General features: G+C 64.6%; 53 protein-coding genes (1 of these 53 cut by a window edge). 39 read left to right on the top strand and 14 right to left on the bottom strand.

Going from position 1 to position 55,421, the window contains the following annotated elements; genetic code table 11:
* Positions 1–896, bottom strand: the 5' portion of a protein-coding gene (recA, locus tag TSA1_RS12505) for a recombinase RecA (RefSeq protein WP_100176636.1). It extends 193 nt beyond the left edge of the window; the window shows 896 of its 1,089 coding nt (coding positions 1–896); its start codon is at positions 894–896; its stop codon lies off the left edge, out of view.
* Positions 897–1,167: 271 nt separating this feature from the next.
* On the opposite strand from recA, the gene TSA1_RS12500 reads away from it, so the two are divergent.
* The 3 genes from TSA1_RS12500 to TSA1_RS12485 all read left to right on the top strand — a co-directional run bounded on the left by TSA1_RS12500 (position 1,168) and on the right by TSA1_RS12485 (position 2,955).
* On the top strand, positions 1,168–1,368 hold the full coding sequence (locus TSA1_RS12500; protein WP_100176635.1) for a hypothetical protein: 201 nt from the start codon (positions 1,168–1,170) through the stop codon (positions 1,366–1,368).
* 155 nt (positions 1,369–1,523) lie between these two features.
* On the top strand, positions 1,524–1,691 hold the full coding sequence (locus TSA1_RS39640) for a hypothetical protein (RefSeq protein WP_100176634.1): 168 nt from the start codon (positions 1,524–1,526) through the stop codon (positions 1,689–1,691).
* Positions 1,692–1,869: 178 nt separating this feature from the next.
* Positions 1,870–2,955 carry an IS5 family transposase gene (locus tag TSA1_RS12485; RefSeq protein WP_100174552.1) on the top strand — a complete coding sequence of 362 codons (1,086 nt, stop codon included), beginning with the start codon at positions 1,870–1,872 and terminating at the stop codon, positions 2,953–2,955.
* 221 nt (positions 2,956–3,176) lie between these two features.
* Here TSA1_RS12485 and frc read toward each other — a convergent pair whose 3' ends face one another.
* The 3 genes from frc to TSA1_RS12470 all read right to left on the bottom strand — a co-directional run bounded on the left by frc (position 3,177) and on the right by TSA1_RS12470 (position 7,005).
* A complete protein-coding gene (gene frc, locus TSA1_RS12480; protein ID WP_100176633.1) occupies positions 3,177–4,454 on the bottom strand; it encodes a formyl-CoA transferase in 1,278 nt (425 codons plus the stop codon).
* A 64-nt stretch (positions 4,455–4,518) separates the two neighbouring features.
* Entirely contained in the window at positions 4,519–6,252 is a 1,734-nt protein-coding gene (gene oxc / locus TSA1_RS12475; RefSeq protein WP_100176632.1) for an oxalyl-CoA decarboxylase, read from the bottom strand.
* A gap of 60 nt (positions 6,253–6,312) precedes the next feature.
* Positions 6,313–7,005 carry a GntR family transcriptional regulator gene (locus TSA1_RS12470; protein ID WP_174719300.1) on the bottom strand — a complete coding sequence of 231 codons (693 nt, stop codon included), beginning with the start codon at positions 7,003–7,005 and terminating at the stop codon, positions 6,313–6,315.
* 350 nt (positions 7,006–7,355) lie between these two features.
* On the opposite strand from TSA1_RS12470, the gene TSA1_RS12465 reads away from it, so the two are divergent.
* From TSA1_RS12465 to TSA1_RS12415, 11 genes are all read left to right on the top strand, one after another.
* On the top strand, positions 7,356–9,485 hold the full coding sequence (locus tag TSA1_RS12465; RefSeq protein WP_100176630.1) for an acetate--CoA ligase family protein: 2,130 nt from the start codon (positions 7,356–7,358) through the stop codon (positions 9,483–9,485).
* A gap of 143 nt (positions 9,486–9,628) precedes the next feature.
* The gene (locus TSA1_RS12460) at positions 9,629–10,471 is read left to right on the top strand and encodes an IclR family transcriptional regulator (RefSeq protein ID WP_174719299.1); all 843 of its coding nucleotides are present in this window, start codon (positions 9,629–9,631) and stop codon (positions 10,469–10,471) included.
* Positions 10,472–10,575: 104 nt separating this feature from the next.
* Positions 10,576–11,544: a Bug family tripartite tricarboxylate transporter substrate binding protein gene (locus TSA1_RS12455; protein WP_100176628.1), complete on the top strand. Its 969-nt coding sequence runs from the start codon at positions 10,576–10,578 to the stop codon at positions 11,542–11,544.
* Positions 11,541–12,026: a tripartite tricarboxylate transporter TctB family protein gene (locus TSA1_RS12450; RefSeq protein WP_100176627.1), complete on the top strand. Its 486-nt coding sequence runs from the start codon at positions 11,541–11,543 to the stop codon at positions 12,024–12,026. The genes TSA1_RS12455 and TSA1_RS12450 overlap by 4 nt, the downstream gene beginning before the upstream one ends.
* A complete protein-coding gene (locus TSA1_RS12445) occupies positions 12,026–13,525 on the top strand; it encodes a tripartite tricarboxylate transporter permease (RefSeq protein WP_100176626.1) in 1,500 nt (499 codons plus the stop codon). The genes TSA1_RS12450 and TSA1_RS12445 overlap by 1 nt, the downstream gene beginning before the upstream one ends.
* A gap of 55 nt (positions 13,526–13,580) precedes the next feature.
* Positions 13,581–14,381, top strand: coding sequence for an NYN domain-containing protein (locus TSA1_RS12440; RefSeq protein WP_100176625.1), 801 nt, complete (start codon positions 13,581–13,583; stop codon positions 14,379–14,381).
* A gap of 85 nt (positions 14,382–14,466) precedes the next feature.
* Complete coding sequence (locus TSA1_RS12435; RefSeq protein ID WP_100176624.1) at positions 14,467–16,269, top strand: adenine deaminase C-terminal domain-containing protein; 1,803 nt, start codon at positions 14,467–14,469, stop codon at positions 16,267–16,269.
* A gap of 153 nt (positions 16,270–16,422) precedes the next feature.
* A complete protein-coding gene (gene gcl, locus TSA1_RS12430) occupies positions 16,423–18,213 on the top strand; it encodes a glyoxylate carboligase (protein ID WP_100176623.1) in 1,791 nt (596 codons plus the stop codon).
* 13 nt (positions 18,214–18,226) lie between these two features.
* Positions 18,227–19,012, top strand: a complete 786-nt coding sequence (gene hyi / locus TSA1_RS12425; protein ID WP_100176622.1) for a hydroxypyruvate isomerase — start codon at positions 18,227–18,229, stop codon at positions 19,010–19,012.
* 98 nt (positions 19,013–19,110) lie between these two features.
* On the top strand, positions 19,111–19,998 hold the full coding sequence (locus tag TSA1_RS12420) for a 2-hydroxy-3-oxopropionate reductase (protein ID WP_100176621.1): 888 nt from the start codon (positions 19,111–19,113) through the stop codon (positions 19,996–19,998).
* 112 nt (positions 19,999–20,110) lie between these two features.
* Positions 20,111–20,494, top strand: a complete 384-nt coding sequence (locus TSA1_RS12415; RefSeq protein WP_100176620.1) for a DUF1236 domain-containing protein — start codon at positions 20,111–20,113, stop codon at positions 20,492–20,494.
* 44 nt (positions 20,495–20,538) lie between these two features.
* Here TSA1_RS12415 and TSA1_RS12410 read toward each other — a convergent pair whose 3' ends face one another.
* The 3 genes from TSA1_RS12410 to TSA1_RS12400 all read right to left on the bottom strand — a co-directional run bounded on the left by TSA1_RS12410 (position 20,539) and on the right by TSA1_RS12400 (position 22,165).
* Positions 20,539–20,916: a VanZ family protein gene (locus TSA1_RS12410; protein ID WP_100176619.1), complete on the bottom strand. Its 378-nt coding sequence runs from the start codon at positions 20,914–20,916 to the stop codon at positions 20,539–20,541.
* Positions 20,917–20,993: 77 nt separating this feature from the next.
* Positions 20,994–21,590: a thiamine pyrophosphate-dependent enzyme gene (locus TSA1_RS12405; RefSeq protein ID WP_174718873.1), complete on the bottom strand. Its 597-nt coding sequence runs from the start codon at positions 21,588–21,590 to the stop codon at positions 20,994–20,996.
* Between the two features lie 8 nt (positions 21,591–21,598).
* Positions 21,599–22,165: a thiamine pyrophosphate-binding protein gene (locus TSA1_RS12400; RefSeq protein WP_100176617.1), complete on the bottom strand. Its 567-nt coding sequence runs from the start codon at positions 22,163–22,165 to the stop codon at positions 21,599–21,601.
* A gap of 239 nt (positions 22,166–22,404) precedes the next feature.
* On the opposite strand from TSA1_RS12400, the gene TSA1_RS12395 reads away from it, so the two are divergent.
* The 3 genes from TSA1_RS12395 (at position 22,405) to TSA1_RS39635 (ending at position 24,349) form a co-directional block, all read left to right on the top strand.
* A complete protein-coding gene (locus tag TSA1_RS12395; protein ID WP_100176616.1) occupies positions 22,405–23,454 on the top strand; it encodes a hydroxyacid dehydrogenase in 1,050 nt (349 codons plus the stop codon).
* A gap of 114 nt (positions 23,455–23,568) precedes the next feature.
* Complete coding sequence (locus tag TSA1_RS12390; protein WP_100176615.1) at positions 23,569–24,018, top strand: flagellar basal body rod protein FlgC; 450 nt, start codon at positions 23,569–23,571, stop codon at positions 24,016–24,018.
* Between the two features lie 118 nt (positions 24,019–24,136).
* Positions 24,137–24,349: a hypothetical protein gene (locus TSA1_RS39635; RefSeq protein ID WP_174718872.1), complete on the top strand. Its 213-nt coding sequence runs from the start codon at positions 24,137–24,139 to the stop codon at positions 24,347–24,349.
* Between the two features lie 3 nt (positions 24,350–24,352).
* Here the strand turns inward: TSA1_RS39635 and TSA1_RS12380 are convergent, their stop codons facing one another.
* From TSA1_RS12380 to TSA1_RS12370, 3 genes are all read right to left on the bottom strand, one after another.
* Positions 24,353–24,928: a GNAT family N-acetyltransferase gene (locus tag TSA1_RS12380; protein ID WP_174718871.1), complete on the bottom strand. Its 576-nt coding sequence runs from the start codon at positions 24,926–24,928 to the stop codon at positions 24,353–24,355.
* A 6-nt stretch (positions 24,929–24,934) separates the two neighbouring features.
* On the bottom strand, positions 24,935–27,292 hold the full coding sequence (locus tag TSA1_RS12375) for an Orn/Lys/Arg family decarboxylase (RefSeq protein WP_100176613.1): 2,358 nt from the start codon (positions 27,290–27,292) through the stop codon (positions 24,935–24,937).
* An 81-nt stretch (positions 27,293–27,373) separates the two neighbouring features.
* The gene (locus TSA1_RS12370) at positions 27,374–27,853 is read right to left on the bottom strand and encodes an Lrp/AsnC family transcriptional regulator (protein ID WP_174718870.1); all 480 of its coding nucleotides are present in this window, start codon (positions 27,851–27,853) and stop codon (positions 27,374–27,376) included.
* Positions 27,854–27,996: 143 nt separating this feature from the next.
* Here TSA1_RS12370 and ald point away from each other — a divergent pair, with 143 nt between their 5' ends.
* On the top strand, positions 27,997–29,112 hold the full coding sequence (gene ald, locus TSA1_RS12365) for an alanine dehydrogenase (protein ID WP_100181091.1): 1,116 nt from the start codon (positions 27,997–27,999) through the stop codon (positions 29,110–29,112).
* Positions 29,113–29,165: 53 nt separating this feature from the next.
* Here the strand turns inward: ald and TSA1_RS12360 are convergent, their stop codons facing one another.
* The 3 genes from TSA1_RS12360 to TSA1_RS12350 are packed head-to-tail and all read right to left on the bottom strand — an operon-like array spanning position 29,166 to position 33,204.
* Positions 29,166–31,076 (bottom strand): flavin-containing monooxygenase, encoded by a 1,911-nt coding sequence (locus TSA1_RS12360; RefSeq protein WP_100176611.1) that lies wholly within the window; start codon positions 31,074–31,076, stop codon positions 29,166–29,168.
* A complete protein-coding gene (locus TSA1_RS12355; protein ID WP_100176610.1) occupies positions 31,073–31,714 on the bottom strand; it encodes a TetR/AcrR family transcriptional regulator in 642 nt (213 codons plus the stop codon). The genes TSA1_RS12360 and TSA1_RS12355 overlap by 4 nt, the downstream gene beginning before the upstream one ends.
* Positions 31,711–33,204 carry an AMP-binding protein gene (locus TSA1_RS12350; RefSeq protein WP_100176609.1) on the bottom strand — a complete coding sequence of 498 codons (1,494 nt, stop codon included), beginning with the start codon at positions 33,202–33,204 and terminating at the stop codon, positions 31,711–31,713. The genes TSA1_RS12355 and TSA1_RS12350 overlap by 4 nt, the downstream gene beginning before the upstream one ends.
* Before the next feature lie 172 nt (positions 33,205–33,376).
* Here TSA1_RS12350 and TSA1_RS12345 point away from each other — a divergent pair, with 172 nt between their 5' ends.
* From TSA1_RS12345 to TSA1_RS12315, 7 genes are all read left to right on the top strand, one after another.
* On the top strand, positions 33,377–34,636 hold the full coding sequence (locus TSA1_RS12345) for an ABC transporter substrate-binding protein (RefSeq protein ID WP_100176608.1): 1,260 nt from the start codon (positions 33,377–33,379) through the stop codon (positions 34,634–34,636).
* Positions 34,637–34,726: 90 nt separating this feature from the next.
* A complete protein-coding gene (locus TSA1_RS12340; RefSeq protein WP_100176607.1) occupies positions 34,727–35,629 on the top strand; it encodes a branched-chain amino acid ABC transporter permease in 903 nt (300 codons plus the stop codon).
* Complete coding sequence (locus TSA1_RS12335; protein ID WP_100176606.1) at positions 35,626–36,645, top strand: branched-chain amino acid ABC transporter permease; 1,020 nt, start codon at positions 35,626–35,628, stop codon at positions 36,643–36,645. The genes TSA1_RS12340 and TSA1_RS12335 overlap by 4 nt, the downstream gene beginning before the upstream one ends.
* 2 nt (positions 36,646–36,647) lie before the next feature.
* Positions 36,648–37,403 carry an ABC transporter ATP-binding protein gene (locus TSA1_RS12330; RefSeq protein ID WP_100176605.1) on the top strand — a complete coding sequence of 252 codons (756 nt, stop codon included), beginning with the start codon at positions 36,648–36,650 and terminating at the stop codon, positions 37,401–37,403.
* Positions 37,400–38,113 (top strand): ABC transporter ATP-binding protein, encoded by a 714-nt coding sequence (locus tag TSA1_RS12325; RefSeq protein WP_100176604.1) that lies wholly within the window; start codon positions 37,400–37,402, stop codon positions 38,111–38,113. The genes TSA1_RS12330 and TSA1_RS12325 overlap by 4 nt, the downstream gene beginning before the upstream one ends.
* Positions 38,114–38,278: 165 nt before the next feature.
* Complete coding sequence (locus TSA1_RS12320; protein ID WP_100176603.1) at positions 38,279–38,497, top strand: hypothetical protein; 219 nt, start codon at positions 38,279–38,281, stop codon at positions 38,495–38,497.
* Positions 38,498–38,609: 112 nt separating this feature from the next.
* The gene (locus TSA1_RS12315; RefSeq protein WP_100176602.1) at positions 38,610–39,668 is read left to right on the top strand and encodes a YeiH family protein; all 1,059 of its coding nucleotides are present in this window, start codon (positions 38,610–38,612) and stop codon (positions 39,666–39,668) included.
* Positions 39,669–40,002: 334 nt separating this feature from the next.
* Here TSA1_RS12315 and TSA1_RS12310 read toward each other — a convergent pair whose 3' ends face one another.
* On the bottom strand, positions 40,003–41,085 hold the full coding sequence (locus tag TSA1_RS12310; protein ID WP_100174551.1) for an IS630 family transposase: 1,083 nt from the start codon (positions 41,083–41,085) through the stop codon (positions 40,003–40,005).
* Between the two features lie 457 nt (positions 41,086–41,542).
* On the opposite strand from TSA1_RS12310, the gene TSA1_RS12300 reads away from it, so the two are divergent.
* The 14 genes from TSA1_RS12300 to TSA1_RS12235 are packed head-to-tail and all read left to right on the top strand — an operon-like array spanning position 41,543 to position 55,054.
* Positions 41,543–41,989, top strand: coding sequence for a thioredoxin domain-containing protein (locus tag TSA1_RS12300; protein ID WP_100176601.1), 447 nt, complete (start codon positions 41,543–41,545; stop codon positions 41,987–41,989).
* Complete coding sequence (locus tag TSA1_RS12295) at positions 41,986–42,849, top strand: hydrogenase expression/formation protein (protein WP_100176600.1); 864 nt, start codon at positions 41,986–41,988, stop codon at positions 42,847–42,849. Before TSA1_RS12300 ends, TSA1_RS12295 begins: the two co-directional genes overlap by 4 nt.
* On the top strand, positions 42,846–43,055 hold the full coding sequence (locus tag TSA1_RS12290; protein ID WP_100176599.1) for a rubredoxin: 210 nt from the start codon (positions 42,846–42,848) through the stop codon (positions 43,053–43,055). Before TSA1_RS12295 ends, TSA1_RS12290 begins: the two co-directional genes overlap by 4 nt.
* On the top strand, positions 43,052–43,561 hold the full coding sequence (gene hybE, locus TSA1_RS12285; protein WP_100176598.1) for a [NiFe]-hydrogenase assembly chaperone HybE: 510 nt from the start codon (positions 43,052–43,054) through the stop codon (positions 43,559–43,561). Before TSA1_RS12290 ends, hybE begins: the two co-directional genes overlap by 4 nt.
* Positions 43,558–44,649, top strand: a complete 1,092-nt coding sequence (locus tag TSA1_RS12280) for a nickel-dependent hydrogenase large subunit (protein WP_100176597.1) — start codon at positions 43,558–43,560, stop codon at positions 44,647–44,649. The genes hybE and TSA1_RS12280 overlap by 4 nt, the downstream gene beginning before the upstream one ends.
* The gene (gene hypA / locus TSA1_RS12275) at positions 44,642–44,983 is read left to right on the top strand and encodes a hydrogenase maturation nickel metallochaperone HypA (RefSeq protein WP_100176596.1); all 342 of its coding nucleotides are present in this window, start codon (positions 44,642–44,644) and stop codon (positions 44,981–44,983) included. Before TSA1_RS12280 ends, hypA begins: the two co-directional genes overlap by 8 nt.
* On the top strand, positions 44,983–45,879 hold the full coding sequence (gene hypB / locus TSA1_RS12270) for a hydrogenase nickel incorporation protein HypB (protein ID WP_100176595.1): 897 nt from the start codon (positions 44,983–44,985) through the stop codon (positions 45,877–45,879). Before hypA ends, hypB begins: the two co-directional genes overlap by 1 nt.
* A 2-nt stretch (positions 45,880–45,881) precedes the next feature.
* Positions 45,882–48,137, top strand: coding sequence for a carbamoyltransferase HypF (gene hypF / locus TSA1_RS12265; protein WP_174718869.1), 2,256 nt, complete (start codon positions 45,882–45,884; stop codon positions 48,135–48,137).
* Complete coding sequence (locus tag TSA1_RS12260; protein ID WP_100176593.1) at positions 48,137–48,373, top strand: HypC/HybG/HupF family hydrogenase formation chaperone; 237 nt, start codon at positions 48,137–48,139, stop codon at positions 48,371–48,373. The genes hypF and TSA1_RS12260 overlap by 1 nt, the downstream gene beginning before the upstream one ends.
* Entirely contained in the window at positions 48,370–49,512 is a 1,143-nt protein-coding gene (gene hypD, locus TSA1_RS12255) for a hydrogenase formation protein HypD (RefSeq protein ID WP_100176592.1), read from the top strand. The genes TSA1_RS12260 and hypD overlap by 4 nt, the downstream gene beginning before the upstream one ends.
* Positions 49,509–50,549: a hydrogenase expression/formation protein HypE gene (gene hypE / locus TSA1_RS12250; protein WP_100176591.1), complete on the top strand. Its 1,041-nt coding sequence runs from the start codon at positions 49,509–49,511 to the stop codon at positions 50,547–50,549. Before hypD ends, hypE begins: the two co-directional genes overlap by 4 nt.
* Before the next feature lie 8 nt (positions 50,550–50,557).
* On the top strand, positions 50,558–52,258 hold the full coding sequence (locus TSA1_RS12245) for a hydrogenase maturation protein (protein ID WP_100176590.1): 1,701 nt from the start codon (positions 50,558–50,560) through the stop codon (positions 52,256–52,258).
* On the top strand, positions 52,255–53,712 hold the full coding sequence (locus TSA1_RS12240; protein WP_100176589.1) for a sigma-54-dependent transcriptional regulator: 1,458 nt from the start codon (positions 52,255–52,257) through the stop codon (positions 53,710–53,712). The genes TSA1_RS12245 and TSA1_RS12240 overlap by 4 nt, the downstream gene beginning before the upstream one ends.
* Entirely contained in the window at positions 53,687–55,054 is a 1,368-nt protein-coding gene (locus tag TSA1_RS12235) for a PAS domain-containing sensor histidine kinase (protein ID WP_100176588.1), read from the top strand. The genes TSA1_RS12240 and TSA1_RS12235 overlap by 26 nt, the downstream gene beginning before the upstream one ends.
* Positions 55,055–55,421 lie beyond the last annotated feature (367 nt).

Genomic DNA, 55,421 nt, shown 5'->3' with positions numbered 1-55,421 from the left:
CCGGATTTCTCGACGATGCCGGCCTTGACGCCGAGGTCGAGGATCTCGCCCATCTTGGAAACGCCCTCGCCGTACATGATGTCGAACTCGACCTGCTTGAAGGGCGGCGCCAGCTTGTTCTTCACCACCTTGACACGGGTGGTGTTGCCGACCACTTCGTCGCGCTCCTTGATCGCGCCGATGCGGCGGATGTCGAGGCGGACGGAAGCGTAGAACTTCAAGGCGTTGCCGCCGGTGGTGGTCTCGGGCGAGCCGTACATCACACCGATCTTCATGCGGATCTGGTTGATGAAGATCACCATGGTGTTGGACTTGTTGATGGAGGCCGTCAGCTTGCGCAGCGCCTGGCTCATCAGACGGGCCTGCAGACCCGGTAGCGCATCGCCCATCTCGCCTTCGAGCTCGGCCTTCGGCACCAGGGCGGCAACCGAATCGATCACCAGCACGTCCACCGCACCCGAGCGCACCAGCGTGTCGCAGATCTCCAGCGCCTGCTCGCCGGTGTCCGGCTGCGAGATCAGGAGCTCGTCGATGTTGACGCCGAGCTTGCGGGCATAGACCGGATCGAGTGCGTGCTCGGCGTCGATGAAGGCGCAGATGCCGCCCTTCTTCTGCGCTTCCGCCACCGTATGCAGCGCCAGCGTGGTCTTGCCCGAGGATTCCGGCCCGTAGATCTCGACGATGCGCCCCTTGGGCAGGCCGCCGATGCCGAGCGCGATATCCAGCCCGAGCGAGCCCGACGACACCGCCTCGATGTCCATGGACCGGTCGTTCTTGCCAAGCTTCATCACCGAGCCCTTGCCGAACTGACGCTCGATCTGGGAGAGCGCGGCGGCCAGAGCTTTACTCTTGTCCATGGAGGATCCTTCGACGATACGCAGGGCAGTTGCGGACATTGGGTCGTGCTCCTTATGGCGAGGATTCGCGTGAGGGACAAACGGTTGCGAGGCAGCTCGGCGATAAAAGCAATGTACCCCATTTGTTCCTGGTTCGCAATATGTTCTTTTCGGATTTGGGCCCCCGCCGTCCCGCCCTGTGCGCACAATTGGACAGACGCAGCTCTCTCGCTGCGCCCTAATGCGCCATCACCGCACAGGCCGTGGCTGCTATCGGTGACCAGAACGCCGATTGCGCTCCGGCCCTTCCTCGCACGGACAGGAGCGTGCCATGTTCAAGCGGCGACGGTTCAAGCAACAACTGACCCTTCAAGACCGGCTCTCCGCATGGGTGAAGCAGGTCAAGGAGGACGCCGACCGGCTGCCTCCCGGTCCTGAAAGGGACGCACTCCTCAAGAAGGCGCGCCAGGCCGAGATGGCAAACCATCTGCACGAATGGGTCAAATCCCCAGGGCTGCAACCGCCGAAATAGCCGCGCAGGCGCGGGCGCCCTCCCCAGCCGAAGCCGATGCGCATCGACGACGCATGTCCGGTCGCCGCCATAAATCCGCAATCCTGCGGCACCGAACCTTTTCGCGGTCTTAGGCCTTCTCCAGGGATGAGACCGCAACTCCGGGGACGGCAGTCATGACGGACAACGAGTATCGCGAAACGACCAGGCGCAAACCTCTGCGGGAGGCGGCGCATGAAGAGATGATCAAGTTCGAGCACAGGGAAAACGAGTTCCGCAGGAAGGATCGCCTGGAGCGCGCCAGCGAGCTCCATCTTCCCCTCAACGAAATCAAGGTTCACTAGAGCATTTTCGGTTCTGATTGAATCAGAACCGAAGCTCTAGATTCTTGTTTTGACGCGTTTTCTTCACGCGAACCGGTGTCCACTTCGCTCGAAAACGCTCTAGCAGTCTGCTGAAAAACTATCGTTTTTGTCGGAGTTTCGTGATTCACTGATTTGCATTGGATCTCGGAGGCTGGGGATGCGTGGCAAGTTCGAGGATCAGGGTGGACTGTTCTCGTATGTTTTGCCTGAGGCGCTGGTTCCGAAGGACCACCCGTTGCGCAAGATACGAGATCTTGTACGTGCCGTTCTGAGCGATCTGAACCGGACATTGAGCGGGCTGTATTCGAAGGAAGGTCGTCCTTCGATCCCGCCCGAGCAGTTGTTGAGTGCTCTGCTGCTGCAGGCCTTTTATGGCATCCGCTCGGAACGACAGCTGATGGAACAGCTGGACTATAATTTGCTGTATCGTTGGTTCGTGGGGCTTTCGCCGGATGATCCGGTCTGGGACCCGACAACGTTTACGAAGAACCGTGCCCGGTTGGAGAACGGCGAGGTGTTCGCCAAGTTCATGGCGAAGCTTCTGAACCATCCGGATGTGAAGCCCCTGTTGTCGAGCGAGCACTTCTCGGTGGATGGCACGCTGATCGAGGCCTGGGCTTCACAGAAGAGCTTTCGCCCCAAGGACGGCAGCGGCGACGATGATGACGGCGCCAACTTCCATGGCCAGAAGCGCAAGAACGACACCCATGCGAGCACCAGCGACCCTGACAGCCGGCTCTATCGCAAGGCGGCCGGGCGAGAGGCCAGGCTTTGCTATATGGGCCACGCCACCATGGAGAACCGGCACGGGCTGGCGGTAGCCGGCAAGGTCACGCATGCCAATGGTACCGCCGAACGCCGGGCTTCAGAGGCGATGCTGAAGGCGAGACGCAAAGCCGCAGGCCGCCGCATCACCGCCGGTGAGGACAAGGCGTACGATACGGCCGAGCATGTCGACAATCTTCGTGCCATCGGCGTGACGCCGCATGTGACCCAGAACCAGGCCGTCACCAAAACCGGCAAGACCCGCAACAGCGCCATCGACGAGCGCACAACGCGGCACCCGGGCTACAGCATGTCCCAGTCACGGCGGGCGATGGTCGAGTGCATCTTCGGATGGGGCAAGCAGCATGGCACCATGCGCAAGACCAAACATCGGGGCATCGCTCGCGTCGCCGCCGACTTCCTGCTCAATCTGATTGCCTACAACCTCGTCCGGATACCCAAGCTCGTCGCAGGTTGAGGTCGCCGATCGGAGAGGCAATCGCCGCTCCGACATCAAACTTCCGACCAAGGTCCAACCCAAACGCCAATCAGCAACGAATTTGCCGGTTTTTCAGCAGACTGCTAAAGTGCACGGGGTGTTTTCCCAGCTTTCGCTCGGCCCACGCGACGGTACGCCAGCGCAAGCAAAGAGGGCCGCCCTTTCGGACGGCCCTCTCGTTCCAGTCAATGCGAGCCCGCTTACTCCGCGGCCTGCTTCTGCGGCGGGTCGAGCGCGCCGGACTTGTGGATGTCGGCGACCTGGTGATCGCTGAAGCCGAGCACCGTGCGCAGGATCTCGTCGGTGTGCTCGCCGAGCAGCGGGGAGCGCTGCACATCGCTCGGGCTATCCGACAGCTTGATCGGGTTGCCGACCGAGAGGTACTTGCCGCGGGTGGGATGGTCGACCTCGACCACGGTGCCGGTCGCGCGCAGCGACTGGTCTTCGGCGAGCTCCTTCATCGACAGGATCGGGCCGCAGGGGATGTCGTCCTTGTTGAGGATCTCCATCGCCTCGAACTTGGTCTTGGTCATCGTCCACTGCTCGATGCGGGAAAAGATCTCGTTGAGGCGCGGCAGGCGGGCTGCCGGCTTGGCGTAGTTCGGATCGGTCTTCCAGGTGGGCTCGCCGATCACGTCGCAGATCTTCTCCCAGACCGGGGCCTGGGTGATGAAGTAGATGTAGGCGTTGGGGTCCGTCTCCCAGCCCTTGCACTTCAGGATGCGGCCGGGCTGGCCGCCGCCGGAATCGTTGCCGGCGCGCGGCACGGCATCGCCGAACGGAATGCCTTCGCCGAACTGGCTGTATTCCTTGAGCGGGCCGTGGGCGAGGCGCTGCTGGTCGCGCAGCTTGACGCGGGACAGGTTGAGCACGCCGTCCTGCATCGCAGCCGTGACGCGCTGGCCCTTGCCCGAATGCGTGCGCTGATAGAGCGCGGTGACGATGCCGAGCGCCAGATGCAGGCCGGTGCCGGAATCGCCGATTTGCGCACCGGTGACGAGCGGCAGGCCGTCGCGGAAGCCGGTGGTGGAGGCGGCGCCGCCGGTGCACTGGGCGACGTTCTCATAGACCTTGCAGTCTTCGTAGGGGCCGGGGCCAAAGCCCTTGATCGAGGCGACGATCATCTTCGGGTTGATCTGCTGGATCTTCTCCCAGGGGAAGCCCATGCGGTCGAGCACGCCGGGGCCGAAATTCTCCACCAGCACGTCGCACTTCTTGATCAGCTCGGTGAGGACTTCCTTGCCCTTGGGATTCTTGGTGTCGAGCGTGATCGAGCGCTTGTTGTGGTTGAGCATGGTGAAATACAGGCTGTCCACGTTCGGGATGTCCTGCAGCTGGCCGCGGGTGATGTCACCCACGCCCGGGCGTTCCACCTTGATCACGTCGGCGCCGAACCATGCCAGCAGCTGCGTGCAGGTCGGGCCTGACTGAACGTGGGTGAAGTCGAGAATGCGAACGCCCTCGAGCGCTTTGGTCATTGTGTTGCTCCGTACTCTGTCTGCCCCTGCGAACCACAGGGATTAAAGGGTTGAAGGGGTGGACTTACTTCTTCTTCTGCAGAACGCTCTGCGGATTGAGGTTGCCGATGCGGCCGCTCTCCGAGCCCGCGGCCGGATCGATCACCGCGTTGATGAGCGTCGGCTTGCCGGACGTCATGGCTTCGTTGACGGCGCGCTTGAGCTCGTCGGGCGAGGTGGCATTCACGCCGACGCCGCCGAAGGCTTCCATCATCTTGTCGTAGCGCGCGCCCTTGACGAACACGGTCGTCGCCGGATCGGAGTTCGCGCCGTTGACGTCGGTGCCGCGATAGATGCCGTCATTGTTGAAGATGACGACGCAGATCGGAAGGTTGTAGCGGCAGATGGTCTCGACCTCCATGCCGGAGAAGCCGAACGCCGAGTCGCCTTCCACCGCGAGCACGGGGTGGCCGGTCTCGAGCGCGGCCGCAATCGCCTGGCCCATGCCGATGCCCATGACGCCCCAGGTGCCGACGTCCAGACGCTTGCGCGGGCGGTACATGTCGATGACGCCGCGGGCGAGGTCGAGCGTGTTGGCGCCTTCGTTGACGAGGATCGCCTCCGGGTGCTCCTTGATGACGTTCTTCAAGACGCCGAGCGCGCCGTGATAGTCCATCGGCGATTTGTTGTTCATGAGCTTCGGCGCCATCTTGGCGACGTTCTCTTCGCGCTTGGACGAGATCGCCTTGGTCCATTCGGCGGGCGGGGCGGTCCAGCCTGCACCCATCGCCTGGTTGAAGGCGGAGACGACCGAGCCGATGTCGCCGACGACGGGCGCGACGATCTCGACGTTGGAATCCATCTCGCGCGGCTCGATGTCGACCTGGATGAACTTCTTGGGCGCTTCGCCCCAGCTCTTGCCCTTGCCGTGCGAGAGCAGCCAGTTCAGCCGCGCGCCGATCAGCAGCACGACGTCGGACTCTTTCAGCACCGTCGAGCGGGCCGCGCCAGCGCACTGCGGATGGGTGTCGGGGAGGAGGCCCTTGGCCATGCTCATCGGCAGGAACGGCACGCCGCTCTTCTCGACGAAGCTCTTGATCTCCTCGTCGGCCTGCGCGTAGGCTGCGCCCTTGCCCAGAATGATGAGCGGACGCTTTGCCGCCTTGAGCACGTCAAGCGCGCGCTTGACCGAAGCGGGTGAGGGGATCTGCGCAGGCGCGGCGTCGATCACCTTGACCAGCGATTTCTGGCCGGCCTCGGCGTTCATCACCTGGCCGAACAGCTTTGCCGGCAGATCGAGATAGACGCCGCCCGGACGGCCCGAGACCGCGGCGCGGATGGCGCGCGCGAAGCCGATGCCGATGTCCTGGGCGTGCAGCACGCGATAGGCCGCCTTGCACAGCGGCTTGGCGATGGCGAGCTGGTCCATCTCCTCATAGTCGCCCTGCTGCAGGTCGACGATCTCGCGCTCGGAGGAGCCGGAGACCAGGATCATCGGATAGCAGTTGGTGGTGGCGTGCGCGAGCGCGGTGAGACCGTTGAGGAAGCCGGGCGCGGATACCGTGAGGCAGACGCCGGGCTTCTTGGTGAGATAGCCGGCGATGCCTGCGGCGTAACCGGCGTTCTGCTCGTGGCGGAAGGAGATCACGCGAATGCCGGCGGCCTGCGCCATGCGGCCCAAATCCGTGATCGGGATGCCCGGCACATTATAGATGGTGTTGATGCCGTTCAGCTTGAGCGCGTCGATGACGAGATGGAAGCCATCCGTCAGCTCCTGCTCGGTGCCCGGTGCCTCGGACTTGGTCGCGGTGTTCAGCATGGGCCTTGTCTCCCTGGTCTCAATACTGGGGCGAGTTTTTCGCCCTTCTGGTGAACGTTGCTAGAAGAGTTCCTGGCCGTGCGCTTCGACGTAAGCGGCAAGGCCGAGGGTGTGGTCGCGGGCGCGCTTCTCGGCGAGCTCGGTGTCGCGCGCCTCCAGCGCCTCGATCATGGCAAGATGCTCGGGCAGCGAGGTCGCGGTGCGGTCCTTGCGTCCGATCGTCAGCTGGCGGTAGCCGCGCACGTGCAGCAGGAGGTCGTTGGTGAGATCGACCAGCACGGGGGATTCCGACAGCGAGATCAGCGCCTGATGGAAGGCGATGTTGGCCTTGGAATATTCCTCGACATGATCCTCGGGCAGGCGGTCCTTGCCGAAATCCTTGAAGAAGTCGCGCAGCGCCGTGATGTCCTTCTTCCGCGCGGTGGTGGTGATGAGGCGCGCAGCCATGCTCTCCAGCGCCGCCCAGGCGCGGATCATATCGACGATCTCGCTCTTGGTCCGACGCACAACCATGATGCCGCGGCGCGGCACCGTCTTCACGAAGCCGTCCTGTTCCAGCATCGCGATGGCTTCGCGGATCGGGGTGCGGCTGACGCCCAGGCGTTCGGACAATGCGCGCTCGTCGAGCATCACCGGCTCGGGCGTCGAGTAGATGTCCATCTTGAGGATGGCTTCCTTCAAGGCGTCATACGCCTTGTTCTTGAAGCTGCTCTCCGGGGCAATGCGAACGATTGCGATGTCTGCCTCGGCCATGTGCGGCAACGCCTTGGTTGGTTTCCGTAGTGACACGACGAATCTCCTCCAGTGGGAGTCGTCTTTTACAGGAATATTAACGGGAAAGTTTTTGGCATACCACATGCCAGAATGTCAAGGCGGCTATTTTTTGCGGCGTTCCAAGCAACGCAGCAGCTTGACAAGTTGGCTTCTGGCATACCAAATGCCATCGCCAGCCATTTTTGATCCAAGGCGGCGGAGTAGTCTCAGGTTTTATGCCGCTCCGACCCGCGACATGGAACAGAGCGCGGCGAATGGCAAGCATCACGGGCAGCCGCAACCACGCGCGCGCTCTGCAAAGAACGAACTGAGGTCAAGGGAGAAGCCACATGTCCAATTCCAAAGATGCCGTCCGCAAGGTGCTTGACCAGGTCAAGGCGGACAACCGCACCAGCCTGACGGCCCCGGAAGGCAAGCTGGTCTGCGACGCCTACGGCATTCCGGTGCCGAAGGAAGGCGTGGCCAAGTCGGCCGGCGAGGCCGGCAAGATGGCCTCCGCGATGGGCTTCCCGGTCGTGATGAAGATCGTCTCGCCGGATATCCTCCACAAGACCGAAGCCGGCGGCGTCATCGTCGGCCTCAAGAATGCTGAAGACGCCGAGAAGGCCTACGAGACCATTCTGTCCAACGCCAAGAAGTACAAGGCCGACGCCAAGATCGAGGGCGTCCAGGTGCAGCAGATGCTGGCCGGCGGCACCGAGGTGATCGTCGGCTCGATTACCGACGGCTCGTTCGGCAAGCTGGTCGCCTTCGGCCTCGGCGGCGTGCTGGTCGAAGTGCTCAAGGACATCACCTTCCGCCTCGCGCCCGCGACCAAGGAAGACGCGCTCTCGATGCTCGACGGCATCCAGGCACATGAGATCCTGAAAGGCGTTCGCGGCGGCGAGGCGGTGAACCGCACGGCGCTCGCCGACGTCATCGTCAAGGTATCGCAGCTCGTCACCGATTTCCCTGAGATCGTCGAGCTCGACCTCAATCCGGTGTTTGCGACGGCGAAGGGCGCGACCGCCGCCGACGTGCGCATCGTCGTCGACTTCGCCTATGTGCCGAAGCCGAAGCCGCGTCCGACCGAGGAGATCGTCGCGGCGATGAGCCGTATCATGCAGCCGAAGGCGGTCGCCGTGGTCGGCGCTTCCGCCGAGGACGGCAAGATCGGCAACTCCGTGATGAAGAACCTCATCAACGGCGGCTACAAGGGCGACATTTATCCGATCCATCCCAAGGCCGCCGAGATCCTCGGCTACAAGGCCTACAAGAGCGTCAAGGACGTGCCTGGTGTGATCGACACCGCCGTGTTCGCGATCCCCGCCAAGTTCGTGGCGGCGGCGCTGACCGAATGCGGCGAGAAGAAGATCCCGGGGGCGGTGCTGATCCCGTCGGGCTTTGCGGAGGCCGGTGCGCCGGAGCTTCAGGCCGAGATCGTCGAGGTCGGCAAGAAGTACGACATCCGCCTGATGGGGCCGAACATCTACGGCTTCTATTATACGCCCGCCAATCTCTGCGCGACCTTCTGCACGGCCTACGACGTCAAGGGCCACGCGGCGCTGTCGTCGCAGTCGGGCGGCATCGGCATGGCCATCATCGGCTTCTCGCGCTCGGCCAAGATGGGCGTGTCCGCCATCGTCGGCCTCGGCAACAAGTCGGATATCGACGAGGACGATCTGCTCGCCTTCTTCGAGCAGGACCCGAACACGAACCTGATCGCGCAGCACTGCGAAGATCTCAAGGACGGCCGCGCCTTCGCGGAAGCCGCCAAGCGCGTCTCCAAGAAGAAGCCGGTCGTCGTGCTCAAGGCCGGCCGCACCTCGGCCGGCGCCAAGGCGGCGTCCTCGCACACCGGCGCGCTCGCCGGTAACGACAAGATCTACGAGGACGTGCTGGCGCAGTCGGGCGTGATCCGCGCCCGCAGCCTGCGGCAGCTGCTCGAATTCGCCCGTGGCGTGCCGGTGCTGCCGACGCCGAAGGGGGAGAACGTACTGATCATCACCGGTGCCGGCGGCTCGGGCGTGCTGCTGTCGGATAGCTGCGTCGACAACGGCCTGTCGCTGATGTCGATGCCGCCGGATCTCGATGCGGCCTTCCGCAAGTTCATCCCGCCGTTCGGCGCGGCCGGAAATCCCGTTGATATCACCGGCGGCGAGCCCCCGATCACCTACGTCAACACGGTGAAGCTCGGCCTGTCGGACGAGCGCATCCACTCGCTGATCCTCGGCTACTGGCACACCATCGTCACGCCGCCGATGGTGTTCGCCCGCAACATGGTCGAGGTGAAGAAGGAGATGGAGGCCAAGGGCTTCGTCAAGCCGATCGTCGCCTCGCTCGCCGGCGACGTCGAGGTCGAGGAAGCCGCCGAGTATCTCTACCAGAACGGCATCCCGGCCTACGCCTATTCGACCGAGCTGCCGGTCGAGGTGCTGGGCGCCAAGTACAAATGGGCGCGCGGAGCAGGGCTGCTCTGAGCGTTATCTCTCCTGTCATCCCGGGGCGACGCGAAGCGTCGAACCCGGGATCTCGAGATTCCGGGTCTGGTACGCCAGGCCCGCGCTGCGCGCAGTCCCGGCGCACCATCCCGGAATGACGGATGCACAAGCGGCAGGTCGCGATGAGCAAGAACGTGATCCGGCGCAAATCGCTCGAGCCCAGGCCTCCTTCGGAGGCCGACCATGACGCGCGCGACGGCGGCGTGCAGTCCGTCGACCGCGCGCTGTCGATCCTCGAGACGCTGGCCGAAGACGACGAAGGCTATCGCCTCAGCGACCTCGCCGTGCGCACCGGCCTGTCGGCCTCCACCGTCCACCGCCTGCTTGCGACGCTGGAAAGCCGCCGCTTCGTCCAGTTCGATCGCGCCGAATCCAAATGGCACGTCGGTTCCCGCGCCTTCACGGTAGGCGCGAGCTTTGCGCGGCGGCGCAATTTCTCCACACAGGCCATCCCCTATTTGCGCAAGCTGCGCGATCTCACCCGCGAGACCGCCAACCTCGCGGTGGTCGACGACGAGTTCATCATCGTGCTGACCCGGATGGAGAGCCGCGAGATCATGCGCTCGCTGACCCAGGTCGGCGGCCGGGTCGCCATGGTGACGTCGGGCGTCGGCAAGGCGGTGCTCGCGACCTATTCGGACGAGGACGTCGGCGCCGTCATCCGCCATCACGGCATGCCCCGCCTGACCGAGAAATCGATCGTGCGGCCGAGCGACCTGTTCCGGGAGCTCGAAAAGATCCGCCAGCAGGGCTTTGCGCTCGACGACGAGGAGGCCTGCATGGGCCTGCGCTGTATTGCGGCGGTGGTCTACAACGACTGCGCCGAGCCGCTCGCGGCGATTTCCGTCTCCGGCATGACCAGCCGGTTGACCGATCAGAGGTTGCCGGAAATCGGGCAAATCGTCCGGGATGTCGCCGCCGAACTGACGGCTGCCCTCGGTGGGGTGATCCCGACGCCCCGCTGACCCAAAACTCCTGGGGGATGGCTGGACAGCATCGGCCGTTTTGGTTGATATGCGACCAAACGACACAATGCGGCAAACGTCCGCATGAGCCTGGAGATGCCCTTATGTCCCGATTTTTTGCGCGCCTTGCCGGCGCAGCCGTCGCGCTGACCCTTGCGGCGGCGACGCCGTCCTTTGCCCAGCAGCTCGAGCTCAAGCTGATGGCGCCGGCGGCTCCGGGCGGCGGCTGGGACCAGACCGCGCGCTCGATGCAGCAGGCGCTGGTGGCCTCCGGTGTCGCGCGCAGCGTGCAGGTGACCAACGTCCCCGGCGCGGGCGGCAGCGTCGGCATCGCGCAATTCGTCAATGGTGCCAAGGGCGACGGCAACCAGATGATGGTCAACGGCTTCGTCATGGTGGGGGCGCTCGCCATGAACAAGTCGCCGGTCACGCTCGAGCAGGTGACGCCGATCGCGCGCCTCACCGAGGAAATCCAGGTGATCGTGGTGCCCGCGAATTCGCCGATCAGGAATGCACAGGATCTCGCTGCCGCGGTGAGGGCCGACATCGCCAAGGTGACCTTTGCCGGCGGCTCGGCCGGTGGCGTCGACCATGTGATGGCGGCGTTGTTTGCCGGCGCCGTCGGCGCCGACGCCAAGAAGATCAACTACATCCCGTTCTCCGGCGGCGGCGAGTCGCTGGCGGCGATCCTCGGCGGCAAGGTCACCGCGGGTATTTCGGGCCTCAGCGAATATGAAGGGCAGATCAAGTCCGGCAAGCTGCGCGCGATCGGCGTGACCTCGGAGAAGCGCATCCCGGGCAGCGACATCCCGACCTTTAGGGAGCAAGGCATCGACCTCGTGATCGCCAACTGGCGCTCGGTCGTCGCGCCTCCCGGCATCACGCCGGAGCAGAAGAAGACGCTGAGCGATGCCGTCGAGAAGATGGTGAAGTCGGACGCCTGGAAGGAGATCCTCAAGCAGAAGGGCTGGGAGGACGCCTATCTCGGCGGCGACGCCTTCGCCGACTTCCTGAAGAAGGAAACCGTGCGGGTCACCGACGTGCTGAAATCGGTCGGTCTGGTCAAGTCATGAGCTCGGGCGATCCGGCCCGGCCGCCGCGGCGCGTCGATCGCGCCGGCATCGTCATCGCGGCCTTGCTCGCAGGCCTCGCCGCGGTGCTGGTCTTCGACGCGCGCGGCCTGTCATCCACCGCGATGTACGGGATGGGGCCGGAGGCGATGCCGGTCGTGGTCGCCTGCGGCCTTGCGCTGCTTGCGATCGGCAATTTCATCGATGCGCTGCGCGGCAATCTGCCGGCGCGCGAGAGCGCCGACCCCGTGCCGGTGGTGTTGATCCTCATCGGCCTCGCGCTGCTGATCGCCATCATCGGCTTTGGCGGCGGCTTCATCCTGGCGACGTCGGCGCTGTTCGTGACGACCTCGGCGGCCTTCGGGCGCCGCGCCATCCTCGTCGACGGCATCATCGCCCTCGTGATGTCGACCCTCATCTATCTCGCGTTCGACCGGCTGTTGACGCTGAGCCTTCCGACCGGGCCGCTGGAGCGACTGCTGTGATGGACACTTTTGCGGCGCTGGCGCACGGCATGGCCGTCGCCATTCAGCCTGTGAACCTGCTCTATGCGCTGATCGGCGTGTTTCTCGGCACGGCGGTCGGCGTGCTGCCGGGCATCGGCCCCGCGCTGACCGTCGCGCTGCTGCTGCCCGTCATCTACAAGCTCGATCCCGGCGGCTCGCTGATCATGTTCGCCGGCATCTATTACGGCGGCATGTATGGCGGCTCGACCACTGCGATCCTGATCAACACGCCCGGCGAGAGCGCCTCGATGGCGACCGCGCTCGAAGGCAACAAGATGGCCAAGGCCGGCCGCGGCGGTCCCGCGCTGGCGACCTCCGCGATCGGCTCCTTCGTCGCCGGCACCATCGCCACGATTGGCCTTGCGTTCCTCGCGCCCTGGCTGGTCGATTTCGCGGTGCGCTTCGGCCCTGAGGATTATTTCGCGCTGATGTGCGTCGCCTTCGTCACGGTGTCGGCGACCTTCGGCGATTCCCCGATCCGCGGTCTGACCAGCCTGTTCATCGGTCTGACGCTCGGTCTCGTCGGCATCGACAAGCTGACGGGGCAGGCCCGGCTTGCGTTCGGCGTTCCTGAACTGCTCGATGGCGTCGAGGTGACGACGCTTGCGGTCGGCCTGTTCGCGGTCGGCGAGGCGCTCTACGTTGCATCGCGCCGTCACCACAGCGAGGAGAAGCTCGAGCCGGTGCGCGGCTCGCTGTGGATGACGAAGGAAGACTGGAAGCGGTCGTGGAAGCCGTGGCTGCGCGGCACCATGTTCGGCTTCCCGATCGGCGCACTGCCGGCGGGCGGCGCGGAGATCCCGACCTTCCTGTCCTATTCGACCGAGAAGCGTCTCACAAAATATCCCGAAGAATTCGGCAAGGGCGCGATCGAAGGCGTCGCCGGCCCCGAAGCCGCCAACAACGCCTCCGCCGCCGGCACGCTGGTGCCGCTGTTGACGCTGGGACTGCCGACCTCGGCGACCGCCGCGATGATGCTGGCGGGCTTCCAGCAATACGGCCTCAACCCGGGGCCGCTGCTGTTCGCCGAACGGCCCGACCTCGTGTGGGGCCTGATCGCCAGTCTGTTCATTGCCAACGTGATGCTGCTGGTGCTCAACCTGCCGCTGGTCGGCCTGTGGGTGCGGCTGCTCGCGATCCCGCAGCCCTGGCTCTATGCCGGCATCCTCGTGTTCGCGACCATGGGCACCATCGCCGCAAAGCCGTCGGTGGTCGAGCTGTCGATGCTGGCCGGCTTCGGCGTGCTCGGCTTCCTGATGCGCCGGTTCGATTTTCCGATCGCGCCGGTCGTCGTCGGCCTGATCCTCGGCCCGATCGCCGAGAGCCAGCTCCGCCGCGCGCTCGCGATCAGCCTCGGCGATCCCATGACGCTGCTGCAGAGCCCGATCTCGGCGACGCTGCTCGGCATCGCGCTGATCGCGCTGCTGGCGCCCTTCGTGCTAAAGGGCCTCGGGCGCTTCAAGGCGAACGAGGATTAACCGTTCTGCCGTGTGCGTCTTCTAGATGCTGCCTCCAGCTTGTTGAGGAAACGCCATGCCGTCAGAACTCCGCTCGCCCCGTCTCGCCGTCCTGATCGATGCCGACAACGCCTCTGCCAAGATCGCGGATGGGCTGTTCGAGGAGATTGCCAAGATCGGCGAGGCCAGCGTCCGCCGCATCTACGGCGATTTCTCCAATGCGCGTTCCAGGGGCTGGGCTGACATCCTGTCGAAACACGCCATCATACCGCAGCAGCAGTTCGCATACACGACCGGAAAGAACGCGTCGGACATCACCCTTGTCATCGACGCGATGGACCTGCTGCACAGCGGACGGTTCGATGGTTTCTGCCTGGTGTCGTCCGACAGCGACTTTACCCGTCTGGCCGCCCGCATCCGGGAGCAGGGCATCGATGTCTTTGGGTTCGGCGAGCAGAAGACGCCGGAAAGCTTCAGGCAGGCCTGCCGAAGGTTCGTCTACACAGAGAACCTGCTTGCCGGCACGACCACCACCCAAGGCGCCGCGTCGGGGCCTGCACCGCTTCAGCCGCTCGATGCCGCCACGCCCATCATCAAGAAGGTCATCACCCAGATGGAGAGTGAGGACGGCTGGGTTGCGCTCGGTGAAGTCGGACGGCAGCTCGCCAATCTGGCGTCCGATTTCGATCCGAGAACGTTCGGCTTCCGCAAGCTGAGTGACCTCGTGCGCAAGACGAATTCGTTCGAGATCGACGAGTCGAAGGGCCGGTCGATGCGAATCCGGGTCAAGCCCACTGCCGCACCGCCGCCGCGGCGGCGGAACTCGCGGAGGTCTGCTGGGGCGGGGAAGGCAGGCAGTTCGGCGCCCAAGCCGTAAGCAGAGCCTGCCGCTATATTTGCGCTTGCCCGGTTTGTCGCGGGGCGTAACCATCGCTCGCCCGTAACGCCATGCGAGAGCCACGATGACCAGACTCACCCGTTTCTCCGTTGCGCCGCTGCACAGCATGACGCGGCGCCTCGCCGACGTCGCCTCGGCGCGCATCGCGCCGGATCTCGTCATCACGGGAGGGCGGGTGCTCTCGACCTATTCGGAGCGCATCCATGCGAACCGTGAGGTCTGGATCACCGGTGGCCGTGTCGCGGCGGTGAAGCCGGCAGGAGCGGCCAAGAAGGCCTGGAGCGGAGTGTCGACTTACGACGCAGCCGGCGGCATCATCGCGCCGGGCCTGGTCGACCCGCATATCCACATCGAATCCTCGATGGTGACGGCCTGTGCCTATGCAGAGGCCGCGCTGCTCAACGGCACCACCACGATCTTCTGCGACAGCCACGAGATCGGCAACGTCATGGACGTCGCCGGTGTCGAGGCAATGCTGGAGGACGCGCGCGAGGCGCCGCTCTCGATTTTCCTGACGGTGCCGAGTACGGTTCCTGCGACCTCGGCCGAATTGGAAACAGCCGGCGGCGATCTCACACCGGACAAGATCGCCGGACTGTTCGACCGCTGGCCGGAAGCGGTCGCGCTCGGCGAGAAGATGGATTTCGTGCCGGTGACGATGGGCGACGAGCGCAGCCACGCGATCCTCGCCGCAGCGCTGAAACGCGGGCGGCCGGTGTCCGGCCATGTCTACGGCCGCGAATTTGTCGCGGCCTATGCGGCATCGGGCGTCACCGACACCCATGAGGCGATCGACCGCGACATCGCCGACGATCTGCTCGATGCCGGCGTTTGGATTTTCCTGCGCGGCGGCCCGCCGACCACGCCCTGGCACTCGCTGCCGCAGGCGATCCGCACCATCACCGAGCTCGGTGCCTCGCACAAGCGAACGGCGGTATGCACCGACGACCGCGATGCCGACGATTTGCTGCTGTTCGGCCTCGACTGGGTGGTGCGCGAGGCGGTGAAGGCGGGGATGTCGCCGGAGCAGGCCTGGTCGATGGGCTCCCTGCACGGCGCGACCCGCTTCGGCATGGACGGCGACATCGGCGGGCTCGGCGGCGGTCGCCGTGCCGATCTCGTGCTGATGGACGATCAGCTCAAGCCGCAATGCACCTGGTATGGCGGTGAGCTCGTGGTCGAGCGCGGCAAGATCACTGGTCGCCTCGATCAGGCGCTGTCGCAGCGCTATCAATATCCCAAGGCGGCCTATGCGACCGTGAAGCTACCGGCGGCGATGAAGCTGACGCCGGAACTGCCGGCGAAGGCGTGCACCGTCAACGCGATCAAGACCGCACTTCCGGGCATCACGCTGATCCACGAGAAGGTTGCGATCGAGCCGGCCAAGGACTGGCCGTCGCTGTTCGCGCGCTACGGCCTCTGCTTCGTCACAGTGGTCGAGCGCCACGGCAAATCGGCGGGCAACGTCGCCTACGGTCTGCTGAAGGATTTTGGCCTGAAGCGCGGCGCGGTTGCTTCCAGCGTCGGGCATGACAGCCACAATATCATTGTCGCCGGCACCAACGAGGCGGACATGCAGGTCGCGATCGCGGCGATCAGGGAGCAGCAGGGCGGCGTCTGCGTCGTCGCCGACGGCAAGGTGAGGGCGCTGGTGCCGCTGCCGATCGCGGGGCTGCTGTCCGACAAGCGCGTCACCGAGGTGGCCGAGGAGGTCAAGGTACTGAAGAAGGAGTGGGCCGAGGCCGGCTGCACCATCCCCTATATGGGCTTCAATTTGATTCCCCTATCGGTCATTCCGGAAATTCGCATCACCGACAAGGGCCTCGTGCTGGTGCCGCAGATGGTGCTGGCGCCGCTGTTCGAGTGAACCTCTTTCACGGATTTCTCGATCTAACCGATTGAGACCGCCGCGATTTTTTCTGCGGCTGCCGCATCGTGGAAAATAAAATCGATCTCGTTGAGATCGCGCCTCTCGCGCCTGATGATCTCGCTCGCTGACGTGTAACAAGCGAGGTCGGATATGGCGAAGATGCGAGCCGTTGATGCTGCCGTGCGGATTCTGGAGAAGGAAGGCATCTCCACCGCCTTCGGGGTTCCCGGTGCCGCGATCAATCCGCTTTACTCGGCGCTGAAGAAGCGCGGCTCTATCCGCCACATCCTGGCGCGGCATGTCGAGGGCGCCTCGCACATGGCCGAGGGTTACACGCGCGCCAAGGCCGGCAATATCGGCGTCTGCATCGGAACCTCGGGGCCGGCGGGCACCGACATGATCACGGGGCTCTATTCGGCGATCGCCGATTCCATTCCGATCCTATGCATCACCGGACAGGCACCGCGGGCACGGCTCTACAAGGAAGACTTTCAGGCCGTCGACATCGAGTCGATCGCAAAGCCCGTGACCAAATGGGCGGTGACGGTGCGCGAGCCGGCGCTGGTGCCGCGCGTGTTCAGCCAGGCGTTTCATGTGATGCGCTCAGGGAGGCCCGGGCCGGTGCTGATCGACATGCCGCTCGACGTGCAGCTCGCCGAGATCGAGTTCGACGACGAGACCTATGAGCCGCTGCCGGTGTACAAGCCCACGGCGACCCGCAAGCAGGTCGAGAAGGCGCTGGAGATGCTCAACGCCGCCGAGCGGCCGCTGATCGTCGCCGGTGGCGGCATCATCAATGCCGATGCCTCGGACCTGCTGGTCGAATTCGCCGAGATCACCAACGTGCCTGTCGTGCCGACGCTGATGGGGTGGGGCGCGATCCCCGACGATCACGTGCTGATGGCCGGCATGGTCGGCCTTCAGACCAGCCACCGTTATGGCAATGCCACGATGCTCGAATCCGATTTCGTGCTCGGCATCGGCAACCGCTGGGCCAACCGCCACACCGGCTCGGTCGAGACCTACACCAAGGGCCGCACCTTCGTGCATGTCGACATCGAGCCGACCCAGATTGGCCGCGTGTTCAATCCCGATCTCGGCATCGTCTCGGACGCCAAGGCTGCGCTCGAACTCTTCGTCACCGTGGCCAGGGAGTGGCGGCGGTCCGGCAGGCTTCGCGAGCGCCAGGCGTGGCCCGCGGCCTGCCGCGACCGCAAGAAGACGATGCTGCGCAAGAGCCATTTCGACAACGTCCCGATCAAGCCGCAGCGCGTCTACGAGGAGATGAACAAGGCGTTCGGCCGCGACACCACCTACGTCACCGTGATCGGCCTGTCGCAGATTGCCGGCGCGCAATTCCTCGGTGTCTACAAGCCGCGCAACTGGATCAATGCCGGGCAGGCCGGGCCGCTCGGCTGGACGTTGCCCGCGGCGCTCGGCGTGCGTGCGGCGTGTCCGGAACGCGAGATCGTCGCGCTGTCAGGCGATTACGACTTCCAGTTCCTGATTGAGGAGCTTGCGGTCGGGGCGCAGTTCAATCTGCCCTATATCCACGTCGTCGTGAACAATTCCTATCTCGGCCTGATCCGCCAGGCCCAGCGCGGCTTCGACATGGACTACCATGTCCAGCTCTCCTTCGAGAACATCAACTCCCCGGAGATCGGCGTTTACGGCGTCGATCATGTCACAGTGGCCGAAGGGCTCGGCTGCAAGGCGATCCGCGTCACCGACCCGAAGGATACTCAGGCCGCGTTCGCGACCGCGCGAGAGCTGATGGCCAAGCACCGCGTGCCTGTCGTCGTCGAGTTCATTCTCGAGCGCGTCACCAACATCGCGATGGGCACCGAGATCGATAACATCGTCGAGTTCGAGGAGGTGCTGGACTTAGCCCTCGACGAGGTCGGAACCAAGAAGCCCGGCGTGCTGCAGCCGGCGGAATAGGGGAAGAAGCATCATGCCGAAATTCGCCGCCAACCTCACCATGCTCTTCAACGAGATGCCGTTCCTCGACCGCTTTGCTGCGGCGAAGGCGGCGGGCTTCTCGGGGGTCGAATATCTCTTTCCCTATGATTTCGACAAGGCGCAGCTGCGCGAGCAGCTCGAGGCGCATGGGCTGACGCAAGTGCTGCACAATCTCCCCGCCGGTAACTGGGCCGGCGGCGAGCGCGGCATCGCGATCCTGCCTGACCGCACCGCCGAATTCCGCGACGGCGTGTTCCGCGCCATCGACTATGCTAGGGCGATCGACTGCGGGCAGCTCAACTGCCTCGTCGGCATCGCGCCTGCCGATGCCGACCCGCGCGAGCTTCAGGAGACGCTGGTGGGAAACCTGCGCTTTGCGGCCTCGACGCTGGCGCGGGAAAACATCAAGCTGCTGGTCGAGCCGATCAACACGCTCGACATTCCCGGCTTCTTCCTCAACGGCACCGAGCAGGCGATCCAGCTGATCTCGGAGGTGCGGTCGAACAACCTGTTCGTCCAGTACGACATCTATCACATGCAGATCATGGAGGGTGATCTCGCCCGCACCATGCAGGAATATCTTCCTGAGATCGCCCACATCCAGCTCGCCGACAATCCCGGCCGTCATGAGCCCGGCACCGGCGAGATCAACTATCCCTTCCTGTTCCGCCATCTCGACGCGATCGGCTATCGCGGCTGGATCGGCTGCGAGTACAAGCCGCGCACCACGACGCTGGAAGGCCTCTCCTGGCATGCCGCACAGACCTTCGAGACGTAGTCATAGCCACGGTCACGGTGGGCTCCCTCTCCCGCAAGCGGGAGAGGCGCACCGAGTCCGCGGATCGACTTAGCCTGAACAAAGAGGAATGATATGACATGATCGACATCGGCTTCATCGGACTTGGCACCATGGGACGGCCGATGGCCGGCCATCTTCTGGCCGCGGGCCATCGCGTGCTCCTGCACGACGTTGCGCCGGTCGCGCCCGAGCTGATTGCCGCGGGCGGAATCGCCTGCAAATCGGCCAAGGAGGTCGCGGAGGAGGCGGACGCCGTCATCATCATGGTGCCGGATACGCCGCATGTGGAGGCCGTGCTGTTCGGCAAGGACGGCGTTGCGAGCGGCATGTCCAAGGGCAAGATCGTCGTCGACATGAGCTCGATCTCGCCGCTGGCGACGAAGGAGTTTGCCAAGAAGATCGAGGCACTGGGAGCGGACTATCTCGATGCGCCGGTGTCGGGCGGGGAGGTCGGCGCGAAAGCTGCGAGTCTGACCATCATGGTCGGCGGCCCGGAGCGGGCCTTCGGCACCATGAAGCCGATCTTCGACAGGATGGGCAAGAACGTCACCCATGTCGGCGCCAACGGCGACGGCCAGACCACGAAGGTTGCCAACCAGATCATCGTGGCCTTGACGATCGAGGCCGTGAGCGAGGCTCTGCTGTTCGCGTCCAAGGCCGGTGCGAACCCTGCGCTGGTGCGCAAGGCGCTGATGGGCGGCTTTGCCTCCTCGCGCATCCTCGAGGTGCATGGCGAGCGGATGGTGAAGCGCAATTTCGATCCGGGTTTCCGGATCGAGCTGCACCAGAAGGATCTCAATCTTGCACTCGAAGGCGCGCGCGCGCTCGGCCTGTCGCTGCCGAGCACGGCGGTGGCGCAGCAATTGTTCTCGTCCTGCACCGCGCATGGCGGCAAGGCCTGGGATCATTCCGCGATGGTGCGGGCGCTGGAACTTATGGCGGGCCACGAGATCGCCGCGGCGTAACTGTTACGCGGTAACAGTCTCCAGTTTTGCCGCATCCTTCGGCTCCCGGGAACCGGAACAATGATCCGGCGCGGCGGTTGAAGGCGCAGGACAATCACTGGAGACAAACAACATGAAAACCCGTCTTGCGATCTCGTTGGCTGCCGCGTCGCTGCTGGCGTCGAGTGCGGCCTTTGCTCAGTCGACGACCGAACAGGGCGCCAGGGACGGCGCGCGTGCCGGTGGCGACATCGGCGGTCCGATCGGCGCGATGGTCGGCGGCACCGTCGGTGCGGCGGTCGGCGCGGGTCTCGAAATTCCGAATGCGGTGCTGGGTGGCATTCCGCGCAGCGACTCTGTCGTCGTAGAGGAGCGCGTCGTGGTCGGCGAGCCGTTGCCACCGACCGTGGTGCTCCGCCCCGTGCCGAACTATACCGAATATCGCTATGCGGTCGTGAACGATCGCCGTGTGATCGTCGAGCCGCGGACCCGCCGCGTCGTCAAGATCATCGACTGATCGGCCGCATTGCTAAGTGTTGAGAAGATGAGCCCTGCGGAGTGTCACTCCGCGGGGCTTTCGCTCGTTACCGCAGGGTTTGCGCGGAACCGGGAGAACAGCCAATCGGCTCCGGCCGCGAGCGCAAAGCCGGTGCAGGCGGTGAGCGCATCGACCAGAAAATCCTCCAGCCGCGCGTGGCGCCCGGGTGCCCAAAATTGCATCAGCTCGAGCACGCCGATCAGGACCACCGCGGCAGCTGCGATCAGCAGGCGCCGGCGCCGATAGGCAAGGCCGAAGGCCAGCCCCACCAGGATGAATGCGAGTGCATGCTCGCCGTCCTGGCCGAGGTCGGAATGGGGCCGTAGGCCGGGGGGACCGAGTGTGGCGAAAGTGACGGCAGCCGCGAGCAGCCAGGCAATGGATCGAACCAAAATGGACATCCGGTCCGCTTAGCACGGATCGGCAGCGGACCGGTACTGTCGCTGCATCAGATCGCCGTGTAGTTAATGACGAAACGTTAAAGTGGCTCGCGTACGCCGAGCCCGTGCATGAAGCGTTCCCGGATCTGCACGGGATCGCGTCGTGTGGTGCCGACGCCCGGCTTGTCGTCGATGCGGACGGCGATCAAATGGGGCTCGACGGCGGACATGGCCTCTTCGACCAGCCGTTCGAAATCCTCCTCGTCCGCGGCCCAGGCGCTGTTGGCAAGGCCGGAGCCGGTGGCGATGGCAACGATGTCGGCGACACTCGCCGCAGGCGTCGGCTGCGCTCCGGTAATCTGGTAGATGCCGTTGTCCATCACGATCATGATGAGGTTCTTCGGCTTCAGGGTCGCGATGGTCGAGAGCGCGCCAAGCTGCATCAAGAGCGAGCCGTCGCCTTCGAGGGCGAAGACGCGGCGGTCGGGTTGCGCCAGCGCCACGCCGAGCGCGATCGGGAAGGCGAGCCCCATGCTGCCCAGCATGTAGAAATTCTGCGGGCGGTGGCCGGCGGCCCAGAGGTCGAAATTGGTGTTGCCGATGCCGCCGATCACGGCCTCCTCGTGCTTGAGCTTTCCGATCAGGCGCGAGGTCACATCGAAGCGGTTCATCACCTTGGTGTTACGCGTATCCATGGAGGCGCTCACTTGTCGAATGTCTTGCCGCCCGTGAGCAGCGGATTGAGGATCAGGGCCACCGGCGCCTGGGTGGTGACGGCCTGCTTGATCGAGCGGTCGGTGATGAATTCGAGCTCGTCGAGCCGGGTGATGGTGTGGTGCTCCAGCGCCAGCGAGTCCAGCACCGGGCGCATGGTTCGGCAGACCAGCGACTGGCCGTAGTTGAACTCGCCGAGCGTGCCGCGCTCGGAGACGAACATGATCAGCGGGATCTGGTAGGGCACCGCGAGCGAGGCGAGCACGTTGGCCAGCGTGGCAAAGCCCGAGGTCTGCATCAGCACCGCGCCGCGCCGACCGCCCATCCAGGCGCCGGAAACGATGCCGACCGCCTCCTCCTCGCGCGCAGTGGCGAAGGTGGTGAAGAAGGGATCGGCATGCAGGTTCGAGATCAACGGGGTCAGCACGCGGTCGGGCACGTAGGGGACGAGGCTGATCTCGTTCCGCTTCAGGGTTTGCAGGACGATGCCGTGCCAGCTCTTGTCGCCGGCCCCCGGTGCCACCTGGGACGCAGTCTGCTGTTCTGCAACCGCCATTGCGTTCTCCCTCGTGCCGCGCATGCTTCTTCTTCGGCCGTCGCGGCTGTCGGCCGAACTTGACGGAGCCGGCGGGATTGTCAACATGTCCGGGCCGGCACCGTGATCTGCGCCAGACGGCCTGCCGTGGCCGGCACCGCCATGTCATAAGCGGCGACAACGAGAAATGGGAGGGAGGCACGGACGCAGCGCATCGCGCTGACCTTAAGTCGCCCTTCGAGAGAGCCGGAAGGGTCCTGATGTCCGTCAACAGCAAGCGCGTCTTCTACGTCAAATACCTGGCCAATCCGATCTATGTGGACATCCTGAAGGCGCGGCCCGACGTCCGGCTCGATCGCATCGAGAACGAGAGCCCGGAAGACTTCTACGCGCCGATCCTGAATGCGGCGCATGTCTACCAGATCGGCGCGGCCCGCGACGAGCTCGCCCCGCATTTCCATGTCGATGCCGCCTTCCTGAAGCGCACGCCGAACCTGCTGCTTGTCTCCAGCAACGGCGCGGGCTTCGACCCCGTCGATGTCGAGGCCTGCACCGATGCGGGCGTGCTGGTCGTCAACCAGTCCGGCGGCAACGCCCATTCGGTCGCCGAGCACGCGCTGGCGATGATGCTGACGCTGTCCAAGCGCATCATCCAGTCCGATCGCCGCCTGCGCCGGGAAGCCAACGTCAACCGCAACGACCTCGTCGGCAACGAGGTCGAGCACAAGACCGTCGGCGTCATTGGCCTCGGCAATGTCGGCCGCCGCATTGCCGCGTTGTGCAAGGGGCTGCTCGGCATGAAGGTGCTGGCCTATGACCCCTATCTCTCCGCCGACGTGATGGCCGAGCGGGGCGGCGAGAAGGTCGAGCTCGACGAGCTCTTGCGCCGCTCCGATTTCGTCTCGATCTCCTGTCCGCTCGACAAGGGCAGCCGCAACATGATCAGCACGCGCGAGTTTGCGCTGATGCAGCCGCATGCCTACTTCATCACCACGGCGCGCGGCTTCATCCACGACGAGGATGCGCTGCTTCAGGCGCTGCGCGACAAGCGCATCGCCGGTGCCGGCCTCGACGTCTGGTCCAAGGAGCCGCCGCCACCGGAGCATCCGCTGCTCCAGTTCGACAACGTGCTGGCGAGCCCGCACACCGCGGGCGTGACCATCGAGGCGCGCCAGAACATGGGCCGCATCGCGGCCGAGCAGGTGCTGGACACGCTCGACGGCAAGCGCCCGCCGCGCATCATCAATCCCGAGGTCTGGCCGGCTTACGCGGCGCGTTTCAAGCAGGCGTTCGGGGTGATGCCGGGGTAGCGGCGCAGAGGTCAGCGCGCTCCGATCATTGGTTAGCGCGAGGCAAACGTAAAGCGCCGCATCTTATCGATCGGGGAAGTGAACGCGTATCACTTGTCCTGTAGTTGAAAGTCCATGAGCATCTTCTCGATTGCGACATCCGGACTTTCCGCGGCGAGTTTGCGTGTGAACGTTGCCGCGAGCAACATCGCCAACGTTCAAACGACCGGCCCGCTGCCAGCGTCGGCCGGATCGGGCTCATCGGCCGCGACAGGCGGTTCGGGCATCGCTCCGACATTTCCCGCGGCTTATGTGCCGTTGCGCGTCGATCAGGTCTCCCAATCGAGCGGCTCGACGCCCGGCGGCACGATCGCGACCGTGTCGACGGTGTCGCCGAGCTATACTGCACAATCCGATCCAGGCGCTCCCTTCGCAAACCAGGATGGCCTGGTCGCAGCGCCGAACGTCGATATCGCCAACGAATTCGCGCAACTGGCGGCCGCAAAGTACAGCTTCATTGCCAATGCGAAGGTCATTCAGGCCTATTCCGAGACGGAAAAGTCGCTGCTCGACATCACCACATGAGGTCGGACTGCTGCCTGAATGGGCGGCGGGAACCTTGCCGGCCTTGATCCGCGTCAAAATCTCCATCCCCCAAGAGCTTAAATGGGATTAAGGTGCTGCCGGCGCAGCAGGAGGTCCCATGTCCACTTATGTCGTCAGGTTCATGAAGGACGTGCTCGGGGAGTACGGCCGGCAGAGCGAGGTCTGTCAGGGCACGCTCGAGATCGATGCCGCCGACGAGGACGAAGCCAGGGAGCGGGCGAAGGCGCGGTTTTGCAAGGACCAGGCGTTGTGTCACTGGTCGCTGCATGCCGATCGCATCCACGTCAGACCGGCTGACTTCCCCTCGTAAGCCTCACCGGCCGGGTGCTGCTGCCGGCGGCGGCGCGGTGACGCCCACGCCGAGCGAGCGCTGCACCATGACTGTGTCGGACCAGCGGCCGTGGCGATAGGCGACGCCGCTGAGCAGGCCGGCGCGCGCGAAGCCGAACTTCTCGTGCAGCGCCAGCGAGGGCGCATTGTCCGCATCGATATAGCCGATCATCTGGCGGAAGCCGGCCGCCGCGCAGGCGTCGATCAGTTCCTGCAGCAGCAGCCGTCCGACCCCGCGGCCGAGATGGGCGTGATGGACGTAGATCGAGTGCTTGGCCGTGTAGCGATAGGCCGGACGCTTGCGGAACAGCACGGCGTAGGCATAGCCGACCACCTCGCCGCGAAAGGTCGCGACCAGATGCGGCAGGCGGGTCTGCTTCAGGTTCTTGCGCCGGTCGCGCAAATCGTCCGGCTCGGGTGCGCCGGTTCCCTCGACATCGCGCGGCACGCCATTGCGGACGTGATGGCGGTAGATCGCCAGCATCGCCTCGACGTCGCTCTCGCGTGACGGCCTGACCAGGACGGGTTCGTCACTCACGCGCACGGCTGTTTCGTTCATCGGCACCTACTCGGCAACGACGTAAGTATAGAGTCCAATGCTGCCGCTTGCATCGACCTCCTTGTAGACGCCCTGGATCTCGACGTCGAAGCCGGGAAAGTTGTTGAAGCAGGTTTCGAACATCTTGAGGTAATCGATCATCGGTTTGGCCCGTTCCGTCAGGCGCTCGCCGGGTACGATGGTGGCGATGCCGGGCGGATAGACCACGAAAGGCGTCGTGGCGATGCGGCCCGCGATCGCCTCGATCGGCAGATAATCGACGTCGTTGCGGAACAGATAGCGCGCGGCATCGCGGGGCGACATCGCGATCTCGGGCATGTGCTCGGGCATGAATTGCTTCGCCTGGAGCAGGCTGACATTGGCAGCGCGGAAGAAGCGATGCATGTCGCCGCAGAGATCGCGTAGCCGCACACCAGCATAGCGCGCCTGCCGCCGCTGGTGGAATTCCGGGATCGCGTCCGCCAGCAGCGCATTGTCGTCATGCAGCCTCTTGAACGCGACGAGGCCGGAGATCAGCGTGCCGGCCTTGCTCGCCTCGACACCGGGCGTGAGCAGGAACAGCAGGGAGTTGAGGTCGTTCTTCTCGGGGACGATGCGGTTCTCGCGCAGATATTGGGCGACAACGGGTGCGGGGATGCCGTGCTCGGCATAGGCGCCGGTCGCGCGGTCGAACCCGGGGGTGAGCAGCGTCAGCTTGTTCGGATCGGTCATGGCAAAGCCTTCCGCGAGATCGGGAAAGCCGTGCCAGTTGGTATCCGGAGAGAGTTGCCACAGCGCGGGATTGGTGGCGAGCTCGTCGGTGGAGAGCGTCTCCCAGGCGACGTTGTGCACGGCGCCCGGGCGGCTGACGTCGGGAATGGCGACGCGGTCGGGAACGAAGGGCTCGAAGAACCAGCGACGATCGGGATTCTGCTCCTTCTCCTCGAACTCCCGGCGCATCGCCCGGATCTTCTTGCGGAGCTCGATGCCGAGGCGGATCGTGTCGTCCCATAGCACTTCGCCGGAGCGACCCTTCATCATCTGCGCGCCGACATCGAGAGAGGCGAACAATGGATAGAAGGGGGACGTGGAAGCGTGCTGCATGAAGCTTTCGTTGAAGCGGCGGTGCTCGACGCGTCGCTTCTGGCCACGGATGTGACGGTCCTTGATGTGGATCTGTGAGGCCTGCGAGAAGCTCGCGAGCTGCTTGTGGGTCGACTGCGTCGCGATGATGCCCGGTGCTTCCGGGGAAAGATTGGCAAGGCCCATGGCAAAGCGGCCGGCGTAGAGCGGGTGGAATTTCATGAAGCCGGCCCAGGCCTCGTCGAACAGGATGTATTCGCAGAGATGGCCGATGCGTTTGATGATCATCTCGGCGCTGTGGATGGAGCCGTCATAGGTGCACTGCTCGACCACGGCGACGCGGAACGGCCGTTCCTTGCGCCAGGCGTCCTTGTCGGTGACGAGCGGATGGTTGCGGATCGCCTCGCGCAGGGCCTTTTCGTCGAGGACGTCCCAGCGCATCGGGCCGATCAGTCCCCAGGCGTTGCGGACTGTCGGGACGTAGACCGGAATGCCGCCATTGATCATCAGCGCGCCGTGATGGGCGGCCTTGTGGTTGTTGCGGTCGAACAGCACGAGATCGCCGTCGGTGACGAGGGCGCCGAGCGCGACCTTGTTCGAGGTCGAGGTGCCGTTGAGCACGAAATAGGTCTTCTCCGCGCCGAAGATCGCTGCGGCTTCCTTCTGCGCCTTCAGGGCCGGGCCCTCATGGGTGAGGAGGTCGCCGAGGTCCAGCACGGAATTGTCGAGATCGTCGCGAAACACGGATTCGCCGAGATGCTCGACGAAGACCCGGCCGATCGGGCTGCGGTTGTAGAACACGCCGCCATTGTGGCCCGGACAGGTCCAGAGCTGGTTGCCTTCCTCGGCATAGTCGACCAGTGCCCCGAAGAACGGCGTCTTCAGCGTCTCGGCATATTGCTTCAGCCGGCTGATCAAATTCTTGGCGATGAAGGTCGGCGTTTCCTCCGACAGGAAGACATAGCCGTCGATGAAGTCGAGCACCTCGACCGGCAGGTCCTCGAAGCGCTTGCGCCGGATCAGGAGGATGATCGGGAAGTCGAGGCCGCGGCGCCGCATCAGATTGATCAGCGCCGAGGTCCTGCCTTCGAGGCCCTTCTTGCCCCAGTCCACCACCATGCAGCCGATCGCGGCATCCGTCTGCACCGCCATCTCGGCGTCCTCCAGCTTGCGGGCCCGGACCACCTCGAAGCCGGAGCGCTGGATCTCCTCGATGATCTGGTTGAAGCGGACGCCTTCGAGATCGTCGGCGTCGAACATTGGTGCGGCGAACAGGAAGTTGAAGCGCTTGAAATAGTCCATGGTGTGTCCCGAATGTGCGAGAAGCACAGCTCTCGGCACATTCGATGACAGTTGGATGACAGCAGCGCCGGATGATTCCGGCTAGCGCTTCGCTTCGCCGAACACCACGGTGGGCACCGCGCGGTTGACGATTTCGCGCAGGGCGAAGCTCGATTGCACGCGCGCGACGCGCGGCAGGCGGGACAGCTCGGTGCGATGGATGCGCTCGAAATCCTGGATGTCGCGGGCGAGCACGATGAGGATGTAGTCGTCGGTACCCGACATCAGGAAGCAGCGCACCACGGAGGGGCATTTCACCACCTCCGCTTCGAAGGCCTTCAGCGCCTCGTCACTCTGGCTCTCCAGCGCGATCCGCACCAGCACGGTGGTGGTGAGCCCGAACTGCGCCAGGTCGAGCGCGGCCTGATAGGCCTGAATGTAGCCGTCGTCCTCGAGCACCTTCTGCCGACGTGCCAGCGCCGTGCTTGATAGCCCGACCTTGTTGGCAAGCTCGGTGTGGCTGGCACGCGCATTGGTCGTGAGTTCCGCGAGGATCGCGAGGTCTTTCCGGTCGAGGGCCAAGGTTTCGTTTCCAGCGTGAATGGGCGCCTTGGCGCCGGAAACCGGCGCGGGCCTGCCGAAACTAGCGGATATTTGCACGAAACCAAACCGGGCCCGTCGCTACGATGAGGAGCGGAATCAATCCGTTGGCGAAGGAGTTCAGGATGCGCGTCGGTGTTCCCAAGGAGATCAAGGTGCAGGAATATCGGGTCGGGCTCACCCCGGGCGCCGTTCGCGAATATGTCGCGGCCGGGCATCAGGTCACGGTCGAAACCGGCGCCGGCGCCGGCATCGGCGCGTCCGACGAGGTGTATCGGCGGGCAGGGGCTGCCATTGCCGAGAGCGCCCGCGATATCTTCGCCAGGTCGGACATGATCGTGAAGGTGAAGGAGCCGCAGAAGAGCGAGTGGGCTCAGCTCCGGGAAGGCCAGATTCTGTTTACCTATCTTCATCTTGCACCGGATCCGGAGCAGGCAAAGGGCCTGCTTGCCTCCGGCTGCACCGCGATCGCCTATGAGACCGTCACGGACGCGAGCGGTCACCTCCCGCTGCTCGCGCCGATGAGCGAAGTCGCCGGCCGCCTCGCCATCGAGGCCGCCGGCGCCGCGCTCAGGCGCTCGGCCGGTGGCCGCGGACTGCTGTTGGGCGGCGTGCCCGGCGTGCAGCCCGCGCGCGTGGTCGTGCTCGGCGGTGGTGTGGTCGGAACGCAGGCGGCGCGCATGGCCGCTGGGCTCGGCGCCGAGGTCACCGTGATCGACCGCTCGATTCCGCGCCTGCGCGAGCTCGACGATCTCTTTGCCGGACGCGTGCGTACCCGCTTCTCGACCATCGAATCGGTCGAGGAGGAGGTGTTCGCCGCCGACGTCGTGATCGGCGCCGTGCTCGTGCCCGGCGCCAGCGCGCCGAAGCTCGTCACCCGCGACATGCTGACATCGATGCGGCCCGGTGCCGTGCTGGTCGACGTCGCAATCGACCAGGGCGGCTGCTTCGAGACTTCGCACGCGACCACGCATACCGATCCGACCTACGAGGTCGACGGCGTCGTTCACTATTGTGTCGCCAACATGCCGGGCGCCGTGCCGGTAACCTCGAGCCAGGCCCTGAACAACGCGACTCTGCCCTTCGGCCTGATGCTGGCGAACAAGGGTTTTGCGGCGGTGCTGGAGAATCCGCATTTGCGCAACGGGCTGAATGTCCATCGCGGGCGGATTACCAACAAGGCGGTGGCGGAAAGTCTCGGGCTGGAATTCGCGCCGGTGGGGAGTGGGCTGGCGGCGTAGCGAAGCGATCCAGAGGGTGCACCGTCATCGCGGCAGCATCAACGCCTCGAGCCTTACCCCTTCGTCAGCCTGTACTGCCTGAGATCCGGGTCGTGCGTCATGCGCCAGTAATCCACGAACCGCCACGGCATTGCCGAGAACACGCGGCCGCTCGAGTTGCGGTAGTAGGTGCTCATGCCGGGATGGGTCCAGATCATGGCCTCGTGTTCGGCATCCACCTTCTGGACGTAGTCGTCGAGCACGTCCTGGCGGACGTCGATGGCGTCGAGGTTTTGCTCGATCATGGCGGCGAGACAGGCCGAGATGTAGCGGCTCTGGCATTCCGACTGGAAGATGACGCTGCCGCCATGGGCCGGCCCTGAATTCGGGCCGAGCATGCAGAAGAAATTGGGAAAGCCCGGCACGGTGAGGCCGAGGAAGGCGGTCGGATTGTCGTTGGCCCAGGCCTGCCGCAAATCCTTGCCGCCGCGGCCGGTGATGTTGAGGCGGGCTGCCATCTCCGTCACCTTGAAGCCGGTCGCGACCACGATGATGTCGGCGGGGCGGTGCTTGCCGTCGGCGGCAACGATGCCGGTCTCGTCGAAATGATCGATCGCGTCGGTGACGAGCTCGACATTGTCGCGCCGCAAGGTCTTGAACCAGTTGTTGTCGAGCAGGATGCGCTTGCCGTAGGGCGGATAGGTCGGCACGCATTTCGCGATTAGATCAGGCCGGTCCTTCAACTCGGTGAGGATGAAGTCGGTCAGCTCCTGGCGGTGCCGGTCGTTGCCCTTGTTGACCGCGCGCTCGGGGTGCGGCCAGGCCGGGTCCTTGCGCAGGAACGGCAGCAGGCCGTCGCCGTAGCGCCAGAACATGTTGAAGCGGTACCACTGCACATAGAACGGCAGGTGCGCCAGCAGCCAGCGCGCGCCCTCGCTGATCGGATCGGCGTAGCCCTTCACCGGCCGCGCCCATTGCGCGCTGCGCTGATAGACCGTGACCGAGGCGACGCGGCCGGCGATCGACGGCACCAGCTGCATCGAGGTCGCGCCGGTGCCGATCACCGCGACATGCTTGCCGTCGAGCTTGATGTCGTCCGACCACAGCGCCGAATGCAGGATCGTTCCCTTGAAGTCCTCCTCGCCCTTGAAGCGGGCACGGGAGGGGTCGTTGAGCTGGCCGATGGCCGAGACCAGCGCGGTGGATTCGATGGTCCCTTCGCCGTCCTTGGTTTTCAGCGTCGAGATCCAGCGCTGCCTGCTGTCGTCCCAGCGCGACGAGGTCAGTTCGGTGTTGACGCGCAGATGATCGCGGATGCCGTATTCGTCCGCGACCTTGAGCAGATAGCCGAGCAGCTCCTCGCGCTGGCAGAAGTAGCGGGTCCACGCATTGCCCGAGCCGAACGAATACGAATATGAATGGTTTGGCGTATCGACGCCGCAGCCGGGATAGCGGTTGATCCACCAGGTGCCGCCAAGCTCGGCGTTCTTCTCGACAATGGTGTAGGGGATGCCGAGATGGCCGAGCGCGACACCGAGCGCGATGGCGCAGACACCGGCGCCCACGATCAGGACGTGCTGGCGGGCAAGCTTCTCGTCAGAGGGACGCTTCGTCCATCGCGGCTCACGCGGCACAAAACCCATCTCCTCGCGCATCAGCGGCGCATATTCCGGCGCGACGTTCTCGCCGAGACAGACGCGCATCATCCTCAGCAGCAGTTCGTCGCCGGGATCGGTGACGACAGGCTTCGGCGTGCCATCGGCAAACAGCCTGACCACTGCGGCGCGGATCTCGTCCTGGGTCTCCCGTGGCACGCCGGCCTCGGGATCGGGGATGAGGCGGATATCGCGCTTCGGCAGGTAGGGCGGTTCGAGCCACTTCTCGTCGCCGGTCATGTGCACCAGCACCATCAGCAGGCAGCGGATGTCGCCCTCGGCGACCGCAGTAGTGAGGTCGAATGGCTCTTGCGGAGATGCGATGTTCATGGCGTGTCCTGATCTCCGGATGCAGTGAAGAGGCCGCGCGTCATCAGCTTGCGATAGGCGGAGATGACGTGGTCGGGCACGGCGGTGACACCGCCTTCCGAATAGGAATAGCGGCGGCTGAGATAGCCGCGCGCGCCCATCAGCATGTGGACGATGGCCTCGAACTCCTCGTCGCTGTAATCCCGGATCGCGCACGCCGTTCGCGCGCGACGCAAGATGCGGACATAGGCGACCGAGATGTTGTCGAGATGTTTCTGGTAGCCGTGAGGTGCAAAGAACTCGGCCTCGTTGAGGATGCGCAGGAATTCCGGCACCTCGCGGATGAAGTCGAAGAAGGCGGAGAAGCGCGCAATCTCCTGCCGCGCCGCATCCGCCGTGCCGGTGCGGGCGCGGATGAACTCGACCATGTCGAGGCCGATCTTTGGCAACAGCTGGTCGAGCAGTTCCTGACGGTTCTCGAAATGATTGTAGAAGGTGCCTTGCGCGACGCCGGCTTCTTCCGTGATGCGGGCGACGGAGGCCTCCGCATAGCCATGCTTGCCGACGACCTTGGTCGCGGCGTCAAAGATCTTCTGCTTGGTCCAGGCATTGCGCTCGACGCGGTTGAGCTTTGTCACCTTGGCATTCGCTTGCGTCATTCAGACGTCTCCAGCTCGGCGCGCAGCACGCGCTTGAGGATCTTTCCACTCGGGTTGCGCGGCAGGCTGTCGCGGATGACGAGCTGTTTCGGCACCTTGAAGCTCGCCAGCCGCGCGCGGCAATGATCGGTGAGGGCGGGGAGCTCGAGGCGGGCGCCCTCGGCCAGCACGACGACGGCGACCGGACGCTCGCCCCAGCGCGTATCGCGAAGGCCGATCACCGCGACTTCGCGCACTTCAGGCAGATCGTAGATGATGCGCTCGACCTCGGAGGAGGCGATGTTCTCGCCTCCGGAGATGATCATGTCCTTCTTGCGATCGGTCAGGTACAGGAATCCCTCGTCGTCGAGATAGCCGACGTCGCCGCTGCGGAACCAGTCGCCGAAGAAGGCGGTTTCAGTCTTCTCCGGATCCTTCCAATAGCCGCGCGTGATCTTGGGCCCGCGCAGGCAGATCTCGCCGTTAACGTTCGGCGGCTGCGTCTTGCCGTCCTCGTCGCGGATCTCGATCTCGACATGGGCGATGGCACGGCCCGTTGATCCGATCTTCTCGATCTCGCGGCCGGCCTCCATGAAGGTGTCGCCGCCGACGGTCTCGGTGAGGCCATAGGCGTCGATATAGCGGGCGTTGCGGAAGAGTTTGGAAAAGGCGCGGATGCGCAGCTCCGGCGTCTTCTCGCCGCCGCCGATTGCCCATTTCAGGCTGGAGACGTCGTAGCGGTCGCGGGTCGGGCAGGTGAGCATCGCTGTGGTCATCACGGGCGCGAACCATGCGGCGTCGAGCCTGTCCTCCGCGATCGCCGCGAGCGCCGTCTCTGGCTCGAAATTGCGTTCGATGCGGATGAAGCCGCCATGCCAGAGCACGGCGATGCCGGGCAGGTCGAGCGCGCCGACGTGATAGAGCGGGCCGACGACGAGAAGGCGCGTGTCGGCGCTGAGGCCGAGTGCGATGGTCTGGTCGGCCGACTTCCAGTAGAAATTATCGTAAGTGAGCATCACGCCCTTGGGGCGGTCGGTGGTGCCCGAGGTGTACATCAGGCGCATCAGGTCTGATGGCTGGCGAACGTGCATGGGGGCTGGCGGCGTGCTGCCTGTCAGATGCGTGGCGCTCTGCTGCCCGGCCTCGTCGAGCACGACAGTCTTTGCGCCCGCGGCATTTGCCGCCAACTCCTCGTCGACGATCAGCAGGCGCGCACCGGCATTGGTGGCGATGTAGCCGACCTCGTCGCGCGAGAGGCGGAAGTTGATGGGCAGGAAGACCCCGCCGAGATGGCTGGTGGCGAAGACGAGTTCCAGGAACGCCGCACTGTTCTTCATGAGCACGGCGACGACATCACCGGCGCCGATGCCCTGTGCGGCAAGCCAGCCCGCGACCCTGCGCACGCGCGCATCCAGGGCCGCGTAGGAAATCTCCTCGCCGCGATATTTCAGCGCAGGCCGCTCCGGCGTGCGCCGGGCATGGAAGGCGATGAAGCTCGACAGGTTGATCATTGCGCTTGTTTTGGGCCGGTTGCCGGCCTCGTTTCCTCCCAGATGAATTCTGACTCGTAATTCATCTTTGGCTTGACGTCACCCCTCTACCTCTGAAATCCTCGGGAACATGGAGACGAGACGATCTCCAGCAAGGGATCAGGAAACGCCGACCCGAAAGAGGGAGGGGAAAATGACGAGAACCCGCACGCCGGGCATCAGCCGCCGTTCAGCACTGGCGCTGATGGGCGCCGGAGCGATGACGTTTGCCGCGCCGTGGGCGGCGCGCGCACAAGCCAAGACGATCAAGATCGGTATGCCGACGATCCTGTCAGGCCGCGTCGCGCAGCTCGGCACGTCCTCGCGCAATGCCGTGATGCTCGAGGTGGAGAAGGTCAACGCCGCGGGCGGCCTTGCCGGGCGTCAGATCGAGATGGTGGTCCGCGACTCCAAGGGCCAGCCGCAGGAAGCAGCGCGTGTCGCGCGCGAGCTCGTCAACACCGACGGCTGCGAGCTGCTGCTCGATGGCGAAGCGTCCTCCGGATCGTTCGCGGTGCATGAGGTCGCGCGTGACCTCGGCGTGCTCTGCATCCACACCTGCTCGGAAGCCTCTTCGCTCACGGCCGATCCCAAGCAGCACATCCCGAACGCGTTCCGCTGCGTGCGGCAGGGCATCCACGATTCCATCGTCGGCGGCAGTTACGCCGCCGCGATCTCCAAGGCCAAGGGCCTGAAGAAATGGGCGACGTGCTCGCCCGACTACGCCTATGGCCGCGACACCACCGGCGAGTTCACGCTGTACCTGAAGCGCTTCGCGCCCGACGTCGAGATCATCAGCGAGTCCTGGCCAAAGCTGTTCCAGCCCGATTACACCGAGGTGGTGACGAAGATTTTGCAGGCCAAGCCGCAGGCGCTGTATTCCTGCCTGTGGGGCGGCGACCTCACCTCCTGCATCGACCAGGCCAACATCTACGCGATGTTCGGCCAGATGGAGGTGTTCGCGGTCAACATGGCCGACTACACCGCGCTGACGGTGGTGAAGAACCTGCCCAAGGGCATCCACTCCGGCAATCGCTACATCAAGACGTTTCCGACCACGCCGGAGAATGCCGCCTGGGGCGATGCCTACAAGGCCAAGTACAACGAGTATCCGACCAACTGGTCGTGGCAGAACGCGACCGCGGTGATGTTCCTCGCCGAAGCCGCCAAGAAGGCGAATTCGGCCGACGGCAAGAAGCTCGCGGAGGTGCTGAAGGGCCTCACCATCAAGTGCCCGTTCGGCGCCGACGGCACCGTGACGATGCGTGGCGACGATCACACGCTGGTCGGCTACGCCATCGGCTGGGGCACGACGATCCCGCAGGAGCCTTATGTGCCCGAGGTCAAGGCCGGCGACTGGAAGACGATCTTCGAGCTCGAGGCCGAGTGGAAGAAGAGCAAGGGCTACACCTGAGTTGATGCGCGGCGGGGACGGGCGACCGTCTCCGCCGTTTTCGTTTGGCTCCCCGCGCCGCATCAGGCGCGCTGCAATGAAAGTGTTCCCGTGGATCTCGACGCGCTTGCCGGCTGCCTCTCCAGCTCCGCCTGCCTGGTGACGCAGACCACCAGCGGCCTCATCATCGGCATGCTGTTGTTTCTGGTTGCGGTCGGGCTGACCTTGATCTTCGGCGTGCTCAAGGTGGTCAATTTCAGCCACGGCGCCTTTTATATGTTCGGCGCCTATTTTGCGATGGCGGCCTATCAGCTCACCGGCAGTTTCGCGCTCGCGATGCTGGCGGGGGCGGCGGGCACTGCCATTCTCGGCCTGATCTTCGAACGCGTCTTCATGAGCCGCGTCTATGGCGCGGACGTCTTGATGCAGTTGCTCGTCTGCTATGCCTTCGTGCTGATCTTCGACGACGTCGTGCGCATCATCTGGGGGCCGGAATTCAAGTCGATGGGCATGCCGTCGGCGTTCCAGGTGATGCCGCTGTTCATCGCCGGCGGCGTGGTGCCGCCTTATTACCTGCTGCTGATCGGCGTCGCACTTGTCGCGGCTGTCGTACTTGGCTTTGGTCTATCGCGCAGCCGCATCGGCAAGGTGATCCGCGCCGCCGCGCATAATCCCGGCATGGTGTCGGCGCTCGGCATCAACACCGGCCTGATCTATGGCGGCGTGTTCGCGCTCGGTGGCATGCTGGCGGGTCTTGCCGGTGCACTGGCCGCCCCGGTGCGCTCGTTGACGCCGGGGATGGGATTCTCCGTGCTGATCGAATCCTTCATCGTCACCGTGATCGGCGGCATGGGCTCGATTCTGGGTGCATTGATTGGCGCGCTGCTGCTCGGCCTCATCAGATCGTTCGGCTCGCTCGGCTTTCCGCTGTTCACGGAGGGCCTGATGTACCTGTTCATGGTGATCGTGCTGGTCTCCAAGCCCACCGGCCTGTTCGGCAAGGAGGCGGCATGACCGAGCTCGAGGCCGGGCGCGCGCAAGCGCTGGCGCCGGTGCGCGGCGGCGCCGCGCTGCAACGCTATCGCGACGTGCTGATCGCGCTGGTTGCGTTCGCCGTGCTGGCGAGCCTGCCGCTGTTCACCGGCAGCAAGGCGCTGCTCGACTTCGTCATCCGCTGCTCGGCCTACGGCCTGTTCGCGACCTCGCTCAATCTCCTGGTCGGCTACACCGGCCTGACCTCGTTCGGCCACGGCATGTTCTTCGGCCTCGGTGCTTACGGCTTCGGCCTGATCATGCAGAAGCTCGGCGTTCCCATTCCGGTCGCTGTCGTCGCAACGCTGGCGATCACTGCCGTGATCGCTGCGATCATCGGCGCGATCTGCGTGCGGTTGAAGGAAATCTATTTCGCCTTCGTCACGCTCGCTTTCCAGATGCTGATCCACTCGACCATCCTGTCCTGGGCCTCCTTCACCGGCGGCGACCAGGGCCTGCGTGGCGGCATCCCCAGGCCCGCGTTCCTCGGCATCAACCTTGCCAACCACATTCATCTCTACATCGCGAGCTGCGCGCTTCTCGTTCTCGGCCTGCTCGCGATGCGCCAGATCGCGCAATCGCCGTTCGGCTACACGCTGCGCATGATCCGCGACAACGCCGCGCGCGCGAGCTTTCTCGGCATCGACGTCTGGCGTGCAAAGCTCACCGTGTTCGTGCTGGCGGCGCTGTTTGCGTCCATGGGCGGCATGGTGATGGCGCTGTTCGTCTCCGGCGCCTATCCGGAATTCGCCTATTGGACCATCTCGGGGGAAGCGATCTTCATCAACATGCTCGGCGGCGTCTCGACCTTCCTCGGGCCGATGGTCGGCACGGTGCTGCTCTTGTTGCTCAACGACACCGTGACGCGCTTCACCGAGTATCATGGCATCGTGCTCGGCGTGGTCATCCTGTTCTTCGCGCTGGGCCTGCGCAAAGGCCTGCTGGACTTCGTCGCCGAGTGGTTTTCGCAGCGCCGCGACGCAGGCGAGGGGCGCTAGCGATGCTCGAGATCCGCAACCTCGCAAAATCCTTCGGTGGCGTGAAAGCGACCAACGACGTCTCGCTCGACTTCCCCGACGGCTCGCTGACGGCCGTGATCGGCCCGAACGGCGCCGGCAAGAGCACGTTCTTCAATTTGATCACCGGCGCGCTGAGGCCGGACAGCGGTCAGGTGCTGCTCGACGACGTCGATCTCGCCGGCCGCTCGCCGCCGGAGATCGTCCGTCACGGCATCGGACGTGCCTTCCAGGTCGCCAGCATCTTCAAATCGCTGACGGTGCAGGAGACCATGCTCGCCGCGGTCAGTGCCGATCAGCGCACCTCCGCGGTGCTGCACAAGCGCTTTCCGCTGCCCGAGACGCGCGACCGTGCCGAGCATGTGATGGAGCTGCTGGGGCTCGCCGGCAAACGCCATCGCACCGCTGCGACGCTCTCGCACGGCGACCAGAAATTGCTCGACATCGCGCTGGCGCTGGTGCTCGAACCAAAGGTATTGCTGCTGGACGAGCCGACCGCCGGCATGGGGCCGGAAGAACGCTGGCGCATGATCGACAAGGTGCGCGAACTCTGGGAGACCCAGAAGATCACCGTGGTCTTCATCGAGCACGACATGGACATCGTGTTCAAGATCGCGCCCAAGATCGTCGTGCTGTGCTACGGCCGCATTCTCGCCACAGGCACGCCCGACGAGATCCGCAACAACAGCGCCGTGATCGACGCCTATCTCGGCACAGATCATGCGGGAGCCGCCGCATGAGCGCCGCCGTCATCGAAGTTGCCGATCTCGACGTCTATTACGGCACAAGCCAGATCCTGTTCGGCGTCGGCCTGTCGGTGCGGCAGGGCGAGACCATGGCGCTGCTCGGCCGCAACGGCGCCGGCAAGTCGACGACGATGAAGGCGATCATGGGTCTTGCGCCGCCGCGGCGGGGCAAGGTCAGCTTGCGCGGTGCGGTGATCTCCGGCCAGAAGCCGCACACAATCGCACGCGCCGGCCTCGGCTTCGTGCCCGAGGATCGCCAGATCTTTCCGGAGCACAGTGTCGAGGACAATCTCGTCATCGGCCGCAAGAAGGGGCCGGAGGGCCAGGACGAATGGCCGATCAAGCGGATCTATGAGGTCTTCCCGCTGCTGGAGCCGCTGCGCCATCGCATCGCCGGGCGCCTTTCGGGCGGCGAGCAGCAGATGCTGGCGATCGCGCGCACGCTGATGGGCAATCCCGCGCTGCTGCTGCTGGACGAGCCGAGCGAGGGGCTCGCGCCGATCATCGTGCAACGGATCGGCGAGCTGCTGCGCCAGCTTCGAAGCATCGGATCGACCGTGCTGATCGCCGAGCAGAACATGCATTTCTGCCTCGGCCTTGCCAGCCATGCCACGGTGATCGACAAGGGACAGATCGTCTATGCCGCGGGAATCGACGAGCTGAAGGCCGACGATGCCATCCGGCGGCGTTACCTGGCCCTGTAAGCCGGCGCCGGTGCCTCTGTAGGCGGGAAGAAGAAAACCATTGCCTCGACATCGTCCCGCGGAAGGAGTTTCCCCTTCGGGAGGCAAAAACGCCAATCGCTTCCATTGCCGTTTCGGGCCGAAACGACGACATTCCCATCTGAAATTGATGGATTGGCCACGGTCATGGAACGCACTGGATTCGAGCCCTTCGGCGAGCAGCTGGTGTCCGCAACGGACGCCCAGCCGAAATCGCGTGCCTCGAAGCTCCTGCTGCGGGCCGGCACCACGCTGTTCTGGTCGCTGGTTGCGGGCATCGTGCTGGCGCGTGCGGCCTTCTTCGAGCCGGGCATCTATGACGGCTTCAGCCGGGTTGCATCGCTCGCCAAGAGCCTGATCTTCTGATCCCCGATTATTCCGGGCTGAGGACAGAACTTCCCTCGGCCCTGATATGCCGAAAACTTATTCCCCATCGAGCCGACGCTGCGTATAAATATTTCTCCTCTGGGAGAGATTTGTGTCGCAGAATCAAGCATCCAGCCCGGCCGACGCCAAGCCGACCACTGCCGCGAGCCGCGTCGTCGCGCTGATTCCCGGCATTCTCCTCTGTATCGCCGTGGCCGGCGTTTCGGCCCTGCTCGAGCACCTGGAACTGGGCGTGTTCGAGCACCCCTATGTCGAGGCGCTGGTGATGGCGATCCTGCTCGGCATGGCGCTCCGCAGCTTCTGGAGACCGGCTCTGCGTTGGCAGGCCGGCATCGCCTTCAGCGCCAAGCAGCTGCTTGAGGTGGCCGTCATGCTGCTGGGGGCCTCGATCAGCTTCGCGGCCATCGCCGCCTCCGGCATTGCGCTTTTGGCCTCGATCGCCGCCGTCGTCGTGATCGCGCTCTGCGTCTCCTTCGGCCTCAGCCGGCTGCTCGGCCTGTCGACGCGGCTCTCGATCCTGATCGCCTGCGGCAACTCGATCTGCGGCAATTCGGCGATTGCGGCGGTGGCGCCCATCATCGGCGCCAACAACGACGAGATCGCATCCTCGATCTCCTTCACCGCGATCCTCGGCGTGATGATGGTGCTCGGCCTGCCGCTGTTGATCCCCCTGCTGCAACTGTCCGCCACGCAATACGGCATCCTCGCGGGCCTCACGGTCTATGCGGTGCCACAGGTGCTCGCGGCGACGGTGCCGGCGGGGCTCGTCTCGACGCAGATCGGCACGCTGGTGAAGCTGATGCGCGTCCTGATGCTGGGGCCGGTCGTCGTCGGCCTGTCGCTGATCGCCTCGCGCTGGCAGACCGACGCCAAGAAGACCAATGTCGGCTTCTTCCGCCTGGTCCCCTGGTTCATCCTCGGCTTCCTCGCGCTGGCGACGCTGCGCTCGCTGGAGATCGTGCCGGGCACGGTGGTGGGGCCGGTGACGAAGATCACGAGCTTTCTCACGGTGGTGTCGATGGCCGCACTCGGCCTCGGCGTCGACGTGCGCGTGCTGGCGAATGTCGGCGGCCGGGTGACGGCCGCAGTCACGCTGTCGCTGATGCTGCTGCTCGGCATCAGCATCGCGCTGGTGCATTGGTTCAAGTGAGGGACGGCGGTCGCGTACCCTCCCCTGGAGGGGGAGGGTCGATCGCGCGAAGCGCGAGCGGGGTGGGGTGATCGCTCCGCACCGGCAGTGCACAGGGCGGAGAGACTGTCACCCCACCCCGTCTCACATTCTCGCTACGCTCAATGTGAGCCGACCCTCGCCCTCCAGGGGAGGGTAAGCGAAATTCGCGTTCGCCGTGCCTAGAGCGGTTTCGAGCGAAGTGGACACCGGTTCGCGTGAAGAAAACGCGTCAAAACAAGAATCTAGAGCTTCGGTTCTGATTCAATCAGAACCGAAAATGCTCTAGTGTCCTGAACCAAAAGTTCGTGGCATTTTAGGCCTTGGCGGGCAAACTGTAAGCGCAGAAGCGCTCGATCGAACTAAGGATGTCGTCGGCTGATTTTGTCCATCGGAACGGCTTTGGTTTGGCGTTGTGAAGTTCGATGAAGGACTTAATGTCGGTGCGCAGCGCAGCCACGCTGCGATAGATACCGCGCCTGATTTTGCGCTCGGTGATGAGCGCAAAGAAACGTTCGACCTGATTGAGCCAAGATGAACTGGTTGGCGTCAGATGCACGTGCCAGCGTGGCCTCTTGGCCAACCAGTTGCGGATCAGCGGCGTCTTGTGGGTTGCGTAATTGTCCATGACAAGGTGAACGTCCAGACTGTCTGGAACAGCGGCTTCGATCTCATCGAGAAATTTGCGGAACTCCACGGCGCGATGGCGCCCATAACACTTGCCGATGACCCGGCCAGTTGCGATGTCGAGGGCAGCAAACAGCGAGGTCGTCCCGTGGCGCTTGTAATCGTGACTGCGGCGCGCCGCCTGGCCAGGCCGCATGGGGAACATGGGCTGGCTGCGGTCCAGCGCCTGGATCTGCGATTTCTCATCGACACACAGTACAATGGCGCGCTCGGGCGGGGCCACATAGAGGCCGACCACGTCGCGAACTTTGGCAACGAAATCTGGGTCGGTTGAGAGCTTGAAGGTCTCCAACCGATGCGGCTGCAGGCCGAAGGCGCGCCATATCCGCTGTACTGTCGAGACAGACAGCCCGCTGGCCCGTGCCATACCGCGTGAACTCCAATGCGTCGCATCGGCAGGCTTCGTCTCAAGGGTGCGGACGATCACCGCCTCGATCCGGGCATCCTCGATGGTGCGCGGCGTCCCTGATCGCGGCTTGTCCAAGAGACCTTCAAGTCGATGCTCGGCGAAGCGCAGACGCCATTTGCTAACCGTGTCAGGATCAATAGCCAGGCGGGCCGCCACGACCTTGCTCTGCTCGCCTTCAGCACAGGCCAAGATGATCCGAGCCCGCAGCGCCAACGCCTGCGCCGTGCTCCGGCGCGACGCCAGCGACGTCAACTCAGCGTGTTCCATCTCATCGAGCCCCAGCGGGGCAAAGCGTCGACCCATAACCGATCCTCCCCAAAATCGAGAGATTCCGCTAGGTTCGAGTCGATTTGGAGTCCGTCGAACTTCAGATTCGGGACAGTAGAGCGTATTCGGTTCTGATTGAATCAGAACCGAAGCTCTAGATTCTTGTTTTGACGCGTTTTCTTCACGCGAACCGGTGTCCACTTCGCTCGAAAACGCTCTAGCAGCCGCTCTCCTTCAAGCGCCACGACAGCAGCACTTGGACCGGGTTTGCGCGAGCCGCAAAACGGCTGGAAGGTGGCTTTCTATCTGCAAAGATAGTTCTCGGCCCGATTTGGAAAGTATCTTTTCATCGAGACTTGCCTTGCCACTCGCCTCAGAAAATAGCTGATCTAGATCAATGAGATAAAACCGGAAAGATGGATACTCGATCCTGGCACGTACCTTGCTAACCTCTATTCCGAGTAGAATCATAAGCTTGTCAGGGGGAGGTCTGATGGAATTCCAGGAGGGAAGGCAGGATCTGGCGCGGCGCGGCCTGCCCGAGATCGATGCCGCGACGGTCGATGGATTTCTCGGCGCGGCCGACGGGGCCGGCGCGGTCGCGGTGCTGCTGTCGGCGGGTGACCCCAAGCGTTTCCCGGAGGCCATCGACGTTGCGGTGGTGCTGCCGGAGCTGATCGACGCGTTCCAGGGACGGCTGCGCGGTGCCGTGATCGCGCGCGCGGCCGAGAGCGAGCTCGGCCAGCGATTTGGCGTGCGCGTGCAGCCGACGCTGATCCTCGTCGCCAAAGGCGAGACGCTCGGGCTGATCGCCAAGATCCAGGACTGGTCGGTCTACATCGATCGCATCACCAGGCTGATCGAGCGCCCGCGCGGACACGGCGCGGCCGTTGCGGCCACCATCGTTCCCCAGCATCGCGGACAGGGTGTCGAGCTATGAAAGCCGGTTTCTGGACTGCGCCGGAAGGCGCCGAGCAGCCGATCAGCGTGTTTCCGATCGGCGAGGAGAGTCTCAATGCCGCGAGCGGCAGCCTGACGGCGGCCGGGGCCCTGGCCAAGCTCGCCACGCTCGACAGCGCCGAGCTGGCCAGGAGCTGCCCCAATGCAGTGGAGCTGCTGTCGAAGGTGGCGGATGTGATCGCCGGGCAGAAGGCTGATGCGCCGACGCAGCTATTCCGGCTCGGCAATCTCAACGATCTCGAGCGCCGGCTCGTCGCCGACGTGCTCGGTGAGGGCGAGGTGGCCGGCGTCGTCGCGCTGCCGGACGGCTCGCTTGCGCAGATTCAGGAGTCGGTGCTTGCCGGCCTCTGGCGGATCCGGATCGAGACCGACGGCCATCACGAATATCTCGAGGTCGGCGCGATCCCCGAGATCGTGAAGCGCGCGGCCGCCGATCTGACCTCCGCCGATTTCGAGATCGGCCAGCCGCCGGAAGGCGCCATGAACGTTTTGCCGGTGCTCGCCGAGATCCGCGAGCGGGCGCAGGCCTTTCGGCCCGGCATGCGCTCGCAGATCATCAATTTCACGCTGCTGCCGATGAGCCCCATCGACATGAGCTTCCTGCAGGAGACGATCGGCAACGGGCCGATCCAGCTCGTCTCGCGCGGCTACGGCACCTGCCGGGTGCTGTCTACTGGCATCCGCAATGTCTGGTCGGTGCAGTTCTTCAACGCCATGGACACCATCATCCTCGACACGCTCGAGGTCGGCGGCGTGCCGACCGTGGCGCTGGCTGCGGACGAGGATTTCGAGGATTCCGCCGAGCGGCTCACGGAAATCATCGAGGCGTATTTCAGATGAGCGCCTTCGAGAATTTCGGAGTGCGCCAGGACGTCGCCGACGTCACGCGGCTGGAGTGTGGCATCTGCTGGACCGTCTACGATCCGGCCGATGGCGACGAGGTCGCGCAGATCGCGCCGGGGACGCCGTTCGCGGCGTTACCGGAGGAGTGGCGCTGCCCGAACTGCGACGCGCCGAAATCCAAATTCATGGCGGTCGAATCGTGACCGCAAGCGCGCCAGCCATGGTCGATGACGCCGACGCCGCGGCGTGGGGCGAACTGCTGGCCGGCGCCTACCGGGAGATCGGCGCGCGCGCGATGCAGGATCTACCGATCTACAACGATGCGCTCGGCGTCGAAGCGGTCGGCTTTCATCGCTTCAACGGCACGACCGTCGGCATCATGGTCACGCCGTGGTTCATGAACGTGATGATGCCGGCGAGCGCGGGAGCGCAGGCGGGCGCGACACAGCGCATGCGTTTTCCGACGGGCGAGATCGAATTCGTCGTGAGCAAGGTCGTTCCGATCGGCAATATCGCGAGTTGTTCGCTGTTCTCGCCGATGTCCGAGTTCGCAGACATGGAAGCCGCGCGGGCGACGGCTGAAGCCGCGCTGGCCGAGCTGATGCTGGCAGCCGACAGCGAGGAGGCGGTTCGCCGTCGCGAGCCTCCGACACCTCAGATCGATCGGCGCAACTTCCTGCGGGGCGCCCTGACGGAGCGGCGCGGATGAGCCTCTCGTTCCGAAACGAAATTGACATTACGGTGTGGCTCGCCGGCGCCACGATCGCCGACGTTGCCATCAAGCCGCGCAGCCGGCCGCCGCTGACGCGCCTGTTTGCCGGCAAGCCGGCGGCATCGCTGCTCCCGGTACTGCCGCGGCTGTTTTCGCTGTGCTCGGTCGCCCATCAGGTTGCGTACCTGTCGGCGATGGAAGCCGCGCAAGGGCGCGAGCCGGCGCCCGCGAGGCTGCGGAGCCGTATCACTGCGGTGATCGGCGAACGGCTGACGGAATTGCTGCGTGGTCTGTTCGTTGGACGGGCTGCGCTCGACGGCACCAGCGCCGCTGCGGTACGTGCCGTAATGCAGGCGAGCGCGCTCCTCGGCGGCGTGGACGAAGCCGCCCCCGAGGCTTTGCATTGCGAAGCGATCGCGCAGATCAGGACCGCGCTCGGTGCGCTGGGTATATCGAGCGAAGCTGCGGCCTTTGAGCCGGGAAGTGCACTGGCCGCATCCGTTGCGGGATGCAGCGGTAAGCTCGTGGCACAGCCGGTCGTCGAGCCATCGTTCTTGACCTTGGCGGACGATATCGAGATCGTCGCGCGTCTGCTGGCGGACGGCGCAGCTTATTCCGATGCGCCCGATCTCTGTGGCCGGATTCCGGAAACCGGCGTCTGGGCGCGCAGCGCGCGCCGGAAGGAGATGTCCTCGTCATCGGGCGACCCCGCTGCGCGTCTGAAGGCACGTATTGCCGAGATCGGGCAGCTCTGCGCCTGGCTCGATCACGGCGCCACCGATCTCGAGGAGGGCGTGGTCGCGAGCTATCGACTTGGCGCGGGCAAGGGCGCGGCTGCGGTGGAATGCGCGCGCGGCCGGCTCTATCACGCCGTCGCGCTGGACGGCGAGGGCCGGATCGTCAATTTCGAATTCCTGGCACCGACCGAATGGAATTTCCATGCGCATGGGCCGCTGGTCCGGAACCTCAAGGGCGCGACTCTCGCTGCCGGCCGGCAGGGGCAGGATGCGGTTCGCGCGCTGGTCGGCTCGTTCGATCCCTGCGTCGGCTTCAGCCTCGGCTTTCGCGAGGCCGGCCATGCATGAGATGGCGCTGTGCGAAGGCATCATCGGAATCGTGGAGGAGGAAGCGCGCAAGCGCGCTTTCGCCAAGGTGAAAGTCGTCTGCCTCGAGATCGGCGCGCTCAGCCACGTCGCGCCGGAAGCGCTGAAATTCTGCTTTGAGGCCATCGCGGCACGAAGCATCGCGCGAGGCGCACGGCTTGAGATCGTCGAGACGCCCGGGACGGCCTGGTGCATGGCTTGTTCGAAGAGCGTCGAGATCAATCAGCGTTACGAGCCGTGCCCGTCCTGCGGGGGCTATCAATTGCAGGTGACGGGCGGTGAAGAGATGCGTGTGAGGGAACTGGAGGTCGACTGATGTGTACGGTCTGCGGCTGCAGCGACGGCAAGGCATCCATCGAACACACGCATGATCATCATCACGATCATGGCCATGGTCACCATCATCACCACGGTCACGGCCAACACCATGACCATCAGCACGGCGACGCATGCGATCACATCCCAGATGACGCAGGTCTGCTCGACCGCAGCGCCAACCGGGCGGGTCAGACCATCGCCGGCATGAGCAGCGACCGCATCATCCAGGTCGAGCGCGACATCCTCGGCAAGAACGACAGGCTCGCAGCCGACAACCGTGCCCGCTTTGCCGCCGATGGGGTGCTCGCCTTCAATCTGGTGTCCAGCCCCGGCGCCGGCAAGACCTCGCTGCTGGTCCGCGCCGTGTCGGAGTTGAAGTCCAGTTGCTCGATCGGCGTGATCGAAGGCGACCAGCAGACTTCTAACGATGCCGAGCGGATTCGCGCGACCGGCGTGGCGGCGATCCAGGTCAACACCGGCAAGGGCTGCCACCTCGATGCCGCCATGGTCGGCGAGGCCTATGACCGGCTGCCGTGGCTGAACGGCGGTCTTCTCTTCATCGAGAATGTGGGCAATCTGGTCTGCCCGGCGGCGTTCGATCTCGGCGAGGCCTGCAAGATCGTGGTGTTCTCGACCACCGAGGGCGAGGACAAGCCGCTGAAATATCCCGACATGTTCGCAGCTTCGTCCCTCATGCTGATCAACAAGATCGATCTTGCGCCCGTGCTCGATTTCGATCTGGCGAGGACGGTCGAATATGCGCGGCGGGTTAACCCGAAGATCGAGGTGCTGACGGTGTCGGCGCGCACCGGCGAGGGCTTTGCGGCGTTCTACGCCTGGATCCGCAAGCGGATGGCGGCGACGGCGTCCAACGCGATGACGGCAGCGGAGTGATGATGGGCGGCGAAGCCACGGCACAGGATGGACGGCGACTGCGCCTGCATGTGCGCGGCGCCGTGCAGGGCGTTGGTTTTCGCCCCTATGTCTATGGCCTTGCCACCCGCTATCGCCTCGGCGGCTTCGTCGCCAACGATCCCCACGGCGTCGTGATCGAGGTGGAGGGCGATCGCGCCTCCGACTTCGTCTTGGCGCTGCCGCTGGAAAAGCCACCGCTCGCCAGGATCGACGAGATCTCGGTGCAGCCGGTCGGCGCGGTGGCGAGCGAAGAGTTCTGCATCCGCACCAGCGAACAGGGGCGGGTGTCGACACGCATCGTCGCCGATGCCGCGACCTGCCCGGAATGCCTAGGCGAACTGTTCGACCCGGCCAGCCGTTTCTACCGGTACCCCTTCGTCAACTGCACCCATTGCGGCCCGCGCTACACGATCGCCGAGCGGCTGCCCTATGATCGCCAGACCACGGCGATGAAGCGCTTTGGCATGTGCGGGGCCTGCGCCGGCGACTACGCCGATCCCAGGAGCCGCCGTTTCCATGCCGAGGCGATCGCCTGCCCGCAATGCGGCCCAAAGCTCAGCCACGGGTGCGCGGACATCGCTGCGGCGATTGCCGCTGGCGGGATCGTCGCGATCAAGGGGCTCGGCGGCTATCAGCTGCTCTGCGATGCCCGCGACGAGGCGGTCATACTGCGGCTGCGGCAGCGCAAGCAGCGCGACCAGAAGCCGTTTGCGGTTATGGTTGCGTCGCGGGACACGGTTGCCGACATCGCTGACGCCGCCGCCGCCGAGCTGGCGTTGCTCGAAACGTCGCCGCGGCCGATCGTACTGATGACGTCGCGCCATCGTCTCGCGCCCGCGATCGCACCTGAATTGTCGCGCCTCGGCGTCATGCTGCCGGTCGTCCCGCTGCATTACCTGATCTTCGAAGCGCTGGAATCGGCGCATCCGCGGACCGATGGGCGCTGGGTGATTGTCGCCACCAGCGCCAATCGCGGCGGCGAGCCGCTTCTGACCGACAATCGCCAGGCAGAACGAATGCTGGCCGGTATCGCCGACCTCATCGTCACCCATGACCGCGACATCGTCACCCGTGCCGACGACTCCGTGGCCGCAGTCATTGCCGGCCGGACGCAAATGATCCGCCGTGCCCGCGGCTACGTGCCCGAGCCGGTTCGCCTCGCGCGGTCGGTGCCGCCGATCCTCGCCGTCGGCGGCGCGCTGAAATCGACGGTGACGGTCACGCGCGGCAACGAGGCCTTCGTTTCGCAGCATGTCGGTGACCTCGACACCGCCGAAGGCATCCGCTTCTTCGAGGAGACCATCGAGCACCTGCTCTTGACGCTGGATGTCGAGCCGGTCGTCGTGGCTCATGACCTACATCCGAACATGGCCTCCACCCGTTTTGCCGAGGCGAGCGGAAAGAGGTTGATCGCGGTCCAGCACCATCACGCCCATGCGGCCTCCGTGATGGCGGAACATGGCGTCGCGGGACCGGCACTGGCGCTGGTGCTCGACGGCTTCGGCCATGGCAGCGATGGCGGCAACTGGGGCGGCGAGCTGTTGCTCTGCGAGGGCGCGCGCTTCCGGCGGCTCGGACATCTGTCGCCCTTGAAGATGCCGGGCGGCGATCGCGCCGCGCGCCAACCCTGGCGCATGGCCGCAGGCGTGCTTCATGTCCTGCAACGTGGCGAGACGATTGCAACGCGCTTTGCGGCAGAGCCGCAGGCTGCGCATCTGGCCGCCATGCTCGCGCAAGGCGGCGTGCCGGTGACGACCAGCGCCGGGCGGCTGTTCGACGCAGCGGCGGGACTGCTCGGCCTTTGCCGGGTCCAAAGCTACGAGGGCGAAGCCGCGATGAAGCTGGAAGCGCGCGTTCGCACGCCGCAGATCGCGGAGGACGGCTGGACCATCGAGAACGGGATGCTGTCTCTCGTCCCGTTGCTCGCGCACCTTGCTACCGAGGGCCTCGATCCGGTCCACGGCACCGAGCTGTTTCACGGCACCGTTGCGGCGGCCTGCGTCGACTGGATCGGTCGAGCGGCGCGCGAAACCGGCATCACGACCGTCACCCTGAGCGGCGGCTGCTTCCTCAATGCGATTCTCACGGACGAGATCCAGCGCGGCTGCATCGCCTCGGGCCTTTCTCCATTGCGGCCGCGGCAGCTGCCGCCCAATGACGGTGGTCTCAGCCTCGGTCAGGCGTGGATCGCGGCGCTGCAACTCCTCGAACAGCAAGGCCTGGAAGGAACCGCCTGATGTGTCTCGCGATACCTGCTGAGGTCACGAAGCTCCTCCCTGACGAGATGGCGATTGTCTCGATCGACGGCGTCAGCAAGGAGATATCAGTCGCCTTGATCGAAGACCTTGCCGTCGGCGACTACGTGATCATCCATGTCGGCTACGCCCTGACCAAGATCGATCCGGAGGAGGCCAGGCGGACGCTCGAACTGTTGCGAGAGCTCAGCGCCGCGGGAGAAGGAGCCGCGTCATGAAATATGCCGACGAGTTTCGCGACAAGGAAATTGCGCTCGGGCTCGCGAAGGCGATCCGCAACGAGGCTAATCCGAACAAGCCTTATCGCTTCATGGAATTCTGCGGCGGCCATACGCACGCGATCTCGCGCTATGGTCTCGAGGACATGCTGCCGAAGAACGTGCGGATGATCCACGGCCCCGGCTGTCCGGTCTGTGTGCTGCCGGCCGGGCGCATCGACATGGCGATCCGGCTTGCGGAGCGGCCGGACATTATCCTCTGCGTCTATGGCGATCTGATGCGCGTGCCCGGCTCGCACGGCGCATCGCTCCTGAAGGTGAAGGCGCGCGGTGCCGACATCCGCATGGTCTATTCAACGACCGACGCGATCCGGATCGCCGCGGACAATCCCGGGCGCGAGGTCGTGTTCTTCGCCATCGGCTTCGAGACGACGACGCCGCCCACAGCGGTCATGATCCGGCTCGCCGAGAAAAAGCAGATCGAGAACTTCAGCGTGTTCTGCAACCACGTGCTGACGCCGCCGGCGATGCAGAACATCCTGGAGAGCCCCGACATCCGCAATATCGGCCGGGTCGAGATCGACGGTTTTGTCGGGCCAGCGCATGTCTCGACCATCATCGGCACCGCTCCTTACGAGTTCTTTGCCGAGGAGTTCGGCAAGCCGGTTGTGATCTCCGGCTTCGAGCCGCTCGATATGATGCAAGCCATTCTCATGCTGGTGCGGCAGGTCAACGAGCACAGGCATGAGGTCGAGAACCAATACAGCCGCGCGGTGAACCGCGACGGCAATCTTCGCGCCAAGGAAGAAGTTTCCGACATCTTCGAGCTACGCGACCAGTTCGAATGGCGCGGTCTTGGACAGGTTCCCTATAGCGGACTGAAGCTGAAGCGCGCCTACGCCAAATACGACGCTGAGGTCCGCTTCGACATGGACGAGCTGCATGCCGACGACAATCCCGCGTGCGAATGCGGCGCCATCCTGCGCGGAGTGAAGAAGCCGGTCGACTGCAAGCTGTTCGGCACCGTCTGCACACCGGAGACGCCGATGGGATCCTGCATGGTCTCCTCAGAAGGGGCCTGCGCCGCGCACTGGACCTACGGCCGCTTCCGGGATCACCAGCAGAGGCGGGCGTCATGAAGGCCTACCAGCGCAAGCTCGACATCAGGAACGGCTGCGTCGACCTGTCCCACGGCTCGGGTGGCCGTGCCATGGCGCAATTGATCTCGGGCCTGTTCCACGAGGCTTTCGGCAACGAATGGCTGGCGCGCGGCAACGACCAGTCGGCTTTCGACGTCGGCGCCGGGCGCATGGTGATGACGACCGACGGCTATGTGGTCTCGCCGCTGTTCTTTCCCGGCGGCAATATCGGCTCGCTCGCGGTGCACGGCACCGTCAATGACATCGCCATGGCCGGTGCACGGCCGCTCTATCTCTCGGCGAGCTTCATCATCGAGGAAGGCTTTCGGTTCGCCGACCTCAAGACGATCGCGGAGTCGATGGGGGAAGCCGCGCGCAAGGCCGGCGTCCACATCATCACTGGCGACACCAAGGTGGTCGAGCGCGGCAAGGCCGATGGTCTGTTCATCTCGACCGCCGGCGTCGGGGTCGTGCCCGACGGGCTCGATCTCTCGGCCGAAAATGCGCGTGTGGGCGATCGCGTTCTGATATCGGGTACGCTCGGCGATCACGGCGTGGCTATCATGTCGAGGCGGCAGAACCTTGCCTTCGAGACCGAGATCGTCTCGGATTCCGTGTCATTGAACGGTCTCGTCGCGAACATGGTCGAAGCCGGTGGTCGCAGCATCCGCCTCATGCGCGATCCGACCCGCGGCGGACTCGCGGCTGCGCTGAACGAGATCGCCCAGCAGTCCGGCCTCGGCTTCCATCTCATCGAGCAGGCGATCCCCGTGAAGCCGGGGGTGGCGGCGGCGTGCGAACTGCTTGGACTTGATCCGCTCCACGTCGCCAACGAGGGCAAGCTGGTCGCGATCGTCGCGTCGGAGGCTGCTGGTGCGGTGCTGGCCGCGATGCGGGCGCACCCGCTTGGCCGGGAGGCTGCCGACATCGGCGAGGCCGTTGCCGACGATCATCATTTCGTGCAGATGGCAACGAGCTTTGGCGGCGGCCGAATTGTCGACTGGTTGTCGGGCGAGCAACTACCCCGTATCTGCTGAGGCCCACGATGCGCATTCTGCTCCTGTCGCATTCCTTCAACAGCCTGACGCAGCGGCTCCACGTCGAGCTTAGGGAACGAGGTCACCACGTCTCGGTCGAGCTCGACATCCATGCCGATGTCACGCGCGAGAGCGTGGCGCTCTATCGGCCGGATCTGGTGATCGCGCCGTTCCTGAAGCGAGCGATTCCAGACGATATCTGGCGCAGCGTGTGCTGCCTGATCGTTCATCCCGGACCCCCCGGTGACCGTGGTCCGGCTGCGCTCGACTGGGCCATTCTCGAAGATGCAAGCGAATGGGGCGTCACGGTGCTGCAGGCGGATGGTGAGTTCGATGCCGGTCCGGTCTGGGCGTTTCGTACCTTTCCGATGCGGTCCGCCGCGAAGTCCAGCATCTACCGCGACGAGGTGACATCGAGCGCCGTCGAGGCGGTTCTCGAAGCCGTCGCGGCGATCGAAGCCGGAAGAGCTGCTCCGCAGCCGTTACGCGCGGACGACCCGCGCATTCGCACGCGTGGACCGTGCCGTCAGGCGGACCGAGCGATCGACTGGCAACTCGACACCACTGCGACCATCCTGCGCAAGATCCGCAGCGCCGATGGCATGCCGGGTCTCGTCGACAGCCTGTTCTTCCAGGACGTCAGGCTGTTCGACGCGCATGAAGCGCACGAGATCTCCGGCGTGCCCGGAACCGTCGTCGCGCAATGCGACGGCGCGCTTGCGCGAGCCACGATCGATGGTGCGGTCTGGATCGGCCACGTCAGGCGGCTAGCGCCAAGGAGCCTGAAACGGCCCGCGGCAAAGATCTTCGCGGAGGAGGCGGCGCAGCTGCCGCACAGGCCCGGTTGCGGCTATGCCCCGATACGTTATCGCGAGTATGGCCAGGTGGGCGAGCTCGCATTCTCGTTCTACAACGGCGCCATGAGCACCGGCGACTGCGAAGCCCTGCTCGACGCCTATCGCGCCGCGCTGGCGCGTCCGACCAGGGTGCTGCTGCTGACGGGCGGCCAGGACTATTGGTCCAACGGCATCCATCTTGCCGAGATCGAGGCGGCCGAAAGCGCCGCGGACGAGTCTTGGCGCAACATCAATGCGATCGACGATCTCGCCCGCGCGATCATCGAGACCACCGATCGCCTGGTCGTCTCGGTCATGCGCGGCAACGCTGGTGCGGGCGGAGTGTTCCTCAGTCTCGCCGCCGACGAGGTCTGGGCAAGCGACCAGATCGTCCTCAATCCGCACTACAAGGACATGGGCAATCTCTACGGCTCGGAATACTGGACCTATCTGTTGCCGCGCCGTGCGGGCGCAGCGAACGCAACCCGGATCACGCAATGCCGGCTCCCGATGGGGGTGGCGGAAGCGCGGCGCCTCGGCATCGTCGATCGCGTGTTATCAGGCGAGGAACTTGCCGACATAAGCCTCGTACGGCGCGGCGCCGCCATGGCGTCGGATGCCGGGCTTGCCATGCGCCTAGCCGCCAAGCAGCAGCGTCGCGCAGCCGATGAAGCCGAGAAGCCCCTGCAATCCTATCGCGACGCGGAACTGCGGCGGATGAAGCTGAATTTCTACGGCTTCGATCCGAGCTACCACGTCGCGCGCTACAACTTCATTCACAAGGTCCCGAAATCGCGCACGCCGTTGACCATCGCGAGTCACCGGTCAACCCGCGTGCCCGGGCGGCCCATTGGCATGGCGGTGCCATCGTGAGCATTCAGGGAACCATTCTCGTCGTCGACGACGAGGTCCGCTCGCAGGAAGCGCTCCGGCGCGTGCTCAGGGAGGATTTCGAGGTGCTCTGCGTCGGCAACGCGACCGATGCGGAGAAGCTGCTGGAGGGCGAGATCGTCCACGCGATCCTCTGCGACCAGCGGATGCCGCATGAATCCGGCGTGAGCTTTTTGAAGCGCGTCCGCGAGCTCTGGCCAGATCCGGTACGGATGATCATTTCCGGCTATTCGGACTCCGAGGACATCATCGCGGGACTGAACGAGGCCGGCATCTATCAATACATCACCAAACCCTGGCAGCCGGAGCAGCTGATCGAGATCGTCAAGGAGGCGGTTCAGCTCTATCGGCTGCAGAAGGAGACGGAAACCGCCGGCGTCGACGTCAAGGCGACGTCGGGTCACATCAAGAAGGTCGTCTCGGTCAAGCGTGGGGTGGCCAAGCAGCTCCACGATTTCGATCGTATCGTGCATTCGCCGGAAAGTCCGATGCACAACGTGATCGAACTCGGCAGGCGCGCCGCCGACTACGATATCTCGGTTCTGATCACCGGCGAGTCCGGCACTGGCAAGGAGCTTTTGGCGCGCGCCATCCACTACGGCTCGGCGCGCGCCAACAAGGCGTTCGTGGTCGAGAACTGCGGCGCACTGCCGGACGAGCTCTTGGAGAGCGAACTGTTCGGCTGCAAGAAGGGCGCCTTCACCGGCGCCTATCAGGATCGCATCGGCCTGTTCGAGGTCGCCGACGGCGGGACTATTTTCCTCGACGAGATCGGCGAGACTTCGCCGGCGTTCCAGGTCAAGCTCCTGCGCGTGCTGCAGGAGAGCGAGATCCGCCCCCTCGGTGCACAGCGCGTGCGCAAGGTCGACGTGCGCGTGGTGGCGGCGACCAATCGCGACCTGGAGGCCGAGGTCGAAGCCGGCCGCTTTCGGCGCGATCTGTACTATCGCCTCGCTGCATTCCCGGTGCATATGCCGGCGCTGCGTGAGCGTCCGATGGATATTTCACTGATCGCCGAGGGCGTGCTGTCGGCGGTCAAGATCTCGTTCAACCGGCCGAGCCTGCGCTTCGCGCGTTCGGCACTGGATGAATTCGCAAAATATCACTGGCCGGGCAACGTGCGCGAGCTCCAGAATGAGATCCAACGCATGGCGGTCCTTGCCGATCAGGACGAGCTGCGCGCCCCGCCGCTCTTGGGGCGCCGCAGCGGGAGGCGACCCGCGCCGATCCCGGCCCACGGCAAGTCGAACGGATCGGCCTCCTTGAAAGATAAAGTGGAGGATCTCGAGAAGTCGGTTATCATGAATTGCCTGGAGAGGTACGACGGAAATATCAGCCGTGTTGCGAGCGAGCTGGGTCTGTCACGGGTGGGACTCAGGAACAAGCTGTCTAGGTATGATCTGAGAAAAAATGCCAAAGGCGACGCATTCTCCTGAAGCGATCGAACCGGATTCGCTTCTCAAGCTGGTCACCAGCAGCGGAGCGATCGAATTCGATCGCGAGCGCGAGGGCGCCTGGATCGAAGTCATCCGCAAGATGGACGAGGTCTATTCGGACCTGTTGCGCTACGAAGTCGACCTCGAGCACAAGAACGCGGAGCTGGAGGAGGCCCAGGCCTTCGTCACCAACGTCATCGAGTCCGTCTCGGACATCCTCGTTGTCTGTGATGCCAAGGGTCTGGTGCAGCAGGTCAATTCCGCATTCCAGCATGCGCTTGGCCGCAGCGTCGAGGACGTGGTGGGTAAGAACATCGCCGACGTCATCGATGCCGCCGACGCTGCCAAGATCGTGCCGCTCCTGAAGCCGCGCGGCACGCCCGACGTCGTCGATGGCGAATTGAGATTTTCGACGGATGGCGGCAGCACCGATCTGTTCGCGATCAACAGCTCCCCGCGTCACGATCATCGCGGCCGTTTCATCGGTGTGGTTCTGACTGGCCGACCGATCGGCGAGCTGCGCCGTGCCTATGAGGCGCTGCACAAGGCGCATCATGAATTGCAGCGCGCGCAGCGGCAACTTGTCGAGCAGGAGAAGATGGCGAGCCTCGGCCGACTCGTCGCCGGTGTCGCGCACGAGCTGAACAATCCGATCAGCTTCGTCTACGGCAACATCCACACCCTGATACGCTACCGCGCTGCCATCGTCGCCTATCTTGACGCGATTCACGGCAAGAGCCGGGCGAGCGACCTCGCGGCGCTGAAGAAGAGCCTGCGGATCGACGATGTTATCGAGGATTTCGGTCCGTTGATCGAGGGCACCATGGAGGGTGCGGTCCGCATAAGCGAGATCGTCAAGAACCTCCGCCGGCTGTCCTTCAGCAAGCTCGGTGAGGTCGAGCGCGTCAATATCGAGCGGTTGATCAACACCGCCGTGCTGTGGGCCGTCCGCACCAAGCAGGTACGCATCGACCTGCAGATGGAGCTCGAACCGGAGCTCTGGATCTCCGGTAACGAGGGCCAACTACATCAGGTCATCGTCAATCTCGTGGAAAATGCGATCGACGCGATGCGAGGCACCGAATTGCCCCGGTTGGTCGTCTCGGCTGCACGCGAGGGCAACGAGATCTCGTTGCGGATTTCGGACAACGGTCCGGGAATCGACAAGGATCACATCAGCCATATCTTCGAACCGTTCTTTACCACCAAGCGGGTCGGCGAAGGCACGGGGCTCGGCCTGTGGATCAGCTATGGCATCGTGCGCGAGCACGGCGGCGAGCTCCTTGCAGCGAACGCCCCGGAAGGCGGCGCGACTTTTTCGTTTGTGCTGCCGGCGGCATAGTCTGCTGACGGCATTCTTGCACGAAGCTACCTCCGATGAATCTGACCGGCGGCGGCCCATTAGATCCTTGAATGGATGCAACCGCAGCGTCTCCAATTTGAGCTGGCGGTTCACGGTGTATTGACTGTCGGATCATTGTTCCAAGAACGACCCCATTCCGCTTCTCTTTGCAGCTCGCGAGTGCAGCCATGCGCTTCTTGACCAGCGACTGTTCTGGTTGATCAGTCGCCCAGACTTTGGCATGGTTTTCACCGGGAATCCCGGAGGACGCCCGGCGATCTCAAAGCCCAGAATCAGTAAGTCTTAGATGGTCTGTCCGCCGGATACTTCGATGCGTTGAGCCGTCATCCACCGGTTGTCAGGACCG

The organism is Bradyrhizobium nitroreducens, from assembly GCF_002776695.1.
Lineage (GTDB): Bacteria > Pseudomonadota > Alphaproteobacteria > Rhizobiales > Xanthobacteraceae > Bradyrhizobium > Bradyrhizobium nitroreducens.
Note: the sequence above shows the minus strand (reverse complement) of the source record. Positions and strands in the feature narration are given on the sequence as shown.

What these genes read in the sequence shown, in the direction of transcription:
- TSA1_RS12335 (WP_100176606.1), top strand. Translation starts at nt 35,626, where the DNA reads ATGACCGAGCTCGAGGCCGGGCGCGCGCAAGCGCTGGCGCCGGTGCGC.
- TSA1_RS12345 (WP_100176608.1), top strand. Translation starts at nt 33,377, where the DNA reads ATGACGAGAACCCGCACGCCGGGCATCAGCCGCCGTTCAGCACTGGCG.
- gcl (WP_100176623.1), top strand. Translation starts at nt 16,423, where the DNA reads ATGGCGAAGATGCGAGCCGTTGATGCTGCCGTGCGGATTCTGGAGAAG.
- TSA1_RS12390 (WP_100176615.1), top strand. Translation starts at nt 23,569, where the DNA reads ATGAGCATCTTCTCGATTGCGACATCCGGACTTTCCGCGGCGAGTTTG.
- TSA1_RS12350 (WP_100176609.1), bottom strand. Translation starts at nt 33,204, where the DNA reads ATGATCAACCTGTCGAGCTTCATCGCCTTCCATGCCCGGCGCACGCCG.
- TSA1_RS12470 (WP_174719300.1), bottom strand. Translation starts at nt 7,005, where the DNA reads ATGGCCGAGGCAGACATCGCAATCGTTCGCATTGCCCCGGAGAGCAGC.
- TSA1_RS12280 (WP_100176597.1), top strand. Translation starts at nt 43,558, where the DNA reads ATGAGCCTCTCGTTCCGAAACGAAATTGACATTACGGTGTGGCTCGCC.
- TSA1_RS12320 (WP_100176603.1), top strand. Translation starts at nt 38,279, where the DNA reads ATGGAACGCACTGGATTCGAGCCCTTCGGCGAGCAGCTGGTGTCCGCA.
- hyi (WP_100176622.1), top strand. Translation starts at nt 18,227, where the DNA reads ATGCCGAAATTCGCCGCCAACCTCACCATGCTCTTCAACGAGATGCCG.
- TSA1_RS12405 (WP_174718873.1), bottom strand. Translation starts at nt 21,590, where the DNA reads ATGGATACGCGTAACACCAAGGTGATGAACCGCTTCGATGTGACCTCG.
- TSA1_RS12295 (WP_100176600.1), top strand. Translation starts at nt 41,986, where the DNA reads ATGAAAGCCGGTTTCTGGACTGCGCCGGAAGGCGCCGAGCAGCCGATC.
- TSA1_RS12455 (WP_100176628.1), top strand. Translation starts at nt 10,576, where the DNA reads ATGTCCCGATTTTTTGCGCGCCTTGCCGGCGCAGCCGTCGCGCTGACC.
- TSA1_RS12435 (WP_100176624.1), top strand. Translation starts at nt 14,467, where the DNA reads ATGACCAGACTCACCCGTTTCTCCGTTGCGCCGCTGCACAGCATGACG.
- TSA1_RS12310 (WP_100174551.1), bottom strand. Translation starts at nt 41,085, where the DNA reads ATGGGTCGACGCTTTGCCCCGCTGGGGCTCGATGAGATGGAACACGCT.
- oxc (WP_100176632.1), bottom strand. Translation starts at nt 6,252, where the DNA reads ATGCTGAACACCGCGACCAAGTCCGAGGCACCGGGCACCGAGCAGGAG.
- TSA1_RS12410 (WP_100176619.1), bottom strand. Translation starts at nt 20,916, where the DNA reads ATGTCCATTTTGGTTCGATCCATTGCCTGGCTGCTCGCGGCTGCCGTC.
- TSA1_RS39635 (WP_174718872.1), top strand. Translation starts at nt 24,137, where the DNA reads ATGTCCACTTATGTCGTCAGGTTCATGAAGGACGTGCTCGGGGAGTAC.
- hypD (WP_100176592.1), top strand. Translation starts at nt 48,370, where the DNA reads ATGAAATATGCCGACGAGTTTCGCGACAAGGAAATTGCGCTCGGGCTC.
- TSA1_RS12450 (WP_100176627.1), top strand. Translation starts at nt 11,541, where the DNA reads ATGAGCTCGGGCGATCCGGCCCGGCCGCCGCGGCGCGTCGATCGCGCC.
- TSA1_RS12235 (WP_100176588.1), top strand. Translation starts at nt 53,687, where the DNA reads ATGCCAAAGGCGACGCATTCTCCTGAAGCGATCGAACCGGATTCGCTT.
- TSA1_RS12440 (WP_100176625.1), top strand. Translation starts at nt 13,581, where the DNA reads ATGCCGTCAGAACTCCGCTCGCCCCGTCTCGCCGTCCTGATCGATGCC.
- TSA1_RS12420 (WP_100176621.1), top strand. Translation starts at nt 19,111, where the DNA reads ATGATCGACATCGGCTTCATCGGACTTGGCACCATGGGACGGCCGATG.
- TSA1_RS12460 (WP_174719299.1), top strand. Translation starts at nt 9,629, where the DNA reads ATGAGCAAGAACGTGATCCGGCGCAAATCGCTCGAGCCCAGGCCTCCT.
- hypE (WP_100176591.1), top strand. Translation starts at nt 49,509, where the DNA reads ATGAAGGCCTACCAGCGCAAGCTCGACATCAGGAACGGCTGCGTCGAC.
- ald (WP_100181091.1), top strand. Translation starts at nt 27,997, where the DNA reads ATGCGCGTCGGTGTTCCCAAGGAGATCAAGGTGCAGGAATATCGGGTC.
- TSA1_RS12415 (WP_100176620.1), top strand. Translation starts at nt 20,111, where the DNA reads ATGAAAACCCGTCTTGCGATCTCGTTGGCTGCCGCGTCGCTGCTGGCG.
- frc (WP_100176633.1), bottom strand. Translation starts at nt 4,454, where the DNA reads ATGACCAAAGCGCTCGAGGGCGTTCGCATTCTCGACTTCACCCACGTT.
- TSA1_RS12395 (WP_100176616.1), top strand. Translation starts at nt 22,405, where the DNA reads ATGTCCGTCAACAGCAAGCGCGTCTTCTACGTCAAATACCTGGCCAAT.
- TSA1_RS12300 (WP_100176601.1), top strand. Translation starts at nt 41,543, where the DNA reads ATGGAATTCCAGGAGGGAAGGCAGGATCTGGCGCGGCGCGGCCTGCCC.
- TSA1_RS12485 (WP_100174552.1), top strand. Translation starts at nt 1,870, where the DNA reads ATGCGTGGCAAGTTCGAGGATCAGGGTGGACTGTTCTCGTATGTTTTG.
- TSA1_RS12355 (WP_100176610.1), bottom strand. Translation starts at nt 31,714, where the DNA reads ATGACGCAAGCGAATGCCAAGGTGACAAAGCTCAACCGCGTCGAGCGC.
- TSA1_RS12400 (WP_100176617.1), bottom strand. Translation starts at nt 22,165, where the DNA reads ATGGCGGTTGCAGAACAGCAGACTGCGTCCCAGGTGGCACCGGGGGCC.
- TSA1_RS12245 (WP_100176590.1), top strand. Translation starts at nt 50,558, where the DNA reads ATGCGCATTCTGCTCCTGTCGCATTCCTTCAACAGCCTGACGCAGCGG.
- TSA1_RS12500 (WP_100176635.1), top strand. Translation starts at nt 1,168, where the DNA reads ATGTTCAAGCGGCGACGGTTCAAGCAACAACTGACCCTTCAAGACCGG.
- TSA1_RS12290 (WP_100176599.1), top strand. Translation starts at nt 42,846, where the DNA reads ATGAGCGCCTTCGAGAATTTCGGAGTGCGCCAGGACGTCGCCGACGTC.
- TSA1_RS39640 (WP_100176634.1), top strand. Translation starts at nt 1,524, where the DNA reads ATGACGGACAACGAGTATCGCGAAACGACCAGGCGCAAACCTCTGCGG.
- hypA (WP_100176596.1), top strand. Translation starts at nt 44,642, where the DNA reads ATGCATGAGATGGCGCTGTGCGAAGGCATCATCGGAATCGTGGAGGAG.
- TSA1_RS12445 (WP_100176626.1), top strand. Translation starts at nt 12,026, where the DNA reads ATGGACACTTTTGCGGCGCTGGCGCACGGCATGGCCGTCGCCATTCAG.
- TSA1_RS12360 (WP_100176611.1), bottom strand. Translation starts at nt 31,076, where the DNA reads ATGAACATCGCATCTCCGCAAGAGCCATTCGACCTCACTACTGCGGTC.
- TSA1_RS12325 (WP_100176604.1), top strand. Translation starts at nt 37,400, where the DNA reads ATGAGCGCCGCCGTCATCGAAGTTGCCGATCTCGACGTCTATTACGGC.
- TSA1_RS12330 (WP_100176605.1), top strand. Translation starts at nt 36,648, where the DNA reads ATGCTCGAGATCCGCAACCTCGCAAAATCCTTCGGTGGCGTGAAAGCG.
- TSA1_RS12465 (WP_100176630.1), top strand. Translation starts at nt 7,356, where the DNA reads ATGTCCAATTCCAAAGATGCCGTCCGCAAGGTGCTTGACCAGGTCAAG.
- TSA1_RS12380 (WP_174718871.1), bottom strand. Translation starts at nt 24,928, where the DNA reads ATGAACGAAACAGCCGTGCGCGTGAGTGACGAACCCGTCCTGGTCAGG.
- hypB (WP_100176595.1), top strand. Translation starts at nt 44,983, where the DNA reads ATGTGTACGGTCTGCGGCTGCAGCGACGGCAAGGCATCCATCGAACAC.
- hypF (WP_174718869.1), top strand. Translation starts at nt 45,882, where the DNA reads ATGGGCGGCGAAGCCACGGCACAGGATGGACGGCGACTGCGCCTGCAT.
- TSA1_RS12260 (WP_100176593.1), top strand. Translation starts at nt 48,137, where the DNA reads ATGTGTCTCGCGATACCTGCTGAGGTCACGAAGCTCCTCCCTGACGAG.
- TSA1_RS12375 (WP_100176613.1), bottom strand. Translation starts at nt 27,292, where the DNA reads ATGGACTATTTCAAGCGCTTCAACTTCCTGTTCGCCGCACCAATGTTC.